51 protein-coding genes (2 of these 51 only partly in view) are annotated in these 56,544 nt (G+C 71.1%); 27 read left to right on the top strand and 24 right to left on the bottom strand.

Features of this window, described 5'->3' with window-relative positions:
- The 4 genes from AB0J10_RS24210 to AB0J10_RS24195 form a co-directional block, all read left to right on the top strand.
- Positions 1-925: the 3' portion of an ATP-binding protein gene (locus tag AB0J10_RS24210; RefSeq protein WP_363064553.1), read on the top strand. It extends 1,031 nt beyond the left edge of the window; only the last 925 of its 1,956 coding nucleotides appear in the window; its start codon lies off the left edge, out of view; the stop codon is at positions 923-925.
- 40 nt (positions 926-965) lie between these two features.
- A complete protein-coding gene (locus AB0J10_RS24205; protein WP_363064552.1) occupies positions 966-1,655 on the top strand; it encodes a response regulator in 690 nt (229 codons plus the stop codon).
- A 362-nt stretch (positions 1,656-2,017) separates the two neighbouring features.
- Complete coding sequence (locus AB0J10_RS24200; protein ID WP_363064577.1) at positions 2,018-2,626, top strand: helix-turn-helix transcriptional regulator; 609 nt, start codon at positions 2,018-2,020, stop codon at positions 2,624-2,626.
- A 341-nt stretch (positions 2,627-2,967) separates the two neighbouring features.
- A complete protein-coding gene (locus AB0J10_RS24195) occupies positions 2,968-3,645 on the top strand; it encodes an HAD family acid phosphatase (RefSeq protein WP_363064551.1) in 678 nt (225 codons plus the stop codon).
- A 154-nt stretch (positions 3,646-3,799) separates the two neighbouring features.
- Here AB0J10_RS24195 and AB0J10_RS24190 read toward each other — a convergent pair whose 3' ends face one another.
- Complete coding sequence (locus tag AB0J10_RS24190) at positions 3,800-4,825, bottom strand: ATP-dependent 6-phosphofructokinase (RefSeq protein WP_269728296.1); 1,026 nt, start codon at positions 4,823-4,825, stop codon at positions 3,800-3,802.
- Positions 4,826-5,081: 256 nt separating this feature from the next.
- Here AB0J10_RS24190 and pta point away from each other — a divergent pair, with 256 nt between their 5' ends.
- The 5 genes from pta (at position 5,082) to AB0J10_RS24165 (ending at position 10,648) form a co-directional block, all read left to right on the top strand.
- A complete protein-coding gene (gene pta, locus AB0J10_RS24185) occupies positions 5,082-7,163 on the top strand; it encodes a phosphate acetyltransferase (RefSeq protein ID WP_363064550.1) in 2,082 nt (693 codons plus the stop codon).
- Entirely contained in the window at positions 7,160-8,419 is a 1,260-nt protein-coding gene (locus AB0J10_RS24180; protein WP_363064549.1) for an acetate kinase, read from the top strand. Before pta ends, AB0J10_RS24180 begins: the two co-directional genes overlap by 4 nt.
- A gap of 74 nt (positions 8,420-8,493) precedes the next feature.
- Positions 8,494-9,927 (top strand): pyruvate kinase, encoded by a 1,434-nt coding sequence (pyk, locus tag AB0J10_RS24175; protein WP_363064548.1) that lies wholly within the window; start codon positions 8,494-8,496, stop codon positions 9,925-9,927.
- A gap of 188 nt (positions 9,928-10,115) precedes the next feature.
- On the top strand, positions 10,116-10,394 hold the full coding sequence (locus AB0J10_RS24170; protein WP_363064547.1) for a type II toxin-antitoxin system prevent-host-death family antitoxin: 279 nt from the start codon (positions 10,116-10,118) through the stop codon (positions 10,392-10,394).
- On the top strand, positions 10,391-10,648 hold the full coding sequence (locus tag AB0J10_RS24165) for a Txe/YoeB family addiction module toxin (RefSeq protein WP_363064546.1): 258 nt from the start codon (positions 10,391-10,393) through the stop codon (positions 10,646-10,648). Before AB0J10_RS24170 ends, AB0J10_RS24165 begins: the two co-directional genes overlap by 4 nt.
- A 334-nt stretch (positions 10,649-10,982) precedes the next feature.
- Here AB0J10_RS24165 and AB0J10_RS24160 read toward each other — a convergent pair whose 3' ends face one another.
- The 8 genes from AB0J10_RS24160 to AB0J10_RS24125 form a co-directional block, all read right to left on the bottom strand.
- Positions 10,983-11,363: a hypothetical protein gene (locus AB0J10_RS24160; RefSeq protein WP_363064545.1), complete on the bottom strand. Its 381-nt coding sequence runs from the start codon at positions 11,361-11,363 to the stop codon at positions 10,983-10,985.
- Positions 11,364-11,368: 5 nt separating this feature from the next.
- Positions 11,369-11,635, bottom strand: coding sequence for a hypothetical protein (locus AB0J10_RS24155; RefSeq protein ID WP_363064544.1), 267 nt, complete (start codon positions 11,633-11,635; stop codon positions 11,369-11,371).
- Between the two features lie 12 nt (positions 11,636-11,647).
- A complete protein-coding gene (locus tag AB0J10_RS24150) occupies positions 11,648-12,307 on the bottom strand; it encodes a hypothetical protein (protein WP_363064543.1) in 660 nt (219 codons plus the stop codon).
- Between the two features lie 6 nt (positions 12,308-12,313).
- A complete protein-coding gene (locus AB0J10_RS24145; RefSeq protein ID WP_363064576.1) occupies positions 12,314-17,128 on the bottom strand; it encodes a ricin-type beta-trefoil lectin domain protein in 4,815 nt (1,604 codons plus the stop codon).
- Between the two features lie 628 nt (positions 17,129-17,756).
- Positions 17,757-19,076, bottom strand: a complete 1,320-nt coding sequence (locus AB0J10_RS24140) for a hypothetical protein (protein ID WP_363064542.1) — start codon at positions 19,074-19,076, stop codon at positions 17,757-17,759.
- The gene (locus AB0J10_RS24135; protein ID WP_363064541.1) at positions 19,066-19,623 is read right to left on the bottom strand and encodes a DUF6114 domain-containing protein; all 558 of its coding nucleotides are present in this window, start codon (positions 19,621-19,623) and stop codon (positions 19,066-19,068) included. The genes AB0J10_RS24140 and AB0J10_RS24135 overlap by 11 nt, the downstream gene beginning before the upstream one ends.
- A 94-nt stretch (positions 19,624-19,717) precedes the next feature.
- Complete coding sequence (locus tag AB0J10_RS24130; RefSeq protein ID WP_363064575.1) at positions 19,718-20,377, bottom strand: DUF6230 family protein; 660 nt, start codon at positions 20,375-20,377, stop codon at positions 19,718-19,720.
- A 643-nt stretch (positions 20,378-21,020) separates the two neighbouring features.
- Positions 21,021-21,989: a tetratricopeptide repeat protein gene (locus AB0J10_RS24125; RefSeq protein ID WP_363064540.1), complete on the bottom strand. Its 969-nt coding sequence runs from the start codon at positions 21,987-21,989 to the stop codon at positions 21,021-21,023.
- Between the two features lie 216 nt (positions 21,990-22,205).
- Between AB0J10_RS24125 and AB0J10_RS24120 the strand changes: the two genes are divergently transcribed.
- Entirely contained in the window at positions 22,206-22,847 is a 642-nt protein-coding gene (locus tag AB0J10_RS24120; RefSeq protein WP_363064574.1) for a TetR/AcrR family transcriptional regulator, read from the top strand.
- A gap of 113 nt (positions 22,848-22,960) precedes the next feature.
- Here the strand turns inward: AB0J10_RS24120 and AB0J10_RS24115 are convergent, their stop codons facing one another.
- The 5 genes from AB0J10_RS24115 to AB0J10_RS24095 all read right to left on the bottom strand — a co-directional run bounded on the left by AB0J10_RS24115 (position 22,961) and on the right by AB0J10_RS24095 (position 26,488).
- The gene (locus AB0J10_RS24115; protein ID WP_269728305.1) at positions 22,961-24,661 is read right to left on the bottom strand and encodes a methylmalonyl-CoA mutase family protein; all 1,701 of its coding nucleotides are present in this window, start codon (positions 24,659-24,661) and stop codon (positions 22,961-22,963) included.
- Between the two features lie 73 nt (positions 24,662-24,734).
- Positions 24,735-25,067, bottom strand: coding sequence for a DUF3817 domain-containing protein (locus AB0J10_RS24110; protein ID WP_363064539.1), 333 nt, complete (start codon positions 25,065-25,067; stop codon positions 24,735-24,737).
- Between the two features lie 89 nt (positions 25,068-25,156).
- A complete protein-coding gene (locus tag AB0J10_RS24105; protein WP_363064573.1) occupies positions 25,157-25,666 on the bottom strand; it encodes a MarR family transcriptional regulator in 510 nt (169 codons plus the stop codon).
- Between the two features lie 187 nt (positions 25,667-25,853).
- Positions 25,854-26,147, bottom strand: coding sequence for an MTH1187 family thiamine-binding protein (locus tag AB0J10_RS24100; RefSeq protein WP_363064538.1), 294 nt, complete (start codon positions 26,145-26,147; stop codon positions 25,854-25,856).
- Positions 26,144-26,488 carry a DUF3817 domain-containing protein gene (locus tag AB0J10_RS24095; RefSeq protein ID WP_363064537.1) on the bottom strand — a complete coding sequence of 115 codons (345 nt, stop codon included), beginning with the start codon at positions 26,486-26,488 and terminating at the stop codon, positions 26,144-26,146. The genes AB0J10_RS24100 and AB0J10_RS24095 overlap by 4 nt, the downstream gene beginning before the upstream one ends.
- 181 nt (positions 26,489-26,669) lie before the next feature.
- Here AB0J10_RS24095 and AB0J10_RS24090 point away from each other — a divergent pair, with 181 nt between their 5' ends.
- From AB0J10_RS24090 to AB0J10_RS24075, 4 genes are all read left to right on the top strand, one after another.
- Positions 26,670-27,302: an AIM24 family protein gene (locus tag AB0J10_RS24090; protein WP_363064572.1), complete on the top strand. Its 633-nt coding sequence runs from the start codon at positions 26,670-26,672 to the stop codon at positions 27,300-27,302.
- Positions 27,302-27,952 carry an AIM24 family protein gene (locus AB0J10_RS24085; RefSeq protein ID WP_363064536.1) on the top strand — a complete coding sequence of 217 codons (651 nt, stop codon included), beginning with the start codon at positions 27,302-27,304 and terminating at the stop codon, positions 27,950-27,952. Before AB0J10_RS24090 ends, AB0J10_RS24085 begins: the two co-directional genes overlap by 1 nt.
- Positions 27,949-28,722, top strand: a complete 774-nt coding sequence (locus tag AB0J10_RS24080) for an AIM24 family protein (protein WP_363064535.1) — start codon at positions 27,949-27,951, stop codon at positions 28,720-28,722. The genes AB0J10_RS24085 and AB0J10_RS24080 overlap by 4 nt, the downstream gene beginning before the upstream one ends.
- 119 nt (positions 28,723-28,841) lie before the next feature.
- Entirely contained in the window at positions 28,842-29,318 is a 477-nt protein-coding gene (locus AB0J10_RS24075; RefSeq protein WP_138053076.1) for a MarR family transcriptional regulator, read from the top strand.
- A gap of 497 nt (positions 29,319-29,815) precedes the next feature.
- Here the strand turns inward: AB0J10_RS24075 and meaB are convergent, their stop codons facing one another.
- Positions 29,816-30,772, bottom strand: a complete 957-nt coding sequence (meaB, locus tag AB0J10_RS24070; protein ID WP_363064534.1) for a methylmalonyl Co-A mutase-associated GTPase MeaB — start codon at positions 30,770-30,772, stop codon at positions 29,816-29,818.
- 26 nt (positions 30,773-30,798) lie between these two features.
- On the bottom strand, positions 30,799-32,001 hold the full coding sequence (locus tag AB0J10_RS24065; RefSeq protein WP_363064533.1) for an acetyl-CoA C-acetyltransferase: 1,203 nt from the start codon (positions 31,999-32,001) through the stop codon (positions 30,799-30,801).
- Positions 32,002-32,149: 148 nt separating this feature from the next.
- Here AB0J10_RS24065 and mce point away from each other — a divergent pair, with 148 nt between their 5' ends.
- The 7 genes from mce (at position 32,150) to AB0J10_RS24030 (ending at position 41,830) form a co-directional block, all read left to right on the top strand.
- Entirely contained in the window at positions 32,150-32,590 is a 441-nt protein-coding gene (gene mce, locus AB0J10_RS24060) for a methylmalonyl-CoA epimerase (protein ID WP_363064532.1), read from the top strand.
- A gap of 166 nt (positions 32,591-32,756) precedes the next feature.
- Positions 32,757-36,707, top strand: a complete 3,951-nt coding sequence (scy, locus tag AB0J10_RS24055) for a polarized growth protein Scy (RefSeq protein WP_363064531.1) — start codon at positions 32,757-32,759, stop codon at positions 36,705-36,707.
- 115 nt (positions 36,708-36,822) lie between these two features.
- Positions 36,823-37,761, top strand: coding sequence for a cellulose-binding protein (locus tag AB0J10_RS24050; RefSeq protein ID WP_363064530.1), 939 nt, complete (start codon positions 36,823-36,825; stop codon positions 37,759-37,761).
- A gap of 195 nt (positions 37,762-37,956) precedes the next feature.
- Positions 37,957-38,907 (top strand): ABC transporter ATP-binding protein, encoded by a 951-nt coding sequence (locus tag AB0J10_RS24045; RefSeq protein ID WP_363064529.1) that lies wholly within the window; start codon positions 37,957-37,959, stop codon positions 38,905-38,907.
- A gap of 3 nt (positions 38,908-38,910) precedes the next feature.
- Positions 38,911-39,690, top strand: coding sequence for an ABC transporter permease (locus AB0J10_RS24040; protein WP_363064528.1), 780 nt, complete (start codon positions 38,911-38,913; stop codon positions 39,688-39,690).
- 140 nt (positions 39,691-39,830) lie between these two features.
- On the top strand, positions 39,831-41,003 hold the full coding sequence (locus tag AB0J10_RS24035) for an ABC transporter ATP-binding protein (RefSeq protein ID WP_363064527.1): 1,173 nt from the start codon (positions 39,831-39,833) through the stop codon (positions 41,001-41,003).
- The gene (locus tag AB0J10_RS24030) at positions 41,000-41,830 is read left to right on the top strand and encodes an ABC transporter permease subunit (RefSeq protein WP_363064526.1); all 831 of its coding nucleotides are present in this window, start codon (positions 41,000-41,002) and stop codon (positions 41,828-41,830) included. The genes AB0J10_RS24035 and AB0J10_RS24030 overlap by 4 nt, the downstream gene beginning before the upstream one ends.
- A 38-nt stretch (positions 41,831-41,868) precedes the next feature.
- On the opposite strand, the gene AB0J10_RS24025 is transcribed toward AB0J10_RS24030, so the two are convergent.
- Positions 41,869-42,198 (bottom strand): ATP/GTP-binding protein, encoded by a 330-nt coding sequence (locus AB0J10_RS24025; protein WP_363064525.1) that lies wholly within the window; start codon positions 42,196-42,198, stop codon positions 41,869-41,871.
- Positions 42,199-42,411: 213 nt separating this feature from the next.
- Here AB0J10_RS24025 and AB0J10_RS24020 point away from each other — a divergent pair, with 213 nt between their 5' ends.
- Positions 42,412-43,452, top strand: coding sequence for an LLM class flavin-dependent oxidoreductase (locus tag AB0J10_RS24020; RefSeq protein WP_363064524.1), 1,041 nt, complete (start codon positions 42,412-42,414; stop codon positions 43,450-43,452).
- A 128-nt stretch (positions 43,453-43,580) separates the two neighbouring features.
- On the opposite strand, the gene AB0J10_RS24015 is transcribed toward AB0J10_RS24020, so the two are convergent.
- Positions 43,581-43,973 (bottom strand): SCO5389 family protein, encoded by a 393-nt coding sequence (locus AB0J10_RS24015; RefSeq protein ID WP_361239971.1) that lies wholly within the window; start codon positions 43,971-43,973, stop codon positions 43,581-43,583.
- Positions 43,974-44,257: 284 nt separating this feature from the next.
- Between AB0J10_RS24015 and nucS the strand changes: the two genes are divergently transcribed.
- Complete coding sequence (gene nucS, locus AB0J10_RS24010) at positions 44,258-44,920, top strand: endonuclease NucS (RefSeq protein WP_269728327.1); 663 nt, start codon at positions 44,258-44,260, stop codon at positions 44,918-44,920.
- A 307-nt stretch (positions 44,921-45,227) separates the two neighbouring features.
- On the opposite strand, the gene AB0J10_RS24005 is transcribed toward nucS, so the two are convergent.
- The 3 genes from AB0J10_RS24005 to AB0J10_RS23995 form a co-directional block, all read right to left on the bottom strand.
- On the bottom strand, positions 45,228-47,807 hold the full coding sequence (locus AB0J10_RS24005) for an ATP-binding protein (protein WP_363064523.1): 2,580 nt from the start codon (positions 47,805-47,807) through the stop codon (positions 45,228-45,230).
- Positions 47,808-48,026: 219 nt separating this feature from the next.
- Entirely contained in the window at positions 48,027-48,350 is a 324-nt protein-coding gene (locus AB0J10_RS24000; protein ID WP_363064522.1) for an STAS domain-containing protein, read from the bottom strand.
- Between the two features lie 231 nt (positions 48,351-48,581).
- Positions 48,582-49,430, bottom strand: a complete 849-nt coding sequence (locus AB0J10_RS23995) for a 3-hydroxyacyl-CoA dehydrogenase family protein (RefSeq protein WP_363064521.1) — start codon at positions 49,428-49,430, stop codon at positions 48,582-48,584.
- 340 nt (positions 49,431-49,770) lie between these two features.
- Between AB0J10_RS23995 and AB0J10_RS23990 the strand changes: the two genes are divergently transcribed.
- Positions 49,771-50,343 carry a cob(I)yrinic acid a,c-diamide adenosyltransferase gene (locus tag AB0J10_RS23990; RefSeq protein ID WP_363064520.1) on the top strand — a complete coding sequence of 191 codons (573 nt, stop codon included), beginning with the start codon at positions 49,771-49,773 and terminating at the stop codon, positions 50,341-50,343.
- A gap of 45 nt (positions 50,344-50,388) precedes the next feature.
- On the opposite strand, the gene AB0J10_RS23985 is transcribed toward AB0J10_RS23990, so the two are convergent.
- Positions 50,389-50,997, bottom strand: coding sequence for a hypothetical protein (locus AB0J10_RS23985; protein ID WP_363064519.1), 609 nt, complete (start codon positions 50,995-50,997; stop codon positions 50,389-50,391).
- Between the two features lie 148 nt (positions 50,998-51,145).
- On the opposite strand from AB0J10_RS23985, the gene AB0J10_RS23980 reads away from it, so the two are divergent.
- The 3 genes from AB0J10_RS23980 to AB0J10_RS23970 all read left to right on the top strand — a co-directional run bounded on the left by AB0J10_RS23980 (position 51,146) and on the right by AB0J10_RS23970 (position 55,012).
- Positions 51,146-52,357: a histidine kinase gene (locus AB0J10_RS23980; protein ID WP_363064571.1), complete on the top strand. Its 1,212-nt coding sequence runs from the start codon at positions 51,146-51,148 to the stop codon at positions 52,355-52,357.
- A complete protein-coding gene (locus AB0J10_RS23975) occupies positions 52,354-53,001 on the top strand; it encodes a response regulator transcription factor (RefSeq protein ID WP_363064518.1) in 648 nt (215 codons plus the stop codon). Before AB0J10_RS23980 ends, AB0J10_RS23975 begins: the two co-directional genes overlap by 4 nt.
- Before the next feature lie 157 nt (positions 53,002-53,158).
- Complete coding sequence (locus tag AB0J10_RS23970; RefSeq protein WP_363064517.1) at positions 53,159-55,012, top strand: glycoside hydrolase family 18 chitinase; 1,854 nt, start codon at positions 53,159-53,161, stop codon at positions 55,010-55,012.
- A 95-nt stretch (positions 55,013-55,107) separates the two neighbouring features.
- On the opposite strand, the gene AB0J10_RS23965 is transcribed toward AB0J10_RS23970, so the two are convergent.
- Positions 55,108-55,878 carry a hypothetical protein gene (locus AB0J10_RS23965; protein ID WP_363064516.1) on the bottom strand — a complete coding sequence of 257 codons (771 nt, stop codon included), beginning with the start codon at positions 55,876-55,878 and terminating at the stop codon, positions 55,108-55,110.
- A gap of 246 nt (positions 55,879-56,124) precedes the next feature.
- Positions 56,125-56,544: the 3' portion of a DUF2550 domain-containing protein gene (locus AB0J10_RS23960; RefSeq protein ID WP_363064570.1), read on the bottom strand. It continues 27 nt past the right edge of the window; the window shows 420 of its 447 coding nt (coding positions 28-447); its start codon lies beyond the right edge, outside the window; its stop codon occupies positions 56,125-56,127.

Here is a 56,544-nt window from a genome sequence, read left to right as displayed (position 1 = left end):
GGTCTCCCTCATCGAACTGGGCCGCGCGGACGAGGCGGTCGAGTTCGCCACGGCGGAACTCGAACTGGCGCAGGTCCTCACGGACCGCGTGGTGACGGCGGTCGGCGAGCCCGTCCTGGCGGCCCTGCTCCTGGGCAAGGCGGCCCAGGCCAACGAGAGCGGCGTGGAACTCGTCCTCACCGACGACAGCCGTATCGACGACGGGGTCCTGCCGCCCTGGCTCCCGCCCCGGGACCTGGTCACCATCCTCGGCAACCTGATCGACAACGCGGTCGAGGCGTCCTCGGCGAAGGGTCCGTCCGCACGCGAGGCCCGGACGGACCGGGCCGGGAACACCCCGGCGGAGGCGTCCGCGGCCGTCGGGGCCGCTGCGGCCGCCATGGCCGGCACGCATCCGTCGTCAGCGCCCGACGCCGCCGGGCCCGGGGCCGCCGGACGGTCCCCCTCAGGGCCTGGCCACGACGAACCCGGGACCGCCGTCCCCGGCGCACGGGACGCACGCGCCGGGGATCGGCCGGCGGCCCCGGGCGGGCGGGAGGACGCCGGGCCCGGAGGCCACGGCCACCGGACCGGGCCCACCCGCGCCGCGCTCGACGTGCGCGGGGACGGCGGCCACGGGCCCGCGACAGCAGCGCACTCCCGCGCCGCCGTCGGACGCCCGCGCGTCGTCGTCACCGCCCGCGCTGACGAGAACGGGCTCGTGCTGCGCGTCAGCGACACGGGACCCGGGCTCGGCCCAGGGGACACGGACAGCGTGTTCGAACGCGGCTGGTCGACCAGGGGACCTGGACGGGGCCTGGGGCTCGCACTGGTGCGGCAGGCCGCGCACCGGGGACGGGGCACGGTCGAGGCGGCCCAGGGCCCGTACGGTGGCGCCGAGTTCACCGTACGGCTGCCCCTGCACACCACGGAGGTCGAGACATGAACGGACGCCCCGGCCGGAGACGCGGGACGGAGGTGGCCGGATGACCGCCCCCGCCGGCATCCGGGTGCTCGTCGTCGAGGACGACCCCGTCGCCGCCGACGCACACGCGCTGTACGTGGGCCGCGTACCGGGGTTCACCGTGGCGGGCGTCGCCCACTCGAGGGCCGAGGCGTACCGGGTGCTGGAGCGCACCCCCGTGGAGCTGATCCTGCTCGACCTCTATCTGCCGGACGGGCACGGGCTCCGGCTGCTGCGCTCCCTGCGGGCCGCCGGGCACTGCGCGGACGTGATCGCCGTGACCTCCGCGCGCGATCTGAGCGTGGTCCGTGAGGGCGTGTCCCTGGGCGTCGTCCAGTACGTCCTCAAGCCGTTCACCTTCGCCACCCTGCGCGACCGCCTCGACCGGTACGCCGAGTTCCGCGCCACCGCCGGCGAGGCGTCCGGGCAGGACGAGGTGGACCGCGCGTTGGCGACCCTGCGCACCCCGCAGCCGGCCGCCCTCCCCAAGGGCCTCAGCGCACCGACCCTGGAGGCGGTCACCCGCACCCTCCGGGAGGCCGGGGGCGGACTGACCGCGGCCGAAACGGGTACGGCGGTGGGGATCTCGCGGATCACCGCACGCCGCTATCTGGAGCATCTCGTCACCGAGGGCCGGGCCGCGCGCAGCCCCCAGTACGGCCAGGTCGGCCGTCCCGAGCTGCAGTACCGCTGGCTCCGCTCCGGCCGCTGACCGGCACCGCGCGGTCGTGCCCATCGACACGCCGCAGGGGACGCACTTCCCCTCGACACGCCCCAACTCCCCTTCTCCGTGCGGCTGCCGGAGTGCACGGTGGACCCCCGGGGCATAATCGACGCGGTGGAACGCCCGTCGCCGGGCCGCGGCGCCGTCCGTGACGCGCGGCGCCCGTGGGAGCGTCCTCTCATGGGAACGGCCGACCGCCGGCGCAGCGGCCCGGTGGACCTTTCTACGAGTTCACACCTTGGTCGAACGCACCGTAGCCGGACGTGACTCTCCGCTCCTACGGTGTGCGCGTGCACTCCACCCCGCCTTTCAACGCTCCCGCCGCCCGCCGACTGCGCGAGGGCCTGGGGATGGCGCCGGGCCACGTCGCCTACGGGCTCCAGGCCCAGTACGGGCTCCCGGTGACCGCGGACACCGTGGTCGCCTGGGAGCGGGGACTCCTGGCGCCGGACTCCCGGGAACTGGCCGCGCTCGCGGGAGTGCTGTGGTGCTCCCCCGGCGAACTGCTCGGCACCCCGCAAAGCCTGCGCGAGCACCGTCTGGCCCGCGCACTGGGCGCCGAGGACGTGGCCCGGCGGGTGGGCATGGACCCGGCGTCGTACCGGCGCATGGAGGACGGCAACCGCTGGCGCGGAAACGAACGCCAGACCGCCGCCCTCGCCGAGGCGCTGTCCCTGACCCCGCGCGAGCTGCTGACCGCGACCGGACGTGACGGGGAGCTTGCGGAGCTGCTGCGCAGCGCGGCGACCACCCGCTGGCAGGCGTACGTGCGCCCGGTGGCGAAGATGCTGCCGCTTCCCCGGCAGCGGCTGGAGGCCGCACTGCAGCGGCTGCACACGGACTACCACGCCCGGATGGCGGCCACCTCCAGCTGGGGCGCGTCGGCCGGCTCCGGGGAGTCGGGCAGGGATTTCCTCGACCGGATCGCCGACCACTTCTGGGCGCTGGCCTCCGGCTGATTCCGGCACGGGCCCCGCGCCTCACCCGCCCGGGGACCGGGCGTTCCACGTCCGCTTCGCCGGCCCGACGGCGGGGAGCCGATCGGGTCGGGGCACACCGGGACGGGGACGCCGACGAGCGAATCGTCGAGGCGAGCACCGGCTTCGTCCCGCTGTCCGGGCCCGACGTGCCCGGCCGCCCTTGCGGAGACGACGGCCCGAATCCCCGTCAGCCATTACCTGGTTACCAGGGGGTAGATGGAGCGCTCCATTCCGTCCATCGTTGAACGCGAACATGCCAAGGCCCTCGGTTCTCCCCGACCGAAGGGCGTCCACCGGACCTCCTCAGGAGCGAACCCCCCATGCATGTACGCAGATGGACCACCCGCGCCGCGGTCTCGGCCGCCGCGCTCGCGCTCACCACGTCCATGTCGGCCACGGCCGCGGCCGGCACCGCGAGCGCCGCACCGCGGACCGTGGCCCCGGCAGCCGTCACCACCCACGCACCGCAGCGCTCGGACCTCACCGCCGCCGGGCTGGCCGGGATCGACTACGCCACCTGGCAGCGCGACGTCACGGCGGCCCTCGCCACCGCCCGTCCCTACATCGAGCAGCGCACGGCCGGCGCGTCCGGGCAGCGTCTCGCCATGGTGCTGGACATCGACAACACCTCGCTGGAGACGGACTTCCACTACTTCTGGGAGTACCCGACGCCCGCGGTCAGGCAGGTCCGGGACCTCGTCCGCTACGCCGACTCCCGCGGGGTGGACGTCTTCTTCGTCACCGCCCGGCCCGACATCATCGAGTCGCTGACGTCCTACAACCTCAGGAAGGCCGGGTACCCGGTCGACGGTCTGTACGTGCGCAGCCTGCCGGACCTGTTCGAGGAGGTCAGCGCGTACAAGACGGGCAAGCGCGCGGAGATCGAGGCCAAGGGCTACACGATCATCGCCAATGTCGGCAACCGGCCGAGCGACCTGGTCGGCGGCCACGCCGAGCGGACGTTCAAGCTGCCCGACTACGACGGCAAGCTGTCCTGAGCCCGGCCGAGCCGCGCCGTCCGCACGGGTTCCGTCCGTTTGCGGGAGTCCCGCCCGTCCACGGGGGGTCCCACCCGTCAGCCGGCCGGGTCGCACCGCGCCCGGGCCGGCGGACGGGCCCGTGCCGAGTGCGCGCCGGGCCGTCGGACCCGCGTCAGAAGACCGACTCGGCCTCGTGGACCCGGTCCTCGGGCACCGTCTTCAGCCGGGTCACCGCCTCCGCGAGCGGCACCGTGATCACCTCGGTGCCGCGCAGCGCGGTCATCCTCCCGAACTCGCCGCGATGAACGGCCTCCACCGCGTGCCAGCCGAAGCGGTTGGCGAGCACCCGGTCGTAGGCGGTGGGCGTGCCTCCTCGCTGCACATGGCCGAGGATGACCGGCCGGGCCTCCTTGCCCATCCGCCGCTCCAGCTCCGCGGCCAGCCGGGTGCCTATGCCGGTGAAGCGCTCGTGCCCGTACTGGTCGATCTCGCCCTTCTTGTACTCCATGGAGCCCTCGGCCGGGTGCGCGCCCTCGGCGACACAGATGACGGCGAACTTCTTTCCCCGGGCGAAGCGTTCCTCGACCATCTTCACCAGGTCCTCGACCTGGAAGGGCCGCTCGGGCAGGCAGATCCCGTGCGCGCCGCCGGCCATGCCGGACTCCAGCGCGATCCAGCCCGCGTGCCGCCCCATGACCTCCACCACCATGACCCGCTGGTGGGACTCCGCGGTGGTCTTGAGGCGGTCGATGGCCTCCGTGGCCACCATGACGGCGGTGTCGAACCCGAAGGTGCGGTCCGTGGAGGAGATGTCGTTGTCTATGGTCTTCGGCACGCCGACGACGGGCATGCCGGCGTCCGACAGCATCCGCGCGGCGGTCAGCGTGCCCTCGCCGCCCACCGGTACGAGGGCGTCCAGCCCGTACTTCCGCGCCAACTCCGCGCTGTTCTCGGCGGCTTCGCGGAGCCTGGAGCGCTCGAGCCGGGCCGAGCCGAGGATCGTGCCGCCGCGGGCCAGGATGCCGCTGACGGCGTTGAGGTCCAGGGTGCGGTAGTGGCCTTCGAGCAGGCCCTTGAACCCGTCCTCGAATCCGATGACTTCGTCCCCGTAGCCGGTCATCGCACGGTGCACGACCGACCGGATCACTGCGTTGAGGCCGGGACAGTCGCCGCCTGCGGTGAGAATTCCGATGCGCATCGTGCCGTGTCTCCTGCTCGCTCGTGGTGCCGGTGAGCCCCATTCGCTCGCTCGTGGTGCCGGTGAGCCTCATTCCGATTCTCACACGCAGGGCCGGGTCCACGCCGGTCCGGCGACCCCGGACCCGGCGGGCGCTTAACCCAGCCGTAGAGGTATTGTCAAGGGGATATTGCCACCCTATCGGGTTTTTCTTGAGCCCCCGAGCGCAGCGGGCACCTCGCGCTCGGCCACAGCCCAGCAGGACAGGAGAGCACGCGTGACGCGCAGCGTGTACGTGACCGGGATCGACCGCGGGGACGGTCGCCAGGTGGTGGACCTGGGAGTCATGGAGCTCCTGACCCGCCAGGTGGACCGCGTGGGGGTGTTCCGGCCCCTTGTGCACGACGGACCCGATCGCCTGTTCGATCTGCTGCGGGTGCGCTACCGGCTCTCCCAGGACCCCGCGACCGCGTACGGCATGGACTACCGCGGGGCGGCGGCGCTGCAGGCCGAGAAGGGCACCGACGAACTGGTCTCCCGGCTGGTCGACCGCTTCCACGAGGTGGCACGCGACTACGAGGTCGTGCTCGTCCTCGGCACCGACTTCCGCGCCACCCAGCTCCCCGACGAGCTGGCCCTCAACGCGCGCCTGGCCAACGAGTTCGGCGCCTCGGTGATACCCGTCGTCGGCGGCAAGGGCGAGACGGCCGAGTCCGTACGGGCCGAGGCCCGCAACGCCCACCGGGCCTACGAGGTACTGGGCTGCGACGTCCTCGCGATGATCGTGAACCGGGTGGCGGCCGAGGACCGCGACGTGATCGCCGAGCGCCTCTCGGCCCGGCTCCCCGTCCCCTGCTACGTCCTGCCGGACGAGCCGGCGCTGGCCGCGCCCACGGTCGCCCAGGTCAGCCAGGCCCTGGGGGCCACCGTGCTGCTCGGGGACGATTCCGGGCTCGCCCGGGACGCACTCGACTTCGTCTTCGGCGGCGCGATGCTCCCGAACGTGCTGAACGCCCTGAAGCCCGGTTGCATGCTGGTCACCCCCGGGGACCGCGCCGACCTGGTGGTGGGTGCGCTGGCGGCCCACTCCGCGGGCACCCCGCCGATCGCGGGCCTGCTGCTGACCCTCGACGAACGCCCGGGCGAGTCGATCCTCACCCTCGCGTCCCGCCTCGCCCCCGGCACCCCCGTCATCTCGGTGCCCGGCGGGTCCTGGCCGACGGCTGCCGAACTGTTCTCACTGGAAGGCAAGTTGAACGCCGCGACCCCGCGCAAGGCGGAGACGGCGCTGGGTCTCTTCGAGCGGCACGTCGACACCGGGGGCCTCCTCGCGCGTCTGGCGGTCGCCCGCACGGGACGGGTCACCCCCATGATGTTCGAGCACGACCTGCTGGAGCAGGCCCGTGCCGACCGACGCCGCGTGGTGCTGCCCGAGGGCACCGAGGAGCGGGTGCTGCGGGCCGCGGACGTGCTGGTGCGTCGTGACGTCTGCGATCTGACGCTGCTCGGCGACACCGACGCCATCCGCAAGAAGGCCGCCGACCTCGGCATCGACCTGGGCGACGTCCAGCTGATCGATCCCGCAGTCTCCGAGCTGCGGCCGCGCTTCGCCGAGCTGTACGCGCAGCTGCGCGCCCACAAGGGCGTCACGGTGGAGCTGGCCCACGACGTCGTCGCGGACGTCAACTACTTCGGCACCCTGATGGTCCAGGAGGGCCTGGCCGACGGCATGGTGTCGGGCTCGGTCCACTCCACGGCCGCCACGATCCGCCCCGCCTTCGAGATCATCAAGACCAAGCCCGGGGCGTCGATCGTCTCGTCGGTGTTCTTCATGTGCCTGGCCGACAGGGTGCTCGTGTACGGCGACTGCGCGGTCAATCCCGACCCGGACGCCGAACAGCTCGCGGACATCGCGGTGCAGTCGGCGGCGACGGCCTCCCGCTTCGGCGTCGAGCCGCGGATCGCGATGCTGTCGTACTCCACCGGCACCTCGGGGTCCGGCGCGGACGTGGACAAGGTGCGCGAGGCGACCAAGCTGGTGCGCGAACGACACCCCGAACTCCGGATCGAGGGCCCGATCCAGTACGACGCTGCGGTCGAACCGTCCGTCGCCGCCACCAAACTGCCGGACTCCGAGGTCGCGGGCCGGGCCACCGTCCTGATCTTCCCCGACCTCAACACCGGCAACAACACCTACAAGGCCGTGCAGCGTTCCGCCGGCGCCGTCGCCGTCGGCCCGGTGCTCCAGGGCCTGCGCAAGCCGGTCAACGACCTCTCGCGCGGGGCGCTCGTCAGCGACATCGTCAACACGGTCGCGATCACCGCGATCCAGTCCCAGGTTCAGGAGTTCACCGCATGACCGGTTCCGCCACCGCCACTCGTGTCCTGGTCCTCAACTCCGGCTCCTCGTCGGTCAAGTACCAGCTGCTCGACATGGAGGACGGCACCCGGCTTGCCGTCGGACTCGTCGAGCGGATCGGGGAGGAGACGTCACGGGTGGTGCACACCCCGCTCACCGGCGGAACCGGGAAGCGGGAGCGCACCGGTGCCGTTCCTGACCACGCCGCCGCGCTGAAGGCGGTCGCCGACGAGCTGGCCCGCGACGGACTGGGCCTGGACTCCCCCGAGCTCGCGGCGATCGGTCACCGGGTGGTGCACGGAGGGCTGAGGTTCTCCGCCCCGACCGTGATCACCGAGGAGGTCATGGCCGAGATCGAGCGCCTGGTCCCGGTGGCGCCGCTGCACAACCCGGCCAACATCACCGGCATCCGCACGGCCCGGGCGCTCCGCCCCGACCTGCCCCAGGTCGCCGTCTTCGACACCGCGTTCCACACGACCATGCCGGAGTACGCGGCGCGCTACGCGATCGACGTGGAGACCGCCGACGCGCACCGGATCCGCCGCTACGGCTTCCACGGCACCTCGCACGCCTACGTGTCCCGCCGGGCCGCCGAGCTCCTGGGCAAGGCCCCGGAAGAGGTGAACGTGATCGTGCTGCACCTGGGCAACGGCGCTTCGGCGTCCGCGGTCCGGGGCGGGCGCTGCGTGGACACGTCGATGGGTCTGACCCCCTTGGAGGGGCTGGTCATGGGTACCCGCTCCGGAGACATCGACCCGGCGGTCACGTTCCACCTCAAGCGGGTGGCGGGAATGTCCGAGGACGACGTGGACGCGCTGCTCAACAAGAGGAGCGGCCTGGTCGGCCTCTGCGGCGACAACGACATGCGGGAGATCCGGCGGCGGATCGAGGAGGGGGACGAGCGCGCGCGGCTCGCCTTCGAGATCTACATCCACCGGCTGAAGAAGTACATCGGCGCCTACTACGCGGTGCTCGGACGGGTGGACGCGGTGGTGTTCACGGCGGGGGTCGGCGAGAACTCCGCTCCCGTGCGGGAGGCTGCCGTCGCCGGTCTGGAGGAGCTGGGGCTCGTGGTGGACGCGGACCTCAACGCCGTACGGTCGGACGAGCCGCGGTTCGTCTCGCCCGACTACGCGCGGGTGGCGGTCGCCGTGGTGCCGACCGACGAGGAACTGGAGATCGCCCGGCAGACTTTCGCGCTGGTCGGCGCGGACCCTCGGGACCGCGACCGAGTGGCGCGGAAAGGCAACGCCTGAGCGGCCCGGCGCCCATTTGTACATTCCACCAGACGGAATATTCCGCGTAGAAACAAACCGATAGGATCCGCCTCATGCGCCGTTCCAAAATCGTCTGCACACTGGGCCCCGCCGTCGACTCCTACGAGCAGCTGAAAGCGCTCATCGAGGCCGGCATGAACGTGGCCCGATTCAACATGAGCCACGGAACCCACGCCGAGCACCAGGAGCGGTACGACCGCCTCCGGCGCGCGGCGGCGGAGACCGGCCGCGCCGTGGGCGTGCTCGCCGACCTCCAGGGCCCGAAGATCCGTCTGGAGACCTTCGCCGAGGGACCGGTCGAACTGGTCCGCGGCGACGAGTTCACCATCACCACCGAGGACGTGCCGGGCGACAAGTCGATCTGCGGCACGACCTACAAGGGCCTGCCCGGCGACGTCTCCAAGGGCGACCAGATCCTGATCAACGACGGCAACGTGGAACTGCGCGCGGTCGAGGTCGAGGGACCGCGGGTGAAGACGGTCGTCATCGAGGGCGGCGTCATCTCGGACCACAAGGGCATCAACCTGCCCGGTGCGGCCGTGAACGTCCCCGCGCTGTCGGAGAAGGACATCGAGGACCTCCGCTTCGCCCTGCGCATGGGCTGCGACCTGGTCGCGCTCTCCTTCGTGCGCGACGCCAACGACGTCAAGGACGTCCACAAGGTGATGGACGAGGAGGGCCGCCGGGTCCCCGTCATCGCCAAGGTGGAGAAGCCGCAGGCCGTGGAGAACATGGCGGACGTCGTCATGGCCTTCGACGGCGTGATGGTGGCGCGCGGCGACCTGGCCGTCGAGTACCCCCTGGAGCGGGTCCCGATGGTGCAGAAGCGGCTGATCGAGCTGTGCCGGCGCAACGCCAAGCCGGTGATCGTCGCGACCCAGATGATGGAGTCGATGATCACCAACTCCCGCCCCACCCGCGCCGAGGCGTCAGACGTCGCCAACGCGATCCTGGACGGCGCCGACGCGGTCATGCTCTCGGCCGAGTCCTCGGTGGGCGCGTATCCGATCGAGACCGTCAAGACGATGTCCAAGATCGTCAGCGCGGCCGAGGAGGAGCTCCTCTCCAAGGGCCTGCAGCCCCTGGTCCCGGGCAAGAAGCCGCGCACCCAGGGCGGTTCGGTCGCCCGCGCCGCCGCCGAGATCGCCGACTTCCTCGGCGGCAAGGCCCTGGTCGCCTTCACCAAGTCCGGCGACACCGCCCGCCGCCTCTCCCGCTACCGCGCGGAGCAGCCGATCCTGGCCTTCACCACGGACGAGTCCACCCGCAACCAGCTCACGCTGAGCTGGGGCGTCGAGCCCTTCATCGCCCCGTTCGTGGAGACCACCGACGCGATGGTCGACCTCGTGGACGCGGCGCTGCTGAAGCTCCAGCGCTACAGCGAGGGCGACGTCATGATCATCACCGCCGGCTCCCCTCCCGGCGTCCCCGGCACCACGAACATGGTCCGGGTGCACCACCTCGGCGGCGACAAGCACCCCGCCTGACCGGACCGCCCCGCTCGCGACTTCGGGCCGCACCCGCTGCAGGGGGTGCGGCCCGAAGTCGCGCGGGCCACCCGCACACACACGCCGAGGCGGTAGGCCACGCGCACGGCAAGCGTGAGTGGTACCGAATCCCCGTACCACTGTTGCGGTACAGTGTTCCCGTACCGCTTGCCGAGAGGAGGCGCGACATGGCCATCTCCGCCAGCGAGGCCCGCGCCAAGCTGTTCCCGCTGATCCAGCAGGTCAACGACGACCACGAGCCCGTGGAGATCGCCTCCAAGGGCGGCAACGCCGTCCTGATGTCCGCCGACGACTACCGCTCCTGGCAGGAGACCGTCTACCTCCTGCGCTCCCCCGCCAATGCCGCGCGCCTCATGGCCGCCATCGCCGAGGACAAGGCGGCCGAGACCCCCGTGATCGAGAAGACCATGGAGGAGCTCGAGGCCATGGTGGAAGGCGAAGAGTGAGGGACGTACGGTTCCGGCCCACGGGCTGGGAGGACTACCTCTACTGGCAGACCGCCAACAAGCAGATGGCGAAGAAGATCAACAGACTGATCGGCGCGATCCGGCGGGACCCCTTCACCGGAATCGGCAAGCCCGAGCCGCTGAAGGGCGACCTGTCGGGCTATTGGTCCCGCCGTATCGACGACGAGCACCGCCTCGTCTACCGAGCCGACGACAAGCAGGTCGTCATCATCAAGGCGCGCTACCACTACTGAGCAGCCCCCGTGCCCGCATGCCGCGGGTGGGGGGCGGGCTGCGTGCTCGGTTTCCGCAGAGGCCCACAACGCCCCCTCCGGGCGTGCGCGGCCCGCTGACCGTCCGGCCGCAGGTGATGGCAAGCCGTGCGGGTTCCTGCGAACCGGCGCCCGGGGGCCTGCCCAGCGCCTCGGCGATCTTCTCGGCGAGTTCGGCGGTGACCAGGCCGAGATAGGCGTAGGGCTTTCCGGCTCCACCGTCATGCGCAGCGGCCGCGCCCGTACGCACACGGAGGAGCCGTGCTCAGTGACTCACACCCGAGGACGATCCACCTTCTCGTCGTCGCGCCTCCCGTCAGGAGCGGCAGAGGTAGCCCTCAAGATCCGGACCGGTCATGGCGACGACGACTGCATTCTCTCCCGCTCCTGCGGGAAGGTGCGCCCGGTCGTCCTCCTCGCGGAGGGTCACCGGCAGGTCCGTAGGGGGCACACTCGCCCCGAGGCGGGTCCACCAGCGTGGCCAGGACGTCGAAGAACCGGCCGGACGGAAAGCGGTTGACGGCGACGCAGACCTCGTTGACGTCCACGTCGATTCGTGGCCGTCGACGGTCCGGATCAGCACGCCGTTCATGAGGTCGCCGTCGGCGGCGACCATGTGCGGCACCAGGGCTTCCCGCACGATCTCCATGTCGAGGGGCTCCCGGTCACCGTTCCGATAGCGGAGCACGAGCAGCATGCGACTCATTTTTTCCACGTCCTCACCGGAGTCTTCGGCGGGCAGATGACCTTGCTGTCCTTCCGGAACCTCCGTCCATCCCGCTTGCCGTCCCGGCAGCCGTCCAGCTTGGTGCACTCGCCCTTCCGGCCGGCGCCCGTGTACTTCATCTTCAGCTCGTAGCCGAAGCCTTCCGGTACATCGCCCGTCACCAAGAACGACGCCCTTCCCGTCCAGGTAGGGCGGTACGAGTCGACTGCGAGGTGCACGATCCCGTGCATGATGATCACCACACCCGCGCACCATCAGTCCGCCAGGCCCGTCCAGACGTTGAAGTCACCGTCGTCGACAACGTCCTCACCGAGGCCGAACTCGTCCCCGAGCGCGAGGTAGCGCTCGTAGCGCGCCTCGCTGATCGGCACGAAGAACCCCTTCAGGGCCCGTAGCAGGAGCCGGTACCCGAGGTCCGGGTCGATCTCGACGGCCTGCTCCAGGACCGGGACGACTCCGGCGATCGAGTTGTAGGAATGATGGGCCGTGGCCTGCTCGAGGGCCGGTCCCACCGACCTGATCTCGACACGGACCGCCTCCTTCAGCGCCTCGCCCGGCACCGGTGCGGCAGCGACGGGCGTGAAGGAGGGGTCGTCGCGTCGGATCCTGTCGGTGCAGATGTCCGCGATCCGGCGCAGCCACACCCTGCCGTCGATTCCGAGGCGCTCCAGATCGAACTCACGGAACGTACCCGCCAGCCACAGGGTCTCGATGTCCCGGCTGGACAGGGGTGAGTCCAGGAGGACGAGACAGTCCCTCAGCAGCTGGTGGGCGAATGCCCCGTCGATCCGGTCGGCAACACTCGTGACGACGTCCAGGCCGGCGGCCTCGCTGTTGACCCTGGGGTAGCGGATCCACTTGATCAGCCCGCTGAGCCCGATGTCGACACCGAGGTGCCGGTGTGGCTGCGCCATGCTCTCCTACTTCGGGTAGGCGGTGTAGATCACGAAGTTGTTCGGGACGTTCTGGGTCGGGTCTCCGGGGTGCGACTTCCCTCGCACCGCCTTGACATTGATGACCACCTTGTTGCCCGCGTTCACCGGCGTCTGGGCTCCCGCATGCCAGATCTTGCCGAGCGATCCCTCGTTCCGCAGCTCCCATTCGATGGGGAAGAGGTCGTAGCGAGGGTCGAAGATCTCCGACTTCGGCTTCTTCCGCTGGGCAGTGATCCAGTCCGCGAGCTTCTTCCCGTTCTTCGGGCTGCGCTGCAACCACTGCTGGAACGCCTCGTTGATGCAACGCACGGCAGTGTCCTCATCATTCCACACCGTCGCGATGCCGTCCTTGGCGGCCTTTGCCCTCGCCTGCTGGTCGTTGAGACGGACGTGCGCGCCCAGTGTGTGAGCGCCGTTCTGGCCTTCGTCGGCCAGGATGTTCAGGCAGTTGTGGACGAGCACGTCCTGGAACTGCCCACCCGTCGTACGCACGAAGAAGGTGTGCGGGCCGTCGACCGTGAGGTCGTAGACCGTGCTGGAATCCAGACCCGAGCGGTCGCGGAGGGCCGTCACCGCCCGGAAGAGGCCGTCCGGGGTGCGCAGGGGGTCGCCGACACGCAGTTCGGAGACCGTTCTCCAGCCTCGGTCCACCACGAAGAACTTGTGACCGGCGGTGCTGGTGAGCTTCCCTCCGCCGGCGACGGTGATGTCCACGAGTCGCTCGGTGTCGTGTCGGAAGGTAGCGGTGACCTTCTGATACCGCAGTTTCCCTGAGTTGGGGTCCGCAGCTGTCACCAGCTCGCCGACCTTCACCAGACGGATGGGCCGATGTGAACCGTCCGCCATCAGCACCGGGGTGTGTCCCGGGAAGCTGTTGCGCACGCAGGCGGTGAAGGCGTCCTCGTAGATGTTCACCTGCTGCGAGATCTTGGCCAGGGTCGCGGGGTCCAGGTCCAGGGCTTTGAGAGCCTTGAAGGCGTCAGCGACCCCCGTGCCCGTCTTCATCGCGGCGTCCAGGGCCTGGAGCGCCTCGGCGACCTTCGCGAACGCCTTGCCGGGGATGAAGTTGCTCGCGGCCCAGGCGCAACCGCTGGCACTGCCGTGCCAGCAATCGACGAAGTCCTGGACCAGGATCGCTTTCAGGATCTTGTACGTGGCGGTCTGCTCGATCAGATCCAGCTTGGAGAAGTACCGCGTGACTTCCTTCTTCAGACCCGGGAATCGTTTGCTCTCGACGAGCAGGGTGTCCTCGGGAGGGCAGCCACTGTCGGTGGCCGGCACGTCCGGGTTGGTGCAGAGGAAGAAGTCGACCACCGCGCTGAACGTGACCGTGAAGGTGACGGTGCAGCCCTGGAAGCCGACGGTGATTTCGCAGGGGTTGTGCTGCTTGGCGTCGGTGATCTCGATGCTGTCCTCGTCGACGACGTACCAGGTGCCGCCGACACCGGTACCCGCGCCGGTGGAGACCTGCTTGTTCGCCGCGTTGCGCGCCGCTTCCTCGGCTGCCTTCTGCGCTTCCTTGGCGTACTTCAGGGCGTCCTTGGCCGCCTGCTCTGCTTCGGTTGCGGCAGCGGCTGCTCGGTCGGCTGCGGCGCGGGCGTCCTTGGCCGCCTGCTCGGCAGCGGCGGCGGCTTCGCGTGCGGCCTGGGCGTCGAGTGCGGCCTGATCGGCGGAGGAACGGGCCTCCTTGGCGTAGCCCTCGGCGCGCCCTGCCGCCTGGTCGGCGGCGGCTGCGTCGGCGGTGGCCTGGCGGTCGTACTCGATGGTGCGAGCCAGTGACTGTGAAGCCTTGGACGCTGCCTTGGCGGCGTCGGCCGCGTAGCCCAGCGCCTCCTTGGAGTAGGTACGGGCGTCGGCCGCGTGTGCGGCGGCGTTGGCCGCGTGCTGGTAGGCGAGCTTCGCATCGCCTGTCGCCTGTTCGGCGAGGTTCTTCGCGGCTGAGGCTTCGGCCTGCGCGTTCCTGGCGTGGGCGTCGGCGACGGCCTTCTGCTGCTCCGCGATCGACTTGGACGCCTGACCGGTCAGCACGACCAGGCTCGCCGCCGAGTCGGTGGTGACGTACCGGGAGCCGAGCTGGATCGCGTCGTTGGCCGGCTTGGCGACCTGCGCCGCGGCGTTGCCGGCGTCGACGGCGGCCTGCGCGGTGACGTGGGCGAAGCCTGCCGCCTTCGCCGAAGCGGCCAGGGCCTTGGCTGCCTCCTTGTTCGCCTCGTCCGCGTGTGACTTGGCGGTCTTGGCGAGCTTCTCCGCCTCGTCGGCCAGCTTGACGGCCGTGTCGGCTTCTTCGGAGGCGTGCTTCGACGCCTTGATGGCGTCGGCCACAGCGCTGGTCGCGGTTGCGACGGCGGCGTCGGCCTTCAGCTTGGCCGCCTGGGCGGCGTCCGCGTTCGAGCGGGCCCGCTTGGCGGCCGCCTCGGCGCGGGTGGCCGCGGCATCGGCCTCGGCCGCTGCCCCGGATGCGGCATCCGCCGCGGCGCGTGCGCGGCCGGCGGCCGCTTCGGCGTCGTCCGCGTGCGCGGCTGCGGCGTTGGCTGCCGCCCTGGACTCCTGGGCATTGCTGTCGGCCTCGTGGGCCTGGGCGAACGCCTCCTTCGCGTCCGCCTTGGCCCGGGCGGCGTCCGCCTTCTGCGCGGCGTCCCACGCGTCCTCGTTCAGGTCGCGGGCCTTGTCACGCGCCTTGACCGCGTCGTCCTTCCGCGCGACCGCGGTCGCCTCAGCGGCCTCCGCCTTCTCCTTGGCGTCCTTGGCGTTGGCCGCCTCGGCCTGCGCCGTCTGCTTGTGCCGGTTGGCCTCGGCCTGCTTGGCGGCGGCGGTCTCCTTCTCCGCCTTGGCCGTCTTCTCCTCGGCCTCCGCCGCCAGCCGCTTCGCATGTGCGTCAGCAGCCGCCGCCTTCGCGTCCGCCTCCGCCTTCAGCGCGACCGCGAGCTTCGCCTCCGCCGTCTCCTTGTCCTTCCTGGCATTGTCCCGGTGCAGCTTGGCCGCGTCCGCGGCAGCCTTCGCCTGCAACTCGGCGGCGTACGCGGCCTGCTTACGGAATTCGGCCTTGGCCTGCGCGGCCTGCGCCAGAGCCCGCTGCGTGATCGTCTCGCTGTCGCCGGCGGAGGCGCGGGTGGCGGCCTCGGCGGTCTCACCGGCCTTCACCATCGCCGTCAGCGCGGCGACGGCACCCTTGGTGACCTGTGCCTTCTGCTGGCCCACCAGCAGACCACGCCCCCGCGGTGCCCCGTTCTTGTCGGCGATCGCATAGGCAGCCTGTTCGGCGGTGTCAGAGGAAGCAGCCGACTTCTCGGCCTTCGCCAACTGGGCCTTGAGCACGGCCAGCTGCTTCTTCGCCTCAGCCTGTGTGTCGATGACACCCTTCTTGGCCTTGGCGAACTGCGCCTTGTCCGGGTACGACAGGCTGTCCGTCCCCTTGTGCCCGGACGGCTTGATCAGGAACTTCTGGGCACTGGCGTTCTTGCAGTCCCAGAGCCGTGCGTCGGTGCTCTTGGTGAACGCGCTCAGGTCCAGGCACTTGCCCGTGGAGAGGCTCTTCAGGGGCGAGGCCGCGCGGACGTCGCCCTTCCACGACTGCCCCTTGGACTTGTAGCAGTCATAGATCTGGATCTTCGTGCCGTTCGCCGACGCGTTTCCGGCCACATCCAGGCACTTGAACGACCCGACGTTCCGCAGACGCAGATCGTCCTCACTGCCCTCGATCGTCCACTGCTGCGCCGCGCCGCGGTTGCAGGTGTAGATCTGAACCGGCGTGCCGTTGGTCTTGCCACCACCCTGGACATCCAGGCACATGCCCTTGGCGCCCGGCACTTCGAGCGTCACATAGCTGTCACCGATCCAGCCCACGCCGCCCGCGGACCAGTAGTCCTGCCAGCGGGCGAGATGGTCGGCGACCCAGGAGTGCCCCAGCAGGTCGCCCAGCACCTTCGCGCCGGTGGCGAGGGACGCGGTGGCGTCCTTGTTGGCGGTCAGGATCTGGTTGCGCTGAAGCTGCTGGGAGGCGATCTCCTGCTGCCACTCCGCCGCAGCGGTGGTGGAGATGTCGCGCAGCACCCTGTTCGGGTCCATCGGGTCACGCCATGCGCACGACGCGAACCGGGTCTTCAAGTCCTCGACCGCGATGCGGTGTTCCGCCGTACTCGGCTGCGGCGCGGTGCGAGGGAAGCCGCCGGAGGCGAGGAAGACGCGGGCGTTGTCCGCACCCGTCTTCTCCAGTGACCAGTCAGTCAGGTGCTCGAACGCCCCGTGCTCGGCGCGCTGACGGTCCCACTCGGGCTGCCGCGGATCGGGGTCCTTGCCGTACAACGGCGTGCCGAGATCCTTGACGGCCTTGACCGTCGCCGCGTCAGCCTTGGGCGTGGGGTCCTCGTAGAAGTCGCTTTCGCTCTTCCACCACCGGTCGGAGATCCACTTCGTCAGACCGGTCTGGCCGTAGAAGTCCTGCTTGCTGTCCCCCGGTGACCCCGGAGGCCAGTGGAAGTCCGTCCCGGTGAAGCCGGAGGGAGTCTCCAATCCTTCGAGCGGCTTCTTCCAGGTGTCCCGCAGAGCGTGGAGGGCGTCCAGCTCCTTGTCCGCGACGTCCCGGTCCTTCTGGTACGCCTGGGCGAGCGGGGTGTTCTCCCAGTGCTGCCGGTTGGCCAGCGCGTGGAGTTTGTCCTGCGGCTGGTTGAGGCCGTCCTGCGCGGTGACAGCCATCGACGGCCCGCCGAGGCGCAGCACGTCGGACATCAGGCACTGGTCCTGCCGCAGCTCCTCCGAGGGAGTGTCCTCGTACCAGTCCCAATCGTCGCTCACCTGGTCCATGCGGTCCCCGGCGATCCGGCCGAATGCGTCGGGCTGGACGGCGAGACCTCCGAGGACGGCCAGGGCGGCGACCGAGGTGACGACTGAGGTGAACGTCGCGGAAACGCGTGATCTGGGGTTGAACAACCCCGGTCTGAGGCGCAAAAGAGCATCCTTCGTAGTGAAACGAAGGCAGGCGGGGGCGACCGCCCCAGGGGGCGGTGTCGTTACACGCGGATCAGCCTGCCGTCCCGGCGCGGAGACGGGGGTGGCAGGCAGCGGCGACCAAGACGGCGTACACAGTGAGCCGACCTCGCGACATGACGGTCCGTCCCTCCCCGTGGCGGCACTGTTCCCCCGGCCGCCTATTGCTGTGCGTGCGTCGTGGAGTGGTCAAGATCCACCTCGCGCGCACGATGATCATAGGCGGGAATCGACGTGCAGAGAAGCGGTATTCCGAGTGCCCTTCAGCGTTTGGATCTCCAAGACATGAATGGACGTGCAGGTGTCACTCTGATTCGACCTGCTTTCGGCTCCGAGCTCGTGCGGGTGGTCCCGCACCATGCCCACGCGCTGCCGAACGACTGCGGGCCGCAGCCCCGTGGCAGGGGATGCGGCCCGCAGCCTTCTTCCGCGGCTCCCGGAAGAATCAGCCGGCGTTCCCGCCGGTGAAGTAGTTGTGCAGGCCGGGCACGGACAGCGTGCCGCCGAACTGGCCGGCCTGGGTCACCTTGACGTCGGTGAACATGGCGAACGGGACGTTCAGCGGCGGCGGGGTCTTCGGGCTGAACGTGACCGGGATGATGCCGAAGAGGTTGCCCTTCAGCTCCTCCGTGTACATGGTCACCGTGCCGTTGCGGATGGTGGAGGTGGAGCCCCGCTGCGCCTCGACGTGGGCCGTGGTGCCGTTGGGGCCCTCCACCAGCTGGTGGAGGTCCTTGATGTCCACGCCCGAGGCGGTGAACTTGAGGACCTTCTTGATCTTGCCGCTGCCGGTCCGCACCTCGACGATCCCCTTGTAGTCGAGGCCCGTCAGGGTGAGCCGGGAGCTCTCCAGCACCCACGGCTCGTCCGGCAGTGCCGGGATGCCGGGCTCCGCCTTGGCGTTGGCGAGTGCCTCCGGGTCGGCGGTCGGGCACGGGAAGCGCGGCTTGCCGTCGGCGCCCTCGGGGATGTCCTCGTCCTTGACGGGGTCGAGGCCCTTGACCTTGTCGTCCAGCTCCTCCACCTCGGCGCCGGCCTTCTCGGCGGCCTCCTTGATGGCTTCCTTGGTCTTGTCCGCGACCTCGTCGGTCTCGCCGGCCTCGTCGGTCACGTCCGAGACCGCGTCCTTCACCGGCTCGGTGGACTTCGACGCGGTGTCCTCGGCCGGCTTCGACTGCTCCTCGGCGGGCTCGGCCGACTCGCTCGCGGCCGGGGCGGCCTCCGGCTCCTCGTCGGGACCGTCGAGGAGGTCCTTGATGGCGTCGCCGACACCCAGCGGGTCGAGCGGGTTCCGGGTCTCGGACTCGCTCGGGGTGGGCGTCGGGGACGGGTCCGCCTGCTCGGACGGGTTCTCGTCCGCTCGGCCGGGCTCGGTAGCGGAGGGGCTCCCGCCGGGCTTCGGCTCGCCGGTCTGCTCTTCCGCGGAACCGCTCGGGGACGGCTCGGGCTTGTCCGTCTCCTCGTCGGACGGCTTCTCCGACTCCGAGGCGGACGGCGACGCGGACTCGCTGGGCTCGTCCGACCGCGTCACACAGGGACCGGGGGCGAAGGGGATGTCCTGCTTGTCGTCGGCGAGCGCCAGCTTGGGTGTCAGCCCCATGCCGACGAAGACCGCCGTGGGCATCGCGGCGAGCGCCATGGCCTTGCCTGCGGGTATCTGCAGCTTGGTCAGCAGAGACTGCCTCGGGGCCGCGTGGCGCGGCCCCTTTCTCTGGCGGGGCTCCTCGTCGTCAGCCGCGATCAGTGATGTTTCGTCACCCCGCACTGTTACCCCCGCCTTCGGAGTGGGTGGTCGTCTTCGTCATGCTCACGGTGTCCGAGAACTGCGGGCCGGGCACGAGCGGAACACCGCCGTGGTCGCCCGTCACCGGGGCGGGGGCACTCGGCTGCGCCGTACCCTCGGCCGACTCGGCGGGCTCACCCGGCGCCCAGGAGATGGAGAGCGCACCACCGGTCAGAGCGAACAGGAAACCGATGGCGAAGCCACCGAAGTTGGCCACTGGGATGGAGATCAGGGCCAGCAGAATCGCCGCAACGCCGGCGAACACCCTGACGATGTGGTGGAACCACATCGTCAGACCGAGCGTGACGAGCAGCACCCCGATGATCAGTGCGCCGGCGCCCCCGGTCGTCGCCATGGAGACCGTCATCTGACCGAGGTTGAGGCTCGCGTACGGGAAGTAGGCGATCGGGATGCCGCCCAGCAGCGTGAATAGACCCGCCCAGAAAGGCCGCTGTCCCCGCCAGTCGCGGAACTGCCGCTTCAGGACGCGGACAAAGTGTTCATTCTGCCCCGGTGACTCGGCGCTCATGGAAAGCTCCCTGGAACTGGCTTGCTGGAGAAAGAGGGAGACGGGCGGACGCGGCTGCCTCGGGCATCCCCGCCCGCCCGCACTGACCCGAGGGTCAGTAGCACTCGACGCCGGAGCCGGCGCCCTTGTGCAGGCGCATGCTCAGACCGCTCAGCTTGAAGGTGCCCGCCGTGGTGGCCCACGCCTTCTGCTCGACGCCGGTCAGCTTGACCTCCTCGGCCTGCTGAGCGAACCCGTTCTGCATGATGGTCGTGTCCTTGACCGCCGGGCCCTTGCCGATGCCATCGTCATCCGTGTGCTTGGCCGCGACGCCGATGTCGATGTTCTTGAACTCGGCGTCGGCGTCGAGCTCGGTGACATCGAGGTACAGGTTGGTCGCCTGGACGGCGTCCTTGCCCCCACCGGCTTTGAGCTTCAGGGTGATCTTGCCGAGGAGCGGCACGTCGGTGACCACCGACTGGCACATGCCTCGGATCGTCGCATTCTTGAACGACGAGATGGCCACCGGGTGGAGGACCTTCTCGTCACCCTTGGCGACGTCCTTGTAGCCCATGTCGACGCCGCCGTACTGGGCGAAGCCCGTGCCGGTCAGCGAGTCGGTCGAGACCTTGAACTCCTGGCCCGACACCGCGAACGAAGCCGCCAGCGCACCCTGGGCCAGGCCCACGCCGATCGCGGCCGTCGCGGCCACGGACGGCACCATGACGACGGCGAACCGCTTCCATCTGGTCCCACCACGAACCTGGGACATAATTTTCCTCCTTCTCGGACGTACATCTCCGGCGCGGACCGTCAAGTCCGCCCTGGGATGGGAGAAGTGCTACGTCCTCGGGAAGGAGAGCGCCGTGCCTCAGGCGCGAGCCGCGTCCGAATCACCGGCGATCACCCCCGAGCGACAACCACTGGCCACGCCTTCGCGCAACCTCGATGGACAGGCCCTGCCGGCGGGGCAGGAACCCCCCTGTCCACGGCCGGCGCCTCTGCCGCCGGCCGGCTCGGTGGGGACCCAGACCGCGGTACGCGGCTGGCTGCCGGGCTGGTGCGGTGAATGGACCGAGCGTCGCCGATCGTGGTGCATTAAGCGCCGGGGCACAAGGGGGTTCGTTACTCACTAGTAACGGACCGATAACCGCGCCACGACGGGGCGATGTCGCCCAGCGACACAGGGTGCCTCAGCCGGGCTCGCCAGACAGGGAGATTGCCACCGAAAAGCGGACAGAAGAACGCGGTTGATTTACTGCGAGTAACAGCGGCCGTGTTTACCAAGTTTTGGCAAAGCGCGGCCGCCGCCTGTCACCGTGTCGCCAAATCGGCCCGCGCGACCGGCGTTCCGGGCGGTGGCCCCACAGCAGGGCACCGCCCGGAACGGAGGCACCGGAATCCGCTCGCCTCCGACGTCAGAAGAGGACCCTCGCGAGTGCCGTGCGCGCCGCCGTCACCCGCGGGTCGTCCGGACCGATCACCTCGAAGAGCTCCAGCAGCCGCAGCCTGGCCGCGTCACGGTCCTCGCCCGCCGTGCGGCGCACGGTCTCGACGAGCCGGCCGAACGCGTCCTGCACATGGCCCCCGGCGAGGTCCAGGTCCGCCGCGGCGATCTGTGCCGATACGTCGTCCGGACGGTCGGCGGCCTCCTGGCGCACCTTCTGCGGATCCATCTCCCGCACCCGGGAGAGGAGTTCCGCCTGCGCGAGGCCGAGCTTGGCCTCGGAGTTCGCGGGGTCGTCGGCGAGGACGTTGCGGTACGCCCGGATGGCACCACCGAGGTCGCCCGCGTCGAGCGCGTCGACCGCGGCCTCGAGCACCGCGTCGTGCGGGCCGGGAGCGGGCGCGGCGACGGTCGCGGACTCGTCGGCCTCCCCGTCGACGATCAGACCGGTGAGGCCGAAGCGCTGCTCGCCGACCTGGATCAGCTGGTCGAGGGTCTCGCGGATCTGGGGCTCCGGGGCCAGCCCCTGGAAGAGCGGCAGCGCCTGCCCGGCGACCACCGCGAAGACGGCCGGGATGCCCTGGATCCCGAACTGCTGCATCAGCATCTGGTTGGCTTCGACGTCGATCTTGGCGAGCACGAAGCGGCCGTTGTACTCGCCGGCCAGCCGCTCCAGCACCGGGCTCAGCTGCTTGCAGGGCTCGCACCACTCGGCCCAGAAGTCGAGGACGACCGGGACCTCCGCCGAACGCTGGAGAACGTCCCTCTCGAAGCCCGCCTCGTCGACGTCGATCACCAGGGCGGACGGGGGCACCGCACCGCCGCCGCCCTGCCGGGCGGCCTCCGCGCGCGTCTGCTCGGCCTTGGCCTTGGCCTCACCGGCCGCCTTCACCGCGGCGAGGTCGACGACGCCACTCATGGACATGTTCCTAGGCTGCATGAGTACATCCTCCCCCCTCGGCGCGCACGAGTGAAAAATCCGGAGCGCCGGGCCTGTGCACCGGTCGTGCGCACCGGCCCCGCGCGCCCGTGCCGGGTCCCCACCCGGCGCCAGCGACTGTCGCTTTCGCTACGAGTCGTAGCGTAACTCGTCCGGAGGGGTGCCGGGGCACGCCGCCCGGTGAACTGGCTCACAACGATCCACCTACTGGCCGGTATGGTCGCCTCCATGTGCAGTCACCGTCGCCGGGCCACGACCCGTACCGGCCGTCCCCGCAGCGCCGAGGCGGACGCCGCCATCCTCGACGCCACCAGGGCGGCACTGGTGGAGCTTGGGTGGCCGAAGCTGACGCTCGGCGACGTGGCGACCCGGGCCGGGGTGGCGAAGACGACGGTCTACCGGCGCTGGGCGGGCAAGAGCGAACTGGTGGTGGACGCGGTCGCGGAGCTCTTCGACGAGCTTGAACTACCCGATCGGGGCAGCCTGGCCGCGGACATCGAGGGCGTGGTGCTGCAGTTCGCCGCACTGCTGGAGCGGCCGGAGGCCAGGACGGCGCTGATGGCCGTGGTGGCGGAGTCGACGACCGACGAGCCACTGCGCGAGCGGATCAGGGTCTCGATCGTGGACCGGCAGAAACGGCTGGTTCTGGAGGGCCGCGCCAGGGCACAGGCGCGCGGCGAGCTCCCGGAGGAGACCGACCCGGCGGCGGCCGCCCGCACCGCGGACCTGATCTTCGACGTGATCGCGGGCGCGGTCGTGCACCGGGCGCTGGTGAGCTGCGGACCCGTCGACGAGGACTGGGTCCGCCGCTTCACCGCGGTGCTGCTGGGGGGACTGGGGGCGGCGGCGCAGTCCTGACGGAGGGGCCCCGCGGGAGGTGGGACACGCCACGGCGAAAGCGTGAAGGACCGCCCGTCGGGCCGCTGCGGCGGCGTGACGGCCGGTCCTCCACCGGTTCGGGCGGGTGCGGCTCAGAACCCGGCGGGCTCGGTGTACGTGCCCCACTCGTCCCGCAGTGCGTTGCAGATCTCGCCGAGGGTGGCCTCGGCACGGACGGCGTCGAGCATGGGCTCGATCATGTTGGAGCCGTCGCGGGCGGCGGCCAGCATCCTCTCCAGCGACGCCTTGACCCGGGCGTCGTCGCGGCGGGCCTTGCGGTCGCCCAGGATGCGGACCTGCTCCCACTCGACCTCGTGGCTGACGCGGAGGATCTCCAGGTCGCCGGTGACGGACCCGTGGTGGACGTTGACGCCGACGACCCGCTTGTCGCCCTTCTCCAGCGACTGCTGGTAGCGGAAGGCCGACTCGGCGATCTCGCCGGTGAACCAGCCGTCCTCGATTCCGCGCAGGATGCCGGAGGTGATGGGCCCGATGGGGTGCTTGCCGTCCGGGTGGGCGCGCAGTCCGCGCTCCTTGATCTGGTCGAAGATCTTCTCGGCGTCCGCCTCGATGCGGTCGGTGAGCTGCTCCACGTACCAGGCGCCGCCCAGCGGGTCGGCCACGTTGGCGACGCCCGTCTCCTCCATCAGCACCTGCTGCGTGCGCAGGGCGATCTCGGCGGCCTGCTCCGACGGCAGCGCCAGCGTCTCGTCCAGGGCGTTGGTGTGCAGGGAGTTGGTGCCGCCGAGGACGGCCGCGAGGGCCTCGACGGCCGTGCGGACGACGTTGTTGTAGGGCTGCTGGGCGGTCAGCGAGACACCGGCCGTCTGGGTGTGGAACCTCAGCCACTGCGCCTTGTCGGTCTTCGCCCCGTAGACCTCCTTCATCCAGCGGGCCCAGATGCGGCGAGCCGCGCGGAACTTGGCGATCTCCTCGAAGAAGTCCAGGTGCGCGTCGAAGAAGAAGGACAGGCCGGGCGCGAAGACGTCCACGTCCAGTCCGCGGCTGAGGCCGAGTTCGACGTAACCGAAGCCGTCGGCGAGCGTGTAGGCCAGCTCCTGCGCGGCCGTCGCGCCCGCCTCGCGGATGTGGTAGCCGGAGACGGAGAGCGGCTTGTACGCCGGGATGTCCCGGGCGCAGTACTCCATCAGGTCGCCGATGAGGCGCAGATGGGGCTCCGGCTCGAACAGCCATTCCTTCTGGGCGATGTACTCCTTGAAGATGTCGGTCTGGAGCGTGCCGTTCAGGACGCCCGGGTCGACACCCTGCCTCTCGGCGGCGACGAGGTACATGCAGAAGGCGGGGACGGCGGGACCGCTGATCGTCATCGAGGTGGTGACGTCGCCGAGCGGGATGTCCTTGAAGAGGACGTCCATGTCGGCGGCGGAGTCGATGGCGACACCGCAGTGTCCGACCTCGCCGAGCGAGCGGGGGTCGTCGGAGTCGCGCCCCATGAGCGTCGGCATGTCGAAGGCGACACTGAGCCCTCCGCCGCCGGCGGCCAGGATCATCTTGTACCGCTCGTTGGTCTGCTCGGCGTTGCCGAAGCCGGCGAACTGGCGGATGGTCCAGGTGCGGCCGCGGTAGCCCGTCGGGTACAGACCGCGCGTGAACGGGTACTCGCCCGGCCATCCGATCCGCTCGAAGCCGTCGTAGGTGTCGCCGGGCCGGGGCCCGTAGACCGGCTCGACCGGATCACCGGAGAGCGTGGTGAAGTCGGCGTTCCGCTTCTTCGCGGAGTCGTAGCGGGCCTGCCAGCGTCGGCGGCCCTCCTCGATGGCGTCAGCGTCCATACCCACGAATTTACTAGGACGTCCTAGTAAATGTCGATGGCAGACCGCCGTACGCGTGCGTACGGCGGAGTGACTACGCCTTGACGACCGCCGGCTCCGACTCGCTGACCAGCGGCGCGACCGAACGTGTGACATTGCGCTCGACGAAGAAGGCGACGAAGGGAATCGTCCCGGAGAGCAGCACCCACAGCAGCCTGCCGAACGGCCACTTGGCCTTGGAGCCGAGGTCGAAGGCGAAGATCAGGTAGATGATGTAGAGGACGCCGTGCGCCTGCGAGACGGCGAAGGTGATGTCCTCACCCGTGTCGAACCCGTACTTGAACACCATGCAGGTGCACAGCACGAGCAGCATGACGGCGGTGACGTAGGCCATCACCCGGTAGCGGGTCAGGACGCTCTTCTTCATGGCGATGAGCGTAACGGTCCGCTTCGGGCGATCTTCCGGTGGGTCGGGCCCCGGGCCGAGGCGGCCCGCGACCCGTCCGCCGAGGCGGCTCAGCCCTCGTCGAAGTCGTGCGCCGCGACCCTCAGCGGCCGCAACAGCGCGAAGATCTCCGCGCACTCCTCGGTGTCGTAGGCACCGAGCCCGAAGTCCATCTCCATGAGGTCGCGGGTCGCCGCCTCGACGACCTCACGGCCCTTCTCCGTGATGGAGGCGAGCGTGCCGCGGCCGTCGTTGGGGTTGGGCCGCTTGGCGACCAGACCGGACCGCACCAGACGGTCCACCGTGTTCGTGACGGAGGTCGGGTGGACCATCAGCCGCTCACCGATCTTGGACATCGGCAGCTCCCCGGCCTTGGAGAAGGTGAGCAGCACCAGCGCCTCGTAGCGGGCGAAGGTCAGCCCGTACGGCTTGACCACGGCGTCGACCTCGGCGAGCAGGATCTGGTGGGCGCGCATGATCGAGGTGATCGCGGCCATCGAGGGCACGGGGCCCCAGCGCTGCCGCCAGAGCTCGTCGGCTCGGGCGATGGGGTCGAAGGGAAGGCTGAGCGGCTTCGGCACGGCATCGACCTTACCCACTGGTCATATGCTGGTCAGCTCTGTCTCGTACTTCGGTCCTCCCCCGCCCGCCGCACCGGCCCCCGCCGTGCGGCCCGCGGCGCAAGGGGCGCCGGGCCGGGGGCCGGGCGCAAGGCAGTCCCCCTCCGTCCGGCCGGGGACTGCCCGAAGTCGCGGCGCGGAACCCGGGTCAGACGGAGAGGTGGCGCTCGACCGTCTCGACCTTGCTCGTCAGGCCGTCCGCGACGCCCGGCCTGATGTCGGCCTTGAGGACGAGGGAGACGCGCGGGGCGCGCGCCTCGACCGCGGCGACGGCGCGCCTGACCACGTCCATCACCTGGTCCCACTCGCCCTCGACCGAGGTGAACATCGCGTCCGTGCGGTTCGGCAGTCCGGACTCGCGGACGACGCGGACCGCGTCGGCGACGTACTCGCCGACGTCCTCGCCCACGCCCAGCGGGGTGACGGAGAAGGCGACGATCACGCTTTCACCGTGCCCTCGCGGCGGGCGCGGGAGGCGATGACCTCGTCCTCGGCGGCGCGCCTGAGCTTGCGGTCGGCATAGAAGCCGCCGAACGGCAGCACCGACAGGACGAAGTAGACCGCGGCGGTCCTGACGTCCCACTTGGCGCGGTTCCAGGCGTCCAGCCAGAAGATCACGTACAGGATGAAGAGGACGCCGTGGATCGCGCCCATGACCGGGACCGCGTTGAACTCCGTCGTGCGCTTGAGCACCGAGCAGACGAGGAGCAGCAGGAAGGACACGGCCTCGGGGCCGGAGACGAGCCGGAGGCGGTGGAGGGCGGAGGCGGTCTTGATGTCCACGGCAGGCACCTTCAGGGGGGAGGGGGCGATGGTCTTGTGAACGGACGCACAAGCGTAGCCATTCTGGCACCGCGCTGTTCCCGCCCTTTACCCGGGTGGCCTCGGGGTCGGGTCAGGGTCGTGTTCATTCCTGGGGGCCTGTCCGAACACACAGCCCGCCCAGTACCTTCACCCCGTGGCAATGTTCCGACTTCAAGGCAGCAAGGTGCTCGCCGTCGACATGACCGGGGACTCCGTCAAGGCGAAGAACGGGTCCATGGTCGCGTACGACGGCCACATGGACTTCAAGAAACTGTCCGGCGGCGGTGAGGGGATCCGCGGCATGGTGACCCGCCGCCTCACCGGCGAGCAGATGACCATGATGGAGGTGAAGGGCCAGGGCACCTGCTATTTCGCCGATCGCGCCGCCGAGATCAACCTCGTCTCGCTGCACGGCGACAAGCTGTACGTCGAGTCGAGCAACCTCCTCTGCACGGACGGCGGGCTGCGCACCGGCACCAGCTTCACCGGACTGCGCGGTGGCGCGACCGGCAACGGACTGTTCACGACGACCGTCGAGGGCACGGGCCAGGTCGCGATCATGTCGGACGGCCCGGCCGTGGTGCTGCGCGTGACCCCCCAGTACCCGCTCTCCGTTGACCCGGGTGCCTACATCGCGCACCAGGGCGGTCTTCAGCAGCAGTTCCAGTCCGGGGTCACCTTCCGCACGCTCATGGGCGAGGGCGGCGGCGAGGCCTTCCAGATCCGGTTCGAGGGCGACGGGCTGGTGTACGTGCAGCCGAGCGAGCGGAACACCATCGGAGGGGACGTCTGATGCCGTTCCGCGAGATCAATTCGAAGATGGTCGAGGCGACGGTGGTCCCCGGCCAGAGGATGTACAGCCAGCGCGGCGCGATGCTCGCCTACAAGGGCGACGTCTCCTTCACCCCGAACATCGCGGGCGGTCAGGGTGGCCTGATGTCGATGATCGGGCGCCGGGTGGCCGACGAGGCGACGCCGCTGATGACGGTCGAGGGCTCCGGCACGGTCATGTTCGGCCACGGCGGCCACCACATCCAGGTCATCGGCCTGACCGGCGACACCCTGTACGTCGAGGCCGACCGGCTGCTCGCCTTCGACGGCACCCTGCAGCAGGGCACGATGTTCATGGGCTCGCAGGGCGGGGTCATGGGGATGGTGCGGGGCCAGGTCACCGGCCAGGGCCTGTTCACCACCACTCTGAAGGGTCACGGCGCGGTCGCCGTGATGGCCCACGGGGGAGTGATCGAACTGCCGATCACACCGGGCCGGCCGGTCCATGTGGACCCCCAGGCGTACGTCGCGCACCACGGCGACGTGCGGAACAAGCTCTCCACCGCGCTGGGCTGGCGCGACATGGTGGGGCGCGGCTCCGGCGAGGCGTTCCAGCTCGAGCTGAGCGGCAGTGGTGCGGTGTACGTCCAGGCGTCGGAGGAGAAGCTGTGAGCACGCCGGTGATTCATGACCCGATGACGCTGCCGAGCGACGACAACGTCAACTCGTACACCTTCTGCGTGGAGCTCAAGGGCTCCCAGTGGTTCCTGCAGAAGGGCAAGATGATCGCCTACTACGGGCGGATCGACTTCAACGGGATCGGCCACGGCCGGCTGGACCGGCTGATGCGCACCAGCTTCCACTCGCCGCTGCACGCCGGCGACTGGGTGGTGGCCGAGGGCAGCGGCAAGATGCTGCTCGCGGACCGGGCCTTCGACGTCAACTCCTTCGACCTCGACGAGGGCAATCTGACGATCCGGGCCGGGAACCTGCTGGCGTACCAGCCCTCGCTGGCCCTGAAGCAGTCGATCGTCCCCGGCTTCCTCACGCTGATCGGCACCGGGAAGTTCGTCGCGGCGTCGAACGGCCCCGTGGTCTTCATGGAGCCCCCGATCCGGGTGGATCCGCAGGCGCTGGTGGGCTGGGCGGACTGCCCCTCACCGTGCCACCACTACGACCACGGGTACATGAGCGGGGTGATGGGCGGCCTGCGGCAGCTGTCCGGGATCGGCGGAGCGTCCGGAGAGGAGCACCAGTTCGAGTTCGTCGGGGCGGGCACGGTGCTGCTGCAGTCGACCGAGACGCTGATGCCCGAACAGGCGACGGGTGCGGTCCCGCATGCGGACGGGGTGCCCGGTGGCGGCCACGGCCCTGGTCAACACGGCTCCGCCCCGCGCCTTCCCGGTCAGCTGGGGGACCTCCAGCGGCGCTTCGGCTTGTGAGCGGTAGGCTGCGGAGTGTGACGTCGAACGTCTGCACCCTTCACGGGGGACTCGGGGGTGCCGGATGTCACCGTCCCCGCCTTCGTCCGGATTTCAACTTCTTAGGGTAGCATCCATATATGGAGACCGAGACGGCCACGCGCTGGCTGAGCGACACGGAGCAGTGCGCCTGGCGCACCTATCTGGACGTCAACAGGCTGTTGACGTACCAGATGGAAAAGGATCTGCAACCGTTCGGCCTGACCAACAACGACTACGAGATCCTCGTCAACCTCTCGGAGTCCCCCGAGCGGCGCATGAGGATGAGCGACCTGGCGGCGGCCACGCTGCAGTCCAAGAGCCGGCTCTCCCACCAGATCACCCGCATGGAGAACGCGGGCCTGGTACGCCGGGAGAACTGCGAGTCCGACCGCCGCGGCCTGTACGCGGTGCTCACCGACCAGGGCATGGAGACCATGCAGAAGGTCGCGCCGCACCACGTCGAGTCCGTGCGCCAGCACTTCATCGACCTGCTGTCCCCGGAGGCACTCGCCGACCTCCACGAATCCCTCAAGCCGGTGGCGGAGCACCTGCGCGGCCGCCGCGGCAGGGTCTGACAGGGCCCGTACCAGCCGCTGAAGCGGGCTCCGGCCGCGGAACCCGCGGGACCCGACCCCGTCCCGGCGTCCGCACCCGCCGGGCGCCGCGCCGCCTCACCACGTGCCCTGGGGGAACGAGCACGGGACCGGCGCGGTGCGGGTGTGCGGGACGGGCGTTGAGGGGCCCGGACCCGCGCGGCCGCCCTCGCCGCGCGCCGGCCGGACCGCGACCCGACGGCCACGAACTCCGCCACGGTCGAGCGGACGGCACCCCGCCGGCGGCCACGAGAGGGACGGCGACCGACCGGTCCGCCTGGATTGCGGGACCGTCGCGACACGGCGCCCGGTCCAGCGGACCGCGCGCCGTGTCGCGACGGTCCCGGGCACGGTGCGGCGGTCGTGCGGACGGCGACGCAGCGGCGGGGTGCGCCCGTCCCCCCGCCGGGGCCGAGCCACGGAACCCGCTCCACGGGCCGGGAGGCCGCCGCCCTTCCGCACGCCCGGACGCGCGCCGCTCAGTCGCCCGTCAGGCCCGCGACCAGTTCGTCCGCCGCCGCGTACGGGTCCAGTTCGCCCGCGACGATGCGTTCAGCGAGCGCGCCCAGGCGGCGGTCGCCGCGGAGGTCGCCGATGCGTTCGCGGAGGGCCGTGACCGCGATGGTCTCCACCTCGTGCGCGGCGCGGCGGGCGCGGCGTTCGGCGAGGACACCGTGCTCCTCCATCCAGGCGCGGTGCTTCTCCAGGGCCTCGACGACCTCGTCGACGCCCTGCGCCCGCGCGGCCACCGTCTTCACGATCGGCGGACGCCAGTCGCCCGGCCCCCGGGACTCTCCGAGACCGAGCATGTGGTTGAGCTCGCGGGCGGTGGCGTCGGCGCCATCGCGGTCCGCCTTGTTGACCACGTACACATCGCCGATCTCCAGGATCCCCGCCTTCGCGGCCTGGATGCCGTCGCCCATCCCGGGCGCCAGCAGTACCACGGACGTGTCGGCCTGGGAGGCGATCTCCACCTCGGACTGGCCGACGCCGACCGTCTCCACGAGCACCACGTCGCAGCCGGCCGCGTCGAGGACGCGGATCGCCTGCGGCGCGGCCCAGGCGAGTCCGCCGAGGTGGCCGCGGGTGGCCATCGAACGGATGTAGACCCCCGGATCGGAGGCGTGGTCGGACATCCGCACCCGGTCCCCGAGCAGCGCACCGCCGCTGAACGGGGACGACGGGTCGACGGCGAGCACGCCGACGCGCTTGCCGGCCTTCCGGTACGCCGTCACCAGCGCCGAGGTGGACGTGGACTTGCCGACACCCGGCGAACCGGTCAGGCCCACCACGTACGCGCCGCCGGTCAGCGGCGCGAGCTCCGCCATGACCTCGCGGAGCTGCGGGGACGCCCCCTCGACGAGCGAGATCAGCCGGGCCACGGCCCGCGGCCTGCCCTCCCTCGCCTGGGCGACCAGCTGGGCGACGTCCACCATCGTGCGTGCTCCGATCTCTGAAGGTCTTACTTCGCCGGTACGCGGACGATCAGCGCATCGCCCTGACCACCGCCGCCGCACAGCGCCGCCGCGCCGGTCCCGCCGCCGCGCCGCTTCAGCTCGAGCGCCAGGTGCAGCACGATGCGCGCGCCGGACATGCCGATCGGGTGGCCGAGGGCGATCGCGCCGCCGTTGACGTTCACCTTTTCCGGGGATACCCCGAGGTCCTTCATCGACTGCACGGCCACGGCGGCGAACGCCTCGTTGATCTCGACGAGGTCGAGGTCCGAGACCTCCAGGCCGTCCTTCTTCAGGGCCTGCGCGATCGCGTTGGACGGCTGGGACTGCAGCGAGTTGTCCGGGCCCGCGACGTTTCCGTGGGCACCGATCTCGGCGATCCAGTCCAGGCCGAGCTCCTCGGCCTTTGCCTTGCTCATCACGACCACGGCGGCGGCGCCGTCGGAGATCTGCGAGGAGGTGCCGGCCGTGATCGTGCCGTCCTTGGCGAACGCGGGGCGCAGCTTGCCGAGCGACTCCACGGTGGTCTCGGCGCGGATGCCCTCGTCCTTGCTGAAGACGACCGGCTCGCCCTTGCGCTGCGGGATCTCGACGGGCGTGATCTCGGCCTCGAACAGGCCGTTCTTCTGCGCGGCCGCGGCACGCTGGTGGGACAGCGCGGCGATCTCGTCCTGCTCCGGGCGGGCGATGCCCAGGCGGGTGTTGTGCTTCTCGGTGGACTCGCCCATGGCGATGCCCTCGAACGCGTCGGTGAGGCCGTCGTGCGCCATCGCGTCGAGCATCCCGATCGCGCCGTACTTGAAGCCCTCGCGGGACTTCGGCAGCAGGTGCGGCGCGTTGGTCATGGACTCCTGGCCGCCGGCGACGACGACGTCGAATTCACCCGCACGGATCAGCTGGTCGGCGAGGGCGATCGCGTCCAGTCCGGACAGGCACACCTTGTTGATCGTGAGGGCCGGGACGTTCATGGGGATGCCGGCCTTGACGGCCGCCTGGCGGGCCGGGATCTGCCCGGCGCCGGCCTGCAGCACCTGGCCCATGATCACGTACTGCACCTGGTCGCCGCCGATGCCGGCCCGGTCCAGCGCGGCCTTGATGGCGAAGCCGCCCAGGTCGGCGCCGGAGAAGGACTTCAGCGAGCCGAGCAGCCGTCCCATGGGGGTACGCGCCCCGGCGACGATGACGGATGTGGTGCTGTTCGTTCCAGTCATGAGAGGGGATCCCCTTCCAGCGCGGCGGCTGAGGAGTGAACGAGGGTTTACTCGAACTGTACTGAGCGGTATGCGCTCGGGTCACCGGGCAGCCGGTGTGATCGCGCGCACGTTGCGTAACCACCGCCGGGAGCGCTGCACTGGAACCATGCTGACGCGAATCGACCACATCGGGATCGCCTGTTTCGACCTCGACAGGACCGTCGAGTTCTACCGGGCCACGTACGGCTTCGAGGTCTTCCACACGGAGGTCAACGAGGAGCAGGGCGTACGTGAGGCCATGCTCAAGATCAACGAGACCTCGGACGGCGGCGCCTCCTACCTCCAGCTCCTGGAGCCCACCCGTGAGGACTCCGCCGTCGGGAAGTGGCTGGCCAAGAACGGCGAAGGGGTCCACCACATCGCCTTCGGCACGGCGGACGTGGACGGTGCCGCCGGCGACATCCGGAGCAAGGGCGTACGGGTGCTCTACGACGAGCCGCGCATCGGTTCGATGGGCTCCCGGATCACGTTCCTGCACCCCAAGGACTGCCACGGGGTCCTCACCGAACTGGTCACTTCCGCCGACCCCACCTCAGCGGAGCACTGACCGCCGGGATTCCCGGCCCGGTAGAGTGGGCCGCTCCGGGCCGGGGCCGGGCCGGGGCCGCGCCGCGTCCTCGTGACTGATCTGACACCATTTCCCCGGGGGGCCGTTCAGGCGAACGGTGCTCGTTTGTGGAGAGTTGCGACCAGGGGACGGATGGGACCGCGCAGTGCGGGGCTACGAACGCCAGGAGAGCCACCGAGCTGACGACGACCACCTCTCGCGGTTCGAAGCCGAGATGGACCGGCTGAAGACCGAGCGGGAGAAGGCCGTCCAGCACGCCGAGGACCTCGGATACCAGGTCGAGGTGTTGCGCGCCAAGCTCCACGAGGCGCGTCGCACCATCGCGTCCCGTCCCGCGTACGACAGCGCCGACATCGGCTACCAGGCCGAGCAGCTGCTCCGGAACGCCCAGATCCAGGCCGACCAGCTGCGTTCGGACGCCGAGCGGGAGCTGCGCGAAGTACGGGCCCAGACGCAGCGCATCCTCCAGGAGCACGCCGAGCACCAGGCCCGTCTGCAGGCCGAGTTGCACGCGGAGGCGAACCAGCGCCGCCAGCGCCTCGACCAGGAGCTGGCGGAGCGCCGGCAAACCGTCGAGGCGCACGTCAACGAGAACGTGGCCTGGGCCGAACAGCTCCGCGCCCGCAGTGAGTCCCAGGCCCGCCGCCTGCTGGACGAGTCGCGCGCCGAGGCCGAGCAGGGCCTCGCCGCCGCCCGCGCCGAGGCCGCGCGGGTCGCCGAGCAGGCCCGTCAGCGGCTCAGCTCCGAGGCGGAGTCCGCCCGCGCCGAGGCGGAGGCCATTCTCCTGCGCGCCCGCAAGGACGCCGAGCGCCTGCTGAACGCCGCCTCCAGCCAGGCCCAGGAGGCCACCAGCCACGCCGAGCAGCTGCGCTCCGCGACGACCGCCGAGTCCGACCAGGCCCGCCAGCAGGCCGCGGAGCTCAGCCGGGGCGCCGAGCAGCGGATGCAGGAGGCCGAGGACAGGCTCCGCGAGGCGCGTGCCGAGGCCGAGAAGGCCGTCACCGAGGCCAAGGAGGCCGCGGCCAAGCTGCTCGCCGGCGCCGAGTCGGCGAACGAGCAGCGGGCCAGGACCGCCAAGTCGGAGATCGCCCGGCTGGTGGGCGAGGCCACCAAGGACGCCGAGAACCTCAGGAGCGAGGCGGAGCAGGCGCTGGCGGACGCCAAGGCCGAGGCGGAGAAGCTGGTCGCGGAGGCGTCGGACAAGGCCCGTACGGTCGCCGCCGAGGACTCCGCCGCCCAGCTCGCGAAGGCGGCGCGGACCGCCGAGGAGGTCCTGAACAAGGCGTCCGAGGACGCCAAGGACACCACCCGCAAGGCCGTCGAGGAGGCCGAGCGGATCCGCCGCGAGGCCGAGGCGGAGGCGGACCGGCTGCGCGCCGAGGCCCATGACACGGCCGAGGAGCTCAAGGGCGCGGCGAAGGACGACACCAAGGAGTACCGCGCCAAGACGGTCGAACTGCAGGAGGAGGCCCGGCGGCTGCGCGGTGAGGCCGAGCAGCTGCGTTCCGAGGCCGTCGCCGAGGGCGAGCGGATCCGCAGCGAGGCGCGCCGTGAGGCCGTCCAGCAGATCGAGGAGGCGGCGAAGACCGCCGAGGACCTGCTGACGAAGGCGAAGGCCGACGCCGACGACGTGCGGTCCAAGGCCACCACGGACAGCGAGCGCGTCCGCACCGAGGCCATCGAGCGGGCCACGACCCTGCGCCGGCAGGCCGAGGAGACCCTGGAGCGCACCCGTACCGAGGCGGACCGGCTGCGCACCGAGGCCGAGGAGCAGGCCGACGAGACGAAGGCGGCTGCCGAGCGCGCCGCCGCAGAGCTGCGCGAGGAGGCCGAGCGCGGCGTCGCCGCCCGCCAGGCCGAGGCCGCGGACGAGCTGACCCGGCTGCACTCGGAGGCGGAGGCCCGTCTCGCGTCGGCCGAGGAGTCGCTGGCCCAGGCGCGCGCGGAGGCCGAGCGGATCCGCCGCGAGGCCGAGGCGGAGGCCGAACGGCTGCGCACGGAGACGGCCGAACGCAGCCGTACGCTCCTGGAGCAGGCCGAGCGGGAGGCCGAGCGGCTGCGCACGGAGGCCGCGTCCGACGCGTCGGCCTCCCGGGCCGAGGGCGAGGCCGTCGCCGTGCGGCTGCGCACCGAGGCCGCCACGGAGGCCGAGCGGCTGAAGTCCGAGGCGCAGGAGACCGCCGACCGGGTCCGTGGCGAGGCCGCCGCGGCCGCCGAGCGGGTCGGTCAGGAGGCGTCCGAGGCGCTGGCCGCCGCCCAGGAGGAGGCGGGCCGGCGCCGCCGCGAGGCCGAGGAGATCCTCGGCGCGGCCCGTGGCGAGGCCGACCAGGAGCGGGAACTGGCCCGGGAGCAGAGCGAGGAGCTGCTCGCGGCCGCCCGCAAGCGGGTCGAGGACGCCCAGACCGAGGCGCAGCGGCTGGTCGAGGAGGCGGACCGGCGCGCCACCGAGATGGTGTCGGCCGCCGAGCAGACCGCCCAGCAGGTGCGGGACTCCGTGTCCGGTCTGCAGGAGCAGGCCGAACAGGAGATCTCCGGGCTGCGCAACGCCGCCGAGCACGCGGCGGAGCGCACGAGGACGGAGGCGCAGGAGGAGGCGGACCGCGTCCGTGCCGACGCCTACGCCGAGCGCGAGCGCGCCACCGAGGACGCCAACCGCGTCCGGGCGCGCGCCGACGAGGAGGCGGAGGCCGCCAAGTCGCTCGCCGAGCGGACCATGAACGACGCGATCGCCGAGTCGGACCGGCTGCGGACCGAGACCTCGGAGTACGCCCAGCGGATGCGCACCGAGGCGGCCGACGCGCTGGCCTCCGCCGAGCAGGACGCGGCAAGGGCCCGGGCCGAGGCCCGGGAGGACGCCAACCGGATGCGTTCCGAGGCCGCGGCCCAGGCCGACCGGCTGGTGGCCGAGGCCACGAGCGAGTCCGACCGGGTCACGAACGAGGCGTCCGAACTGCTGTCGCTCGCCGAGCAGGACGCGGCCCGGTTGCGTGCCGAGGCCGAGCAGGTCAGGGAGGACGGGGCACGCCAGGCCGAGGAGCTGCGTGCGTCCGCCCGGGCGGACGGCGAGCGGGTCCTGGACGAGGCCAGGAAGTCCGCGGACAAGCGCCGGGCCGACGCTGCCGAGCAGGCCGACCAGCTCATCGCCGAGGCGGGTGCCGAGGCGGAACGGCTGCGCGCCGAGGCGGCCGACACCGTGGGCGCCGCCCAGCAGCGGGCGGACCGCATCAGGGCCGAGGCGGAGCGGCTCCGCGAGGAGGCCGAGCGCGCCGCCGAGCAGATGCGCTCGGAGGCCCGCGAGGAGGCCGACCGTACGCTCGACACCGCCAGGAAGGACGTGGCCAAGCGCCGTGCGGACGCGGCCGAGCAGGTCGACCAGTTGATGGCGAAGGCGCAGGAGGAGGCGCTGCGGGCCACGACCGAGGCGGAGTCGCAGGCGGACACCATGGTCGGCGCGGCCCGCAAGGAGGCCGACCGGCTGGTCGCCGAGGCTACCGTCGAGGGCAACTCCCTGGTGGAGAAGGCCCGTACGGACGCCGACGAGCTGCTGGTGGGGGCGCGCGGCGACGCGACCGCCATTCGGGAGCGCGCGGAGGAGCTGCGCAGGCGCGTCGAGAACGAGGTCGAGGAGCTGCACGAGCGGGCCCGCCGGGAGTCCGCCGAGCAGATGAAGGCCGCGGGCGAGCGCTGCGACCAGTTGGTGAAGGCCGCGGAGGAGCAGCAGGCCGAGGCCGGGGCGAAGGCCAAGGAGCTGCTGTCGGAGGCCAATTCGGAGGCCGGCAAGGTGCGCATCGCCGCGGTGAGGAAGGCGGAGGCGCTGCTCAAGGAGGCCGAGCAGAAGAAGGCCGGGCTGGTCCGGGAGGCCGAGCAGGTCAAGGCGGACGCGGAACGCGAGGCCGAGCGCATGATCGAGGAGGGCAAGCGGGAGCTGGACGTGCTCGTGCGCCGGCGCGAGGACATCCAGGCGGAGATCTCCCGGGTGCAGGACGTGCTGGAGGCGCTGGAGTCGTTCGAGGCTCCGACCGGCAAGGACGGCGGGGTCAAGGCGGGGGCGTCAGCCGGGACCACACGTTCGAGTGGCAAGTCCTCCGAGAGCTAGCCACCCGAAAGGCTGGACATTCTCCATATCAAACGGGCATCAGCTCGATGACACGCCGCTCGGGCGCCTAGGATTCCCCCTAACACCTCAGCCGGTCTCATTCGACAGGAACCCCATGAGCGACACTTCCTCCCCCTTCGGCTTCGAGCTCGTGCGGCGTGGGTACGACCGCGGTCAGGTGGACGACCGCATTACCAAACTCGTCGCCGATCGTGACAGTGCTCTCGCACGTATCACCTCACTGGAAAAGCGCATCGAGGAGCTCCATCTCGAAACGCAGAACGCCCAGGCCCAGGTCAACGACGCGGAGCCGTCCTACGCGGGACTCGGCGCGCGTGTCGAGAAGATCCTCCGCCTCGCCGAGGAGGAGGCGAAGGACCTGCGCGAGGAGGCCCGTCGCGCGGCGGAGCAGCACCGCGAGCTCGCCGAGGGCGCCGCCCAGCAGGTGCGCAACGACGCCGAGGCGTTCGCGGCGGAGCGCAAGCAGAAGGCCGAGGACGAGGGCGTCCGGATCGTCGAGAAGGCGCAGAGCGAGGCGAACTCGCTGCGTACCGACGCGCAGAAGGACGCGCAGTCCAAGCGCGAGGAGGCGGACGCGCTCTTCGAGGAGACCCGCGCCAAGGCCGCCCAGGCCGCCGCGGACTTCGAGACGAACCTGGCCAAGCGCCGCGAGCAGTCCGAGCGCGACCTGGCGTCGCGTCAGGCGAAGGCGGAGAAGCGCCTCGCGGAGATCGAGCACCGCGCCGAGCAGCTGCGCCTGGAGGCCGAGAAGCTGCGCACGGACGCGGAGCGCCGTGCTCGGCAGACCGTCGAGACCGCGCAGCGCCAGGCCGAGGACATCGTGGCCGACGCGAACGCGAAGGCGGACCGTATCCGCAGCGAATCGGAGCGCGAGCTGGCGGCGCTGACGAACCGTCGCGACTCCATCAACGCCCAGCTGACCAACGTCCGCGAGATGCTGGCCACGCTGACCGGCGCGGCGGTCGCCGCTACGGGCGCCCCGGCCGACGACGAGCCGGTGTCCCGCGGCGTCCCGGCGCAGCAGACCCGCTGACGCCGCGACCGTACGGCAGTACGCTCCGCGTGCGCCCGGTGCCTTCGACGGCACCGGGCGCACGCGTCTTCCCGAGGCCCGCCCGGCGCGGCGCGGGCCGGCTGGGGGCGGTCGTCGCCGCCCGGACGCCGAAATGTCGTTGTCCGTTGGCCACATCCGCTGGCGCCGCCCCGTGGGCCCACGTAGCGTAAACGCATGATCGAGCTCGAGGGTCTCACCAAGCGTTTCGGCTCCAAGGTCGCGGTCGACCATCTCTCCTTCACGGTGCGGCCGGGCGTCGTGACCGGCTTCCTGGGGCCCAACGGCGCGGGCAAGTCGACGACGATGCGCATGATGCTGGATCTGGACAACCCCACCAGCGGGACGGTCCGGATCGACGGCAAGCACTACCGGGATCTGCAGGAACCGCTCAAGTACATCGGCGCCCTGCTCGACGCCAAGGCGATGCACGGCGGGCGAACCGCCTACAACAACCTGCTCTGTCTGGCGCAGGCGAACCGGCTCCCGGCGAGCCGGGTGGCCGAGGTCCTCGACACGGTCGGTCTGACCGCGGTGGCCAGGAAGAAGACCAAGGGTTTCTCCCTCGGCATGGGGCAGCGGCTGGGCATCGCCTCGGCGCTGCTCGGCGACCCGGAGATCCTGATGTTCGACGAGCCGGTCAACGGACTGGATCCCGAGGGAATTCACTGGATCCGCAATCTGATGAAGCAGCTTGCGGCCGAAGGAAGAACGATCTTCGTCTCCTCCCATCTGATGAGCGAAATGGCCCTCACCGCCGATCACTTGATCGTCATCGGGCAGGGGCGACTGCTCGCCGACACATCGATGGCCGATTTCATCCACCAGAACTCGCGCAGTTATGTGCGGCTGCGCTCGCCGCAGCAGGAGCGGCTGCGGGACGTGCTCCGCGAGTCGGGCCTCACCCCCGTCGAGGCCGGCAACGGCACCCTGGAGATCGACGGCGCCACCACCGAGCAGGTGGGCGAGCTGGCGGCCGAGCACCACATCGTGCTCCACGAACTGAGCTCCCAGCGCGCCTCGCTGGAGGAGGCGTTCATGCAGATGACGGCGAGCGCCGTGGAGTACCACGCGCACTCCGCCCCCGGTCACGGCCCCCAGTGGGCCCCGCGCGACAAGGGAGCCTGACCCATGGCCTCGGTACCCGCCGTTCTGCGGTCCGAGTGGACCAAGATCCGCACGGTCGCCTCAACCACCTGGACACTCGTCAGCGCCTTCGTCGTGACGGTCGTCGTCGGAGCGCTGCTGTGCGCGCTGCTCGCCTCGACGTTCGACGAGCTGCCGCCGGCGGAGCAGGCCACCTTCGACCCGACGCTCGTCAGCTTCTCCGGCATGGTGCTGGGACAGCTCGCGATGGTCGTCTTCGGTGTGCTCGTGGTCGGCACGGAGTACAGCTCGGGCATGATCCGCACCTCCCTCGCGGCCGTCCCGCAGCGGGCGACCTTCCTGTTCAGCAAGATCGTGGTGGCCGGGCTGCTGGCGCTGGTGGTCGGAATGGCGACGAGCTTCCTGAGCTTCTTCCTCGGCCAGGCCCTGCTCGGCGAGCGCGCCACCTCCATCGGCGAGGAGAACGTGCTCCGCGCGGTGATCGGCGGAGGGCTCTACATGGGGCTCATCGCGATCTTCTCCATGGGCGTCGCGGCGATGCTGCGCAGCTCGATGCTCTCGCTCGGCATCCTGATGCCGTTCTTCTTCCTGGTGTCCCAGATCCTGGCCGCCGTCCCGTACGCGAAGGACGTGGCCCGCTACTTCCCGGACCAGGCGGGCTCGAAGATCATGCAGGTCGTACCGCTGGCGATGAACAGCGAGGAGGCGCCGTACGGGCCTTGGGGCGGTCTCGGAATCATGCTGCTCTGGGTGGCGGCCGCGCTGCTCGGCGGCTTCACGGTGCTCAGGAAGCGGGACGCCTGATCGGGCCGGCGCCCTCACCGGGCAGGTCGTTCTCCGTGGCCGGAACCGTCAAGCCCCGGATATCCTCCTAACTCTTACGGGGGGCTGCGGCCATGTACGACCGTGCCCCGACGACCTGACCTGTCGATGGGGCTGGAGTAATGATCGAGGCAGTCGGCCTGACCAAGCGCTACGGCGCCAAGACGGCCGTGTACAACCTTTCCTTCCAGGTGCGGCCCGGTGCCGTCACCGGCTTCCTCGGGCCGAACGGCTCGGGCAAGTCGACGACGATGCGCATGATCCTCGGCCTCGACCAGCCGACGTCCGGCCATGTCACGATCGGTGGCCACCCGTTCCGGAACCTGCCCAACGCACCGCGTCAGGTCGGTGCGCTCCTCGACGCAAAGGCGGTCCACGGCGGGCGGAGCGCGCGCAGCCATCTGCTGTCCCTGGCCCAGCTGTCCGGCATCCCGGCCCGCCGGGTCGACGAGGTGCTCGGGGTCGTGGGCCTCCAGGACGTCGCCAAGCGGCGCTCCAAGGGCTTCTCGCTCGGTATGGGGCAGCGGCTCGGCATCGCGGCGGCACTGCTCGGCGACCCGCAGGTGCTGCTCTTCGACGAGCCGGTGAACGGTCTCGACCCGGAAGGCATCCTCTGGGTGCGCAATCTGATGAAGCAACTGGCCTCCGAGGGCCGTACCGTCTTCGTCTCCTCGCACCTGATGAGCGAAATGGCCCTCACCGCCGATCACCTGATCGTCATCGGACGGGGTCAGCTGCTCGCGGACATGAGCGTGCGGGACTTCATCGCGCACAACTCGGCGGGCTTCGCACGGGTGCGGACGCCGCACACCGAGCCTCAGCAGCGGGAGAAGCTGACCGGAGTCCTCACCGAGGCCGGCGGCCAGGTCATGCCGGAGCCGGACGGGGCTCTGCGGGTGACCGGTCTTACGCTCCCCGCGATCAGCGACCTGGCGCACGACGCCGACGTCCGGCTGTGGGAGCTCTCGCCGCACCAGGCGTCCCTGGAGGAGGCGTACATGCGGATGACCCAGGCCGCCGTGGACTACCGCTCCACGGACGACCGCAAGGCCGGTCTGATGCAGCCGCAGCCGGTGGGGTACGACCCGTCGGCGGTGATGGTGCCGGAGGTGCCGCAGCAGGGCTGGTACGCCCCGCCGCCACCCGGACAGAACCCGTACGCGGCCGAGCCCGCCGGACCTCCCACCGCGGCTGCGGCCGCGCCGCCGGCCCCTGCCGCGGCTCCCGCCGCTCCCCCGGCCCCTGCCGCCGTCCCCGCAGACCTGACCAAGAGCAACACCGAGGACGCCCGATGACGACCCCGTACCAGCAGCAGGGCGCGTACCCGCAGGGCGCCTACGACTCGCCGATCCCCGTGAGGGCGGCGCACCTCGGCGACGCGCTCGCCTCCGAGTGGACCAAGATCCGTTCGGTCCGCTCCACGATGTGGACACTCGGCGTGATGATCGTGCTGATGGTCGGCATCGGTCTGCTGTCGGCGATCGCCGTGTCCTCGGCGGAGCCCGAGCTCGGCGAGGAGTCCGTGCTCAGCCTCGGCTTCTTCGGCGTTCTGCTCGGCTCGATCTGCGTGATCACGCTGGGTGTGCTGACCATCGCCTCCGAGTACGGAACCGGCATGATCCGCACCACCCTGACCGCGTGCCCCAGCCGCGCCCGGGTGCTGACGGCGAAGGCCATCGTCTTCTTCCTGCTGGTCTTCGTGATCACGACGGTGACGGCCGCGATCGTCGGAGCCCTGCAGACGGCGATCGTGGACGCGGGCGTCAGCACCGGCGAGGACTGGTTCCGGGCCACGGTCGGCGTCGGGCTGTTCCTCGCCCTGCTCGGGCTGCTCTCACTCGCCGTCGGAGCGCTGATCCGGCACTCCGCGGGCGCGATCACCATCATGATCGGCGTGGTTCTGCTGCCGCTGGTGCTGGCCCTCTTCATGTACTCGGAGTCGCTGCGGAACGTGCAGGACTTCCTGCTCGAGTACTCCATCCCGAGCCTGCTGGGCGTGCTCTACGACGCCTCGGTGACGACCCGCGGCCCGCACGGCTGGGAGCCGCTCTGGATCATGCTGGGCTTGGCCGGCGTGACCATGGCCGCCGCCTACCTCGCCCTCGACCGGCGCGACGTCTGACCGCCTCCGGGCCGGCCGACCGGGGCCGGTCCGGGCCTTCAGTACCGAGGCGCGTTGCGGGACCGCTGCACCCGGGAGGTGCGGCGGTCCTTCGCGTTCCAGCACGCCTTGTGCCAGTGCCGCCGGTCGTCCACGCCCCCGTACTCGGGCCAGGCCACCACGTGCGGGGTGCCGGACGGGATCTCCTGGTCGCAGCCCGGGCAGCGGTAGCGTTTGCCCGCGGAGCTCGCCCCCGCGACCTGCCGGACCCGCCAGCCCTCGCCCTGCCAGCTCTCGGACCGCTCCACACCGCCGTACCTGTCGCCCATGTCGCCGGCGCGGTCGGTCGGCTTCTCCCCGCCGCGAGGGCGGTTTCTGCGCGGGGACACGTGACACCTCGAGGGCAGAGCGGACAGTTCACCCCCAAGCCTACGGTCCCGGGCAGTGGGCGGTCGTCCGCTACGGCACCGAGCACCCCACCCGCAGGGGCCGGTTACCGGAAAATCGCAACAACTTCACTCGGGGCCGTGCCTTTGGCACGTGTCAGACGTTGTTGCCTGTGTGGGGGGAATGCCGCGTCGGCCGCAAGGAGGCATCAGGCGATGCGCGTTGGAGCTTTTGTACTGGCCGCCCAGTTCCCTGGGCAGGGGCACGGAGAGGCGCTGCACCGGGCCGTTCGGTCCGCCGAGGCGGCGGAGGCCGCGGGTCTGGACTCGGTCTGGCTGGCCGAGCACCACTTCGTACCGTACGGGGTGTGCCCGTCGGCGGCGACCCTGGCCGCGCTGTTGCTCGGTCGCACGGAACGGATCCGGGTGGGCACGGCGGTCAGCGTCCTGCCGACCGTCCATCCCGTGGCGCTGGGCGAGCAGGCGGCGCTGCTGCACCTCACCTCGGGAGGCCGGTTCTCCCTCGGTGTGGGCCGCGGCGGCCCCTGGGTCGATCTGGAGGTCTTCGGAGCCGGTCTCGCGGCGTACGAGAAGGACTTCCCCGAGTCGCTGGACCTGCTGCTGCGCTGGCTGCGGGAGACCCGCGTGGGCAGCGAGGGGGAACGATTCGCTTTCCGTGAGGTCCCCGTCGTACCCCGCCCCGACGACCTGATCGGAGAGGACGGCGACGGTCCCGCAGGCCCCGAGGTGATCGTGGCCTGCACCTCCCCCGCGTCGGTCCGGCTGGCGGCCGAGCGCGGGCTGCCGATGCTGCTCGGGATGCACTGCGGCGACGAGGAGAAGGCGGACATGGTCGCCCTCTGGCGGAGCCACGCCCTCGCGGCGGGACACGCCCCGGAGTCGGTGGCCGCGGCCGGCCATGTGTCGGCCGGTGTGGCACAGATCGCGGACAGCCGCGCCGCGGCGGAGGAGACCCTCGTCAAGGCGATGCCGGGCTGGCTGAAGCAGGGCCTCGACGCGCATGTGACGGTCGACGGCCGCCGGCGTGCCATGCGCGACCCGGTCGCCTACACGGAGTTGCTGTGCCGGCTGCACCCGGTGGGCCCACCGGTGCTGGCGGCGGACCGGCTCGCGGCGACCTCTGAGCGCACCGGCATCACCCGGTTCGCCCTCCTCTCCGAGGGCTCGGGCGATCTCGCGGCGACGGAGGAGAACGTGCGGCGGCTCGGCGCCGAGGTGCTTCCGCTGCTCCGCTGAGCGGGACGACGCGCATGCGGGCCGCACGACCGTACGGCCCGCACGCCTCCCCCGGCCCGTCGTCCGGCGGAGGCTGCCGCCCCGGCATCCATGACGCCTCCCGCGATGCGGAGCGGCAGCGGAAGACATCAGCAGTCGCGCAGTTCGGGCGACTGGTTGAGCAGCTGGGCCCTTGCGGAAGTGAAGCGGGCGAGCCGCTCGTCCACCGAGGAGTCCAGCGGGAACACCGCTACGCGGTGGCAGTTCTGGAAAGCGAGTCGTACTCCGAAGTGCCGCTGCAGCGCACCCCGGATGGCGTCACTCGCGAGCGCGCGCAACAGCTGACCACGTGCCTGCTCGTCCGGCGGCGGCGTCTGGTTGTCGGCGAACTCGCCGCCGTCCACCTTCAGCTGAGCCACCAGAGAACTGATCATCTCCCATGCGAAGGGCAGGGAGGTCCGGACGCAGTCGACGAATGCAGCTTCGTCGACCTCGCCTCGCTCGGCCTGTTCCAACAGCGCCGGTGAGACGTCGAGCGACATGGGTTCTCCTCTCGCGACCCCGCTGAACGGGGTCTTACGGGCAGGGAAGGAGGCGACCGTTCCTGCCCGGTTGCGGCGCTGAAGACGACGCAGAGTGCACGACCGGCGACCTCCTGCTTCCACGTTATGCGTGCTGTCTGGTCCGCACCAGGAGAATGGGAACACAACCGGCCAACAACGTAAGGGCACAAGAGGGGCGACCCGTAGGGACTCGGACAGGGGCAGGGTGGGCGACAGGCGGAGGAATCGCGCGCGAGGAGGTCGGTCGAGTAGCGTTGCGCACCATGCGTCTCGTCATCGCCCGCTGTTCCGTGGACTACGCCGGCCGGCTCACCGCACACCTGCCCTCCGCTCCCCGTCTGATCCTGGTCAAGGCGGACGGCAGCGTCTCCATCCACGCCGACGACCGGGCGTACAAACCGCTGAACTGGATGTCCCCGCCCTGCAGCCTCAAGGAGGGGGACGACGGCGTCTGGACGGTCACCAACAAAACGGGCGAGAAACTGATCATCACGATGGAGGAGGTCCTCCACGACTCGTCCCACGAGCTGGGTGTGGACCCGGGCCTCATCAAGGACGGCGTGGAGGCGCACCTCCAGGAGCTGCTGGCAGACCGTATCGAGACACTGGGCGAGGGCTACAGCCTGATCCGCCGCGAGTACCCGACGGCGATCGGCCCCGTGGACATCCTCTGCCGCGACTCCGACGGCGCCACGGTGGCGGTGGAGATCAAGCGCCGCGGCGAGATCGACGGCGTCGAGCAGCTCACCCGTTATCTGGATCTACTGAACCGCGACCCCCATCTCGCCCCGGTACGCGGTGTGTTCGCCGCACAGGAGATCAAACCCCAGGCGCGTGTGCTGGCGACGGATCGCGGCATCGGCTGTGTGGTGCTGGACTATGACGCGCTGCGTGGCATCGAGGACGACAAACTGCGGCTGTTCTGACGCCGGCGCGCGTACGCGGGCGGCCCGCCGTTGCGCGGGCCGCCCGCGCCTCTTGCACGGGGCGCGCCGGGCGACGTGGGTGTACGCGTCGCCCTGACGGCGTGCACCCCGGACGCGGCACCCGCGGGTGCCGGGCGGCGTCGCTCCGGCGCCCCTGCCGCGGTGACGGCCGCATTGCACCGCTCCCTGTCCCGATGCCCTTGCCCGCGACCGCCCGAGCCGGAGCGGACGGGTTCGAACCGAATGGGCCCGGACCGAACCGCGCCGGGCGTGCCCGAGGCAGCGGCCCCGCCGCGCCGGCCCGGTCTCAGGGCGACGAACTGCTGGGAAGCGCCTGGTCGCCGCTGGGGCTGCTCGTCGTCGTGGTGCCCGTACCGCCGTCGGCCGTACCGCCGTCCGCCGTACCGCCGTCGGTGGAGCCGCCGTCCGCCGTGCCACCGTCGGTGGTACCGCCGTCGGCCGCACCTCCGTCCGCCGTGCCACCGTCGGTTGCACCTCCGTCCGCCGTACCGCCGTCGGCCGTTCCGCCGCTCGGGCCGCTGGACGTACCGCCGCCCGTCGACGGCGAACCCGTCGGACCCGACGACGAACCGCCCGTCGATGGCGAACCCCCTGTCGACGACGAACCACCGGTCGTGCCGCCCGTCGTCGACGAGGACGAGCCACCGGTCGTCGAGCCGGTCGTGCCCGAACCGCCCGTCGAGGGACCGCTGCCCGGCGTGGACGGGTCGCCCGCCGAGCCGCTCTCACCGGGCCGGGCGGTGCCGGGGTCCGCCGGGGCGCCACCCGACGTTCCGCCGGTGGTGCCGTCCGCGGGACGGCTCGTGGATTCGCCGGACGGCTCGTCGGCGTTGAGGCCGTCGCTCCCCTCGTCCTCGTCCGCCGACTGCTCGCTGGTCACCCGGTTCGCCGGAGCCTCCTCGTCGGAGGTCGCCCCGAGCGTCACCACGGTCCCGAGGACCACGGCCAGCAGGACGCCCGCTCCGGCGGCGACGAGATGGCGCCGGGGGCCGGAGACGACGAGCCGGCGGGCGCCGGCGAGCAGGCCGGACGGGGAGACAGGGGTGTCACGGCGGGTCACCAGCGTCTCGACCGGCGAGGAGACGGCCGCGAGGCCCATGGCCGGGGACAGCGGCTCCTCGGGATGGACGGAGAAAGCGCCCTCGCCCTCGGACGTGTCCGTGCCGGGGAGCCGGGCACCCTCCCGGTCGGCCACGAGTGCCAACGCCCTCCGGCCGACGACCGTGCCGCGCTTGTCGGCCAGCGCTCCCCGCATGGCGATGGACGCCTCGAGTTCGGCGCGCGCCCGGTCGAGGCTGCCCGAGCAGAGGGCCAGTACGCCGAGCTCGTGGAGGAAGTAGGCCTCCTCGGCGACCTCCCCCGCGGTCCGGGCCGCCTCCTGACCGGCGCGCAGGGCGCGCTGCCACGCCTGCCAGTGCAGTCCGGCCGCGAAAGCGGGTGCGGCGCTGCGGGCCAGCAGCACTGCGGTGCTGGCGTGCCCGGTCTCCTGGGCGGGCACCAGCGCGCCCAGGGCCGCGAGGATCGCGTCGGCCTCGGAGGACGCCCGAGCGGGCGTCACCGAGGGGTGCCCCGTCCACCAGGCGTAGTGCTGGGCGGCCGTGTGCGCGCGGTCGAGGGCACCCTCGCCGTAGCCGGCGGCCTCGAGCTGCGCGGCGACCCCGGCCGCCAGCCGGTAGCGGGGGCCGACGGGGCTGAGCAGGGCACAGCCGGTCAGTTCGCCGATCGCGGCGTCGGCGTGGGTGTCGCCGACGAGGGCGGGGAGGTGGGCCTGGTGCGGGACCTCGCCGCCGAGGGCCAGCGCGAACCGGAGGGCGTCCCGGGCGGACTCGCTGAGCCGGGAGGCGAGCAGCGCGGCGGGGGCGGCACCTTCGCCGAGCGTCGGCAGCGGGACGTCGGGACCGTCGCCGAAGACGTTGTCCCCGTCGTCGTCATCGTCGTCGCGCTCCTCGGGGACGTTGCGCAGGGCGTCGCGCTGCCTCAGCAGCGCACCGGCCTGGACGAAGCGCAGGGGCAGCCCCTCCGACTCGAACCAGAGGTCGCCGGCCCAGTTGGCCTCCTCGTCGGTGAGCGGCCGGTCCACGGCCCGCTCCAGTAGCTCCAGCGCGGTGCCGCGCTCGAGCCCGGAGAGGAAGACCTCTTCGACCCGGGCGTCGGCCGAGGGCGCCGCCACGTCGGGTGTCGCGGCGAGCAGGAAGGCGCATTCCGGGGTGGCGTCCAGCAGTTCGTCCAGGGCGCTCCCGCCGAACTCCAGGTCGTCCACGAGGACGACGGCGCCGATCTCGCGGACGTGTCCGAGGAGCTCCGCCCGGTCGGGGCGGTGCAGGGGCGCGTTGTGGACGGCGGTGAAGAGTTCGTACAGAAGCTCGGCGGCCGTGCGGTGGTGGCCGGAGAGGCGGACGACACCGTCGGGGGCGAGGTCCGCGCAGTCGGCGGCGACGGCGTCGAGCAGGGCGGTGCGGCCCGACCCGGCCGGGCCGGTCAGCCGTACCGTACGGCCGTGTCCCAGGAGCCGGACGAGCCGCTCACGCTCCTCCTGACGCTCCAGCAGCGGCAGCGCGGGTGCGGCCGGTCCGGGCGGGACCGGGGGCCGCCCGGCGCGCCGCAGTTCGTCGCGTTCCTCGGTGGTGTGCCGGACGGGGGCGGCGGGTTCCGTGCCGGGGCGGCAGGGCTCGATCTCACTGCCGTCGACCGGGTTGACGGTGAGTGCGAAGTCTCCCGCGACCACCCGCACCGTGCGTGCGGGAGCGGCCTTCTGGTGGGCGAACTCCGGCGGCACCGCGTCGCGCGGCGGCCGCTGCGGGGTGCCACCGTCCTCGGTGACGCGGTCGCTGTCGTACTCGTCCGGTCCCGGGTTCCTCGGGTCCATGGTCAAAGCCCCCAGATGGCGTCTCGTGCGGGAAGCCCCTCCCGGCCGGTCTGCACGCTCCGCTGCCGCTTCTGGTCCGGTGCCGGCCGTGTGGGTTCGCGAAGAGGCAGGCGACCGGAGCCTAGACGCTCACCGGGTGTCGGGGAACAGCCGGGGGGCCGCCCGCCCCAGGACGTCACGGTCTCGTGATGATTGTGCGTCCTGGCGGGTCTCGTCCGCTCAGACCCGGGGCAGGGACTCTGCGGCGATTCCACCCTCGATGGCCAGGATGCGGTGCAGCCGGGTGGCCACGAGGAGTCGCTGCATCTGCGGTGGCACGCCGCGCAGCACGAGGCGCCGGCCGCAACGGCCGGCCCGTCGGTGCGCTCCCATGATGACCCCGAGACCGGTGGCGTCCCAGGAGTCGAGATTGCTCAGGTCGAGCACGAGGTCGCCCACTCCGTCGTCGACGGCCGCGTGCAGGACCGTTCGGGCGTCCGCCGCGCTCCGGACGTCGAGGCGGCCCCCGACGACCAGCTCGGCATGGTCGCCCCTGATGTGCATATGCGCTCCCCGAGAGTGCTTTTGTCCGTCAGGTCTGACTTGTGCGTCGGTTCTCTGACTCTGCGTTCGATTGTCGCGTTCGACCGTGAGCTTCGACTGCGTATTTCTATGCACCAACTGACTGCCACACGGGCAGAGAAGTTGCCGTCTGTAAGCGAACCGATACCGAATTCACCCTGAAGGGTGAAGGTACGCAGGGGCGTACGGCCCCCGCGCACCCGGGGTCGGAGTTCAGTGCTTGTAGAAGCCCTGCCCGCTCTTGCGTCCGATGTCACCGGCGTCCACCATCCGGCGCATCAGCTCCGGCGGCGCGAACTTCTCGTCCTGCGACTCCGTGTAGATGTTGCCGGTGGCGTGGAGCAGGATGTCGACGCCGGTCAGGTCGGCGGTGGCCAGCGGTCCCATCGCGTGGCCGAAGCCGAGCTTGCAGGCGATGTCGATGTCCTCGGCGGTCGCCACGCCCGACTCGTACAGCTTGGCGGCCTCCACGATGAGCGCCGAGATCAGACGGGTGGTCACGAAGCCCGCGACGTCGCGGTTGACGACGATGCAGGTCTTGCCCACGGACTCGGCGAACTCACGGGCGGTGGCGAGCGTTTCGTCGCTGGTCTTGTAACCGCGGACGAGTTCGCACAGCTGCATCATGGGAACGGGCGAGAAGAAGTGGGCGCCGACGACGCGCTCCGGCCGCTCGGTCACGGCCGCGATCTTGGTGATCGGGATGGCGGAGGTGTTGGACGCCAGCACCGCCTCGTCACGCACCAGCTTGTCGAGCGCACGGAAGATCTCGTGCTTCACCTCGAGCTTCTCGAAGACCGCCTCGACGACGATGTCCGCGTCGGCGACCGCGTCGAGGTCCGTGGTCGTGGTGATGCGCCCCAACGCGGCCTCGGCGTCGGCCGCTTCGAGCCTCCCCTTGGCCACGAACCTGTCGTACGACGCCTTGATGCCGTCGGTACCGCGGGTCAGGGCCGCGTCGGTGACGTCACGCAGCACGACGTCCCAGCCCGCCTGGGCGGAGACCTGCGCGATACCGGACCCCATGAGTCCGGCCCCGATGACGGCGAGCTTCCTGGCCACTGAGCACCCCTTAACACACGTTTACATATCGGATCTCTGCGGAGGTTAGCGGCCTCGGGGCGCCGTGTGGCGACGAAGAGATGCGCGTCACGTCTCAGATGACGGACATCACACCGGGAGGCGCGAGGGGGCCGCTCCACGTGCCGCCCGGGCGGTGCCCGCACGGTCCAGCCGGGCCCGGGGACCCCCGGGCACGCCGGGCCCCGTACGCGAGCAGCCACCGGGAAGACCTCGGCGCGACGGACGGCCCACCGCCCCGTGGCGGTACGCCTCGACGGGCCACGGCGACCGCCCCCGCGCGGGGCGGCACACCTCCGCGGACACGGCTTAGGCTGGCCGCATGGTCAATCTGACGCGCATCTACACGCGCACCGGCGACAAGGGCACCACGGCGCTCGGGGACATGAGCCGCACGAGCAAGACCGATGTGCGCATCTCCGCGTACGCGGACGCCAACGAGGCCAACGCGGCCATCGGCACCGCCATCGCGCTCGGCGGGCTCCCGGAAGAGGTCGTGAAGGTCCTCGTGCGGGTCCAGAACGACCTCTTCGACGTCGGGGCGGACCTTTCCACACCCGTCACGGAGAACCCGGAGTACCCGCCGCTGCGCGTGGAACAGCAGTACATCGACAAGCTGGAGGCGGACTGCGACCGCTTCCTCGCCGACCTGGACAAGCTCCGCTCGTTCATCCTGCCGGGCGGCACTCCGGGCGCCGCGCTGCTGCACCAGGCGTGCACGGTGGTGCGGCGGGCCGAGCGCTCCACCTGGGCGGCCATGGAGGTGCACGGCGAGACGATGAACCCGCTGACGGCGACCTATCTCAACAGGCTGTCCGACCTGCTCTTCATCCTCGCCAGGACGGCGAACAAGGAGGTCGGGGACGTCCTCTGGGTGCCCGGCGGCGAGCGCTAGGCGTACTGCCCCGCGCGGCGCGCCCACAGCGGTCCGGGCGCCGGGCTAGCTCTCGACGCGGGCCGGCGCGCGCCCCGCGTCCTCGTCCCGGGCGCCCGCCGGAACCTTCTCCGGGCCCCTCCTCGGGGCCTTCTTCGGAAAGAGCGCGTAGCTCAGCGCGAAGAGTCCGTGGAAGGCCACGATCCGCCAGGAGGTGTGCATCCAGCTCTCCAGCGAACCCGTCCGCGCGGCGTCGCCGACGTACCAGGCGGCGGCCAGCAGCAGGCCGGTGGCGACGGCCGCGCCGACCACCGTGCCCAGCCAGACCCGGCCCTCGTGCCGGGCGCGGGCGGCGCCGTGGCGCGGGGGCTTCACGGGCGGCGGACCGCCGCCGAGGCGGTGCGCGGCATGGCCGTCGAGCCACTTGACGGTCCGGTGGCCGTGGCCCACGGTGTAGCCGATGTAGAGCGCGGCGAGGCCGTGCTTCCAGCTCGGGTCGGCCCCGTTCCTGAGGTCGAGGGCCGTCACCACCAGCAGGACGACCTCCAGCAGCGGCTCCATGAGCAGGATGGCCAGCCCGGTTCTGGGCATCCCGAGCGGATAGCGCGCGGCGAGACCGGCCGCCAGCAGCACCCAGAATCCGACCTCGCAGACGATGATCAGCGTGACGATCACGGTGGTTCCCCCTTCGTACCGGAACCAGGCTCCCCGACGGCGCACCGGGACGCGTCGTCGTCACCGACGAACCGTGACTGCATCCTTCGATGTACCCGGGCTCACCCCGGGCGGGGAGGCCGGGAGGCTTTCCGGCGTGTTTCATGGGGTGGTGACCATCCCACGCCCCCATCGCCACGACGTCCTCATCGCCGTCACCGGCCTCGCCGGCGGTCTGCTGCTGTGGTCGCTCGGTCTGCACACCACCGAGGGCGGCCGTCCGCTGTCCGGGTCGTGGGTCACGCTCGTACCGCTCTTCGCCATGTCGGTGCTGGAGCTGCTGCGGCGGACCATGCCGAGGACGGCGCTGCTCGCCGGCACGGCAGCGATCGTGGCGGACCAGTTCACACCGGGGAACCTCGCGACGGTCCTGATGTTCACGGACATCGTGTACGCGGCCGTCGTGTACGGCCCACCGGCCTCGGCCCGGCGCATCCCGTACGCCACCGGGCTGGTCACGGTCGGGGCGACGATCGGTTTCCTCACCTGGTTCCGGCATCCCTCCGCGCTGCTGGTCGGGGTGGTCGTGGGACTGGTGTCGTTCGGCCCGGCCGCGACCGGCGCGCTCGTGCGCGACCACCGCGAGGCCGCGGAGGCGGCACGGCTGCGTGCGGAGCAGACGGCGCTGCTCGCCGAGATGGACCGGCGGGAGGCGATCATCGCCGAGCGCGCCCGGATGGCCCGGGAACTGCACGACCTGGTCGCCAACCACCTCTCCGCGATCGCCATCCACTCCACCGCGGCGCTGTCCCTGGACGAACCCGCGACGACGCGGCAGGCACTCACCGTCATCCGGGAGAACAGCGTGGAGGGCCTGGCGGAGATGCGGCGGCTGATCGGGCTGCTGCGGGACAGCGGCGACGGGGCCGAGCCCGCCGTCGCCCCCACCCTGGCCGGCGTGGACGCGCTCGTGGCGCAGGCCCGCACCAACGGCGCTGCGAGCGGACTGGACTTCATGCTGGACGACGCGATCGACACGGACACGGCGCCTCCCGTCCCGGTGGCGCTCGCGGCCTACCGGATCGTGCAGGAGTCGCTCACGAACGCACTGAAGCACGCGGACGCGGGGAAGGTCGCCGTCCGGCTCACCGGCACCACCGGCCGGGCGCTGACGGTGACGGTGACGAGTCCTTACGGCAACGGGCCGGGGCCGCGGGCGCCGGGGTCGGGCGCCGGCCTGGTCGGGATGCGGGAGCGGATCGTGCTGCTGGGCGGCGAGTTCGAGGCGGGACCCGAGCCCGGCCCGGCCGGCGGCCCGGCGAAGATCTGGCGGGTACGGGCGGTGCTGCCCATGGTGGACGACAAGGAGCCCTCGGCATGATCCGGGTAGTGGTCGCGGAGGACCAGAAGTCCGTCAGGGCCGGTCTGGTCCTGATTCTGGGCAGCGCCCCCGACATCGAGGTGGTGGGCGAGGCCGGGGACGGCGAGCAGGCGGTACGGCTGGCGCGCGGGCTGCGGCCCGATCTGGTGCTGATGGATGTGCAGATGCCGCGGCTGGACGGGGTCTCGGCGACCCGTCAGGTCGTCGCGGAGGACCTCGCGGACGTCCTGGTGCTGACGACGTTCGACCTCGACGAGTACGTCTTCGGCGCACTGCGCGCGGGGGCCGCCGGCTTCCTGTTGAAGAACACCGAGGCGAAGGATCTGATCGAGGGGGTGCGCACGGTCGCGCGCGGCGAGGGCCTGGTCGCGCCGGCGGTGACCCGGCGGCTGCTCGCCGAGTTCGCCTCGCCCACGCCCGTGCCGTCGCCGGACGCTCCGGACACGGCCGTGCTCGACGTGCTGACGCGGCGTGAGCGCGAGGTGCTGTCCTGTCTGGGCGAAGGGCTGTCCAACGCCGAGATCGCGGTGCGGCTGCGGATGGCCGAGGCCACGGTGAAGACCCACGTCAGCAGGCTGCTGGGCAAGCTGGAGCTGCGCAGCCGGGTGCAAGCGGCCGTACTGGCACAGGAGTTGGGGATCTGACAGCGGCGGGCCGCCCCGCCCCGCCGCTGGTCTGGACCTCTTGACGATTGGTCCAGACCTTCCTACGCTCGCCGCACGCACACCGCGGTGAGCCCCGCGGAGTGCTCTGCACGGACCGACCCCCGACCCCGTCCGTCCGCGAACTCGAGGAGCACCCTTGAGCACGACTACCCCCCGCCCCAGAAGCAGATTCAGATCCCGAGCGACGGCGGGACTCACCGCCCTGCTGCTCCCCCTCGCCGCCATGGTCGGACTCGCCACACCGGCCCAGGCGGCCACCTCCGTCACCGCCACGTACGCCAAGGTCCAGGACTGGGGCAGCGGCTTCGAGGGCAAGTGGACGGTGAAGAACACCGGCACCACCTCGCTCAGCACCTGGACCGTCGAGTGGGACTTCCCCTCCGGCACGTCCGTGACCTCCGCGTGGGACGCCGACGTCACCGGCTCGGGCACCCACTGGACCGCGAGGAACAAGAGCTGGAACGGCACCCTCGCCCCCGGCGCCTCGGTGTCCTTCGGCTTCAACGGCGCCGGCGCCGGCTCGCCCGCCAACTGCCGGATCAACGGCGGTTCCTGCGACGGCGGTACGGTCCCCGGTGACAACCCTCCGTCCGCGCCCGGAACCCCGTCCGCCGGAGGTGTCACCAACACCTCGGTGACGCTCAGCTGGACCGCGGCCACCGACGACAAGGGCATCAAGAACTACGACGTCCTCCGCGACGGCACGCGCGTCGCGACCGTCACCGGCCTCACGTACACCGACACCGGACTCACCGCGGGCACCGACTACTCGTACACGGTGCGGGCCCGCGACACCGCCGACCAGACCGGACCCGCCAGCGGCGCCCGCGCCGTGCGGACCACCGGCGGCGACCCGGGACCCGGGCCTGGCCCCGGCTCGAAGATCAAGCTCGGCTACTTCACCAACTGGGGCGTCTACGGCCGCAACTACCACGTCAAGAACCTGGTGACCTCCGGCACCGCCGCCAAGATCACCCACATCAACTACGCCTTCGGCAACGTGCAGAACGGCCAGTGCACCATCGGCGACTCCTACGCCGACTACGACAAGGCCTACACCGCCGACCAGTCGGTCGACGGCGTCGCCGACACCTGGGACCAGCCGCTGCGCGGCAACTTCAACCAGCTCCGCAAGCTCAAGCAGCGCTACCCGCACATCAAGATCCTGTGGTCCTTCGGCGGCTGGACCTGGTCGGGCGGCTTCCCGCAGGCCGTCCAGAACCCGACCGCGTTCGCCAACTCCTGCTACAACCTGGTCGAGGACCCGCGCTGGGCCGACGTCTTCGACGGCATCGACCTCGACTGGGAGTACCCGAACGCCTGCGGCCTGTCCTGCGACACCAGCGGCCCCGCCGCCTTCAAGAACATGATGCAGGCCATGCGCACCAAGTTCGGTCCGAACAACCTGGTCACGGCCGCCATCACGGCCGACGCGAGCTCCGGCGGAAAGATCGACAAGACCGACTACGCGGGCGCCGCGCAGTACTCCGACTGGTACAACGTGATGACGTACGACTTCTTCGGCGCCTTCGACGCGGACGGCCCGACCGCCCCGCACTCGCCGCTCACGTCGTACGCGGGCATCCCTCAGCAGGGCTTCACCTCGGCTGAGGCGATCGCCAAGCTCAAGGCCCAGGGCGTTCCGGCGGGCAAGCTGCTGCTCGGCATCGGCTTCTACGGCCGGGGCTGGACTGGTGTCACCCAGTCCGCGCCGGGCGGTTCGGCCACCGGACCTGCCCCCGGCACGTACGAACAGGGCATCGAGGACTACAAGGTCCTCAAGAACAGCTGTCCCGCGAACGGCACCGTCGCCGGGACGGCCTACGCCCACTGCGGCTCCAACTGGTGGAGCTACGACACCCCGGCGACCATCGGCAGCAAGATGAGCTGGGCGAAGAACCAGAGCCTGGGAGGCGCGTTCTTCTGGGAGTTCAGCGGGGACACCGCGAACGGTGAGCTGGTGAGCGCGATCAGCACGTCGCTGGGATAGCCGCAGCACGCGAACGGGGGTGGTGCCCGGCACCACCCCCGTTTCCCGTACGGCACGACGTGGGCGGGCGGCTCACCCCGCGCCCCGGCGCCGCCCTACACCGTCACCGGATAGGACAGCAGAAGGCTCACGGCCGCCAGCAGTGCCGCCACGGTGAGCCCGAGCAGCACACGCTGCGCTCGCCCCGCGCGGGCCCGCCCGGCCACCGCGGCGAAGAACAGGACCAGCGCGAACAGCACGGCGGTCAGCACGTAGTTGTCCGATCGCTGGTTCGCCTGGCGCGCCGTCGCCGACTTCCGTTCCGCCTGGCTGAGCAGACGATCGGCCGCCTCGTCGGCGGCGAGTCGGTACTCCGGCATGGCGAAGGGCGTCGGCGGCGCCTCGGGGTTCGTCAGCGGACGGTTCAGGAGCCAGGCGGACACGGCCGGCTTGAACTCCTGGCGGAACCGGGCGAAGAGGAAACCTGAGACGCTGTTCGGGTCCGGTGTGTACACACCCTCGGGCCGCTTCGACGGGTCGGCGGCGATCTCCTCGTTGAGCGCGGTGAGCCACTGCGTGAAGGAGATGACGTCGATGGTCACGAGCTGGCCCGCCTCGGCCGAACGCCGGGAGGACTCGGTGCGCGCCGCGGACGCCTGCGCGTAGGAGTTCGCCTGCACACCACTCCACTTGGCGCTCTGGAAACCGGCCCACGCGGTACCGACCGCTGCCAGCGCGAGGATGACCGTCAGAAAGAGTTCGATACGGTCCCGTCCGCGCCGCGCCTCCACCGGTTCGTCACCGGCCGGACCTCCCGTCCCGGCACTCGCCCGGTCCGGTCCGCCGTCGTCCGCGCCCTCCTCGGCACGCCCGTCCGCTGTGCTCATGGCGCGAGCCTATGGGTGCGGAGATCGGAAAGTGACGCCAACCGGTCCGCAGTCGTCCGGGCGGGGGCGCAACGAGCCGAGTATCACCCGGATTCCGTAAGGACACCGGACCGGCCGCGGGGCAAGGGCCCTCCCCCGGACTCCGTCCGGGGGCACCCCCAACCAACGAGGACCCTTCAACCAGGCCACATTGACCCTCCCCCAGACTCCGTCCGGGGGCACCCCCAACCAACGAGGACCCTTCAACTAGGCCACATTGACTCGTTGGCCAGGAGGTGCCGCCTCCAGCCAGGCCAGGAAGCCGGTGAGCGCGTCCTCGCTCATGGCCAGTTCGAGGCGGGTGCCGTGGTGCAGACAGCCGAGGACGACCGCGTCCGACAGAAGCGCCAGCTCCTCCTCGCCCTCGGGCAGGCGCCGGGAGACCACCTCGATCGCCGAGCGCTCCAGGGCGCGCCGCGGGCGGAGGGCATAGGAGAAGACCCGGAACCACTCCACCCGGTCGCCGTTGTAGCGGGCCACGCCGTACACCCAGCCCTTGCCCGAGTGGTCGCCGCCCTCCGGCACGTTCCAGCGCAGGCTGCAGTCGAAGGTGCCGCCCGAGCGCTGGATCAGCCTGCGGCGCAGACCGAAGACGAAGAGCCCGATCACCACCAGTGCGACGACCAG

Source organism: Streptomyces sp. NPDC049887, assembly GCF_040656535.1.
Taxonomy (GTDB): domain Bacteria; phylum Actinomycetota; class Actinomycetes; order Streptomycetales; family Streptomycetaceae; genus Streptomyces.
Note: the sequence above shows the minus strand (reverse complement) of the source record. Positions and strands in the feature narration are given on the sequence as shown.

Excerpts from the sequence above, each read along its gene's own strand:
- AB0J10_RS24205 (WP_363064552.1), top strand. The coding sequence starts at position 966 with ATGACCGCCCCCGCCGGCATCCGGGTGCTCGTCGTCGAGGACGACCCC.
- AB0J10_RS24200 (WP_363064577.1), top strand. The coding sequence starts at position 2,018 with ATGGCGCCGGGCCACGTCGCCTACGGGCTCCAGGCCCAGTACGGGCTC.
- AB0J10_RS24195 (WP_363064551.1), top strand. The coding sequence starts at position 2,968 with ATGCATGTACGCAGATGGACCACCCGCGCCGCGGTCTCGGCCGCCGCG.
- AB0J10_RS24190 (WP_269728296.1), bottom strand. The coding sequence starts at position 4,825 with ATGCGCATCGGAATTCTCACCGCAGGCGGCGACTGTCCCGGCCTCAAC.
- AB0J10_RS24180 (WP_363064549.1), top strand. The coding sequence starts at position 7,160 with ATGACCGGTTCCGCCACCGCCACTCGTGTCCTGGTCCTCAACTCCGGC.
- pyk (WP_363064548.1), top strand. The coding sequence starts at position 8,494 with ATGCGCCGTTCCAAAATCGTCTGCACACTGGGCCCCGCCGTCGACTCC.
- AB0J10_RS24170 (WP_363064547.1), top strand. The coding sequence starts at position 10,116 with ATGGCCATCTCCGCCAGCGAGGCCCGCGCCAAGCTGTTCCCGCTGATC.
- AB0J10_RS24160 (WP_363064545.1), bottom strand. The coding sequence starts at position 11,363 with ATGCTGCTCGTGCTCCGCTATCGGAACGGTGACCGGGAGCCCCTCGAC.
- AB0J10_RS24150 (WP_363064543.1), bottom strand. The coding sequence starts at position 12,307 with ATGGCGCAGCCACACCGGCACCTCGGTGTCGACATCGGGCTCAGCGGG.
- AB0J10_RS24145 (WP_363064576.1), bottom strand. The coding sequence starts at position 17,128 with ATGGACCAGGTGAGCGACGATTGGGACTGGTACGAGGACACTCCCTCG.
- AB0J10_RS24135 (WP_363064541.1), bottom strand. The coding sequence starts at position 19,623 with ATGAGCGCCGAGTCACCGGGGCAGAATGAACACTTTGTCCGCGTCCTG.
- AB0J10_RS24125 (WP_363064540.1), bottom strand. The coding sequence starts at position 21,989 with ATGCAGCCTAGGAACATGTCCATGAGTGGCGTCGTCGACCTCGCCGCG.
- AB0J10_RS24120 (WP_363064574.1), top strand. The coding sequence starts at position 22,206 with ATGGTCGCCTCCATGTGCAGTCACCGTCGCCGGGCCACGACCCGTACC.
- AB0J10_RS24115 (WP_269728305.1), bottom strand. The coding sequence starts at position 24,661 with ATGGACGCTGACGCCATCGAGGAGGGCCGCCGACGCTGGCAGGCCCGC.
- AB0J10_RS24110 (WP_363064539.1), bottom strand. The coding sequence starts at position 25,067 with ATGAAGAAGAGCGTCCTGACCCGCTACCGGGTGATGGCCTACGTCACC.
- AB0J10_RS24090 (WP_363064572.1), top strand. The coding sequence starts at position 26,670 with ATGTTCCGACTTCAAGGCAGCAAGGTGCTCGCCGTCGACATGACCGGG.
- AB0J10_RS24085 (WP_363064536.1), top strand. The coding sequence starts at position 27,302 with ATGCCGTTCCGCGAGATCAATTCGAAGATGGTCGAGGCGACGGTGGTC.
- AB0J10_RS24075 (WP_138053076.1), top strand. The coding sequence starts at position 28,842 with ATGGAGACCGAGACGGCCACGCGCTGGCTGAGCGACACGGAGCAGTGC.
- meaB (WP_363064534.1), bottom strand. The coding sequence starts at position 30,772 with ATGGTGGACGTCGCCCAGCTGGTCGCCCAGGCGAGGGAGGGCAGGCCG.
- AB0J10_RS24065 (WP_363064533.1), bottom strand. The coding sequence starts at position 32,001 with ATGACTGGAACGAACAGCACCACATCCGTCATCGTCGCCGGGGCGCGT.
- mce (WP_363064532.1), top strand. The coding sequence starts at position 32,150 with ATGCTGACGCGAATCGACCACATCGGGATCGCCTGTTTCGACCTCGAC.
- AB0J10_RS24050 (WP_363064530.1), top strand. The coding sequence starts at position 36,823 with ATGAGCGACACTTCCTCCCCCTTCGGCTTCGAGCTCGTGCGGCGTGGG.
- AB0J10_RS24045 (WP_363064529.1), top strand. The coding sequence starts at position 37,957 with ATGATCGAGCTCGAGGGTCTCACCAAGCGTTTCGGCTCCAAGGTCGCG.
- AB0J10_RS24040 (WP_363064528.1), top strand. The coding sequence starts at position 38,911 with ATGGCCTCGGTACCCGCCGTTCTGCGGTCCGAGTGGACCAAGATCCGC.
- AB0J10_RS24035 (WP_363064527.1), top strand. The coding sequence starts at position 39,831 with ATGATCGAGGCAGTCGGCCTGACCAAGCGCTACGGCGCCAAGACGGCC.
- AB0J10_RS24030 (WP_363064526.1), top strand. The coding sequence starts at position 41,000 with ATGACGACCCCGTACCAGCAGCAGGGCGCGTACCCGCAGGGCGCCTAC.
- AB0J10_RS24020 (WP_363064524.1), top strand. The coding sequence starts at position 42,412 with ATGCGCGTTGGAGCTTTTGTACTGGCCGCCCAGTTCCCTGGGCAGGGG.
- AB0J10_RS24015 (WP_361239971.1), bottom strand. The coding sequence starts at position 43,973 with ATGTCGCTCGACGTCTCACCGGCGCTGTTGGAACAGGCCGAGCGAGGC.
- nucS (WP_269728327.1), top strand. The coding sequence starts at position 44,258 with ATGCGTCTCGTCATCGCCCGCTGTTCCGTGGACTACGCCGGCCGGCTC.
- AB0J10_RS24005 (WP_363064523.1), bottom strand. The coding sequence starts at position 47,807 with ATGGACCCGAGGAACCCGGGACCGGACGAGTACGACAGCGACCGCGTC.
- AB0J10_RS24000 (WP_363064522.1), bottom strand. The coding sequence starts at position 48,350 with ATGCACATCAGGGGCGACCATGCCGAGCTGGTCGTCGGGGGCCGCCTC.
- AB0J10_RS23990 (WP_363064520.1), top strand. The coding sequence starts at position 49,771 with ATGGTCAATCTGACGCGCATCTACACGCGCACCGGCGACAAGGGCACC.
- AB0J10_RS23975 (WP_363064518.1), top strand. The coding sequence starts at position 52,354 with ATGATCCGGGTAGTGGTCGCGGAGGACCAGAAGTCCGTCAGGGCCGGT.
- AB0J10_RS23965 (WP_363064516.1), bottom strand. The coding sequence starts at position 55,878 with ATGAGCACAGCGGACGGGCGTGCCGAGGAGGGCGCGGACGACGGCGGA.